The sequence below is a fragment of the Agrobacterium sp. InxBP2 genome, from assembly GCF_026191755.1.
GTDB classification, from domain to species: Bacteria; Pseudomonadota; Alphaproteobacteria; order Rhizobiales; family Rhizobiaceae; genus Agrobacterium; species Agrobacterium pusense.
Genome location: NZ_JAINDY010000033.1, coordinates 1 through 55969, shown reverse-complemented (window position 1 = coordinate 55969; position 55969 = coordinate 1). Strand labels below are relative to the sequence as shown.

At 61.8% G+C, this 55969-nt stretch carries 58 protein-coding genes and 1 pseudogene (1 of these 59 cut by a window edge); 15 read left to right on the top strand and 44 right to left on the bottom strand.

The genetic code is table 11. The features are described 5' to 3' along the window. From K7A42_RS18170 to K7A42_RS18080, 19 genes and pseudogenes are all read right to left on the bottom strand, one after another. Positions 1-712: the 5' portion of a response regulator transcription factor gene (locus tag K7A42_RS18170; protein ID WP_004440811.1), read on the bottom strand. It extends 47 nt beyond the left edge of the window; the window shows 712 of its 759 coding nt (coding positions 1-712); its start codon is at positions 710-712; its stop codon lies off the left edge, out of view. A 258-nt stretch (positions 713-970) separates the two neighbouring features. Beyond that, positions 971-2524, bottom strand: a complete 1554-nt coding sequence (locus tag K7A42_RS18165) for a Do family serine endopeptidase (RefSeq protein WP_022555870.1) — start codon at positions 2522-2524, stop codon at positions 971-973. A gap of 153 nt (positions 2525-2677) precedes the next feature. Then, a complete protein-coding gene (locus K7A42_RS18160; protein WP_034495871.1) occupies positions 2678-3133 on the bottom strand; it encodes a cytochrome c-type biogenesis protein CcmH in 456 nt (151 codons plus the stop codon). A gap of 185 nt (positions 3134-3318) precedes the next feature. Then, a complete protein-coding gene (locus K7A42_RS18155) occupies positions 3319-5310 on the bottom strand; it encodes a heme lyase CcmF/NrfE family subunit (protein ID WP_282455670.1) in 1992 nt (663 codons plus the stop codon). Further along, positions 5307-5819, bottom strand: a complete 513-nt coding sequence (ccmE, locus tag K7A42_RS18150) for a cytochrome c maturation protein CcmE (protein ID WP_004440798.1) — start codon at positions 5817-5819, stop codon at positions 5307-5309. The genes K7A42_RS18155 and ccmE overlap by 4 nt, the downstream gene beginning before the upstream one ends. Then, positions 5816-6979, bottom strand: coding sequence for a c-type cytochrome biogenesis protein CcmI (gene ccmI, locus K7A42_RS18145; protein WP_282455855.1), 1164 nt, complete (start codon positions 6977-6979; stop codon positions 5816-5818). Before ccmI ends, ccmE begins: the two co-directional genes overlap by 4 nt. 160 nt (positions 6980-7139) lie before the next feature. Next, the gene (locus K7A42_RS18140; RefSeq protein WP_035210211.1) at positions 7140-7568 is read right to left on the bottom strand and encodes a membrane protein; all 429 of its coding nucleotides are present in this window, start codon (positions 7566-7568) and stop codon (positions 7140-7142) included. 104 nt (positions 7569-7672) lie between these two features. Further along, positions 7673-9073: a sensor histidine kinase gene (locus tag K7A42_RS18135; RefSeq protein ID WP_004440792.1), complete on the bottom strand. Its 1401-nt coding sequence runs from the start codon at positions 9071-9073 to the stop codon at positions 7673-7675. After that, complete coding sequence (locus tag K7A42_RS18130; protein ID WP_072494202.1) at positions 9063-9734, bottom strand: response regulator transcription factor; 672 nt, start codon at positions 9732-9734, stop codon at positions 9063-9065. Before K7A42_RS18130 ends, K7A42_RS18135 begins: the two co-directional genes overlap by 11 nt. A gap of 92 nt (positions 9735-9826) precedes the next feature. Continuing rightward, positions 9827-10081, bottom strand: coding sequence for a hypothetical protein (locus K7A42_RS18125; protein WP_003497070.1), 255 nt, complete (start codon positions 10079-10081; stop codon positions 9827-9829). A 140-nt stretch (positions 10082-10221) separates the two neighbouring features. Beyond that, positions 10222-10428 carry a hypothetical protein gene (locus tag K7A42_RS18120; RefSeq protein ID WP_004440775.1) on the bottom strand — a complete coding sequence of 69 codons (207 nt, stop codon included), beginning with the start codon at positions 10426-10428 and terminating at the stop codon, positions 10222-10224. 30 nt (positions 10429-10458) lie between these two features. Continuing rightward, complete coding sequence (locus K7A42_RS18115) at positions 10459-14262, bottom strand: baseplate multidomain protein megatron (protein ID WP_282455669.1); 3804 nt, start codon at positions 14260-14262, stop codon at positions 10459-10461. 17 nt (positions 14263-14279) lie between these two features. Then, positions 14280-14714 carry an NlpC/P60 family protein gene (locus K7A42_RS18110; RefSeq protein WP_282455668.1) on the bottom strand — a complete coding sequence of 145 codons (435 nt, stop codon included), beginning with the start codon at positions 14712-14714 and terminating at the stop codon, positions 14280-14282. Beyond that, the gene (locus K7A42_RS18105) at positions 14711-15595 is read right to left on the bottom strand and encodes a DUF2163 domain-containing protein (protein WP_282455667.1); all 885 of its coding nucleotides are present in this window, start codon (positions 15593-15595) and stop codon (positions 14711-14713) included. The genes K7A42_RS18110 and K7A42_RS18105 overlap by 4 nt, the downstream gene beginning before the upstream one ends. Further along, positions 15592-16229, bottom strand: a pseudogene (locus K7A42_RS18100) (TIGR02217 family protein). Before K7A42_RS18100 ends, K7A42_RS18105 begins: the two are co-directional and overlap by 4 nt. A gap of 113 nt (positions 16230-16342) precedes the next feature. Then, the gene (locus tag K7A42_RS18095; RefSeq protein ID WP_045532414.1) at positions 16343-16924 is read right to left on the bottom strand and encodes a phage tail tape measure protein; all 582 of its coding nucleotides are present in this window, start codon (positions 16922-16924) and stop codon (positions 16343-16345) included. 44 nt (positions 16925-16968) lie between these two features. Then, entirely contained in the window at positions 16969-17214 is a 246-nt protein-coding gene (locus K7A42_RS18090; RefSeq protein ID WP_082074340.1) for a rcc01693 family protein, read from the bottom strand. Beyond that, a complete protein-coding gene (locus K7A42_RS18085) occupies positions 17211-17570 on the bottom strand; it encodes a gene transfer agent family protein (protein ID WP_004440758.1) in 360 nt (119 codons plus the stop codon). Before K7A42_RS18085 ends, K7A42_RS18090 begins: the two co-directional genes overlap by 4 nt. After that, positions 17570-17977 carry a phage major tail protein, TP901-1 family gene (locus K7A42_RS18080; RefSeq protein ID WP_045532416.1) on the bottom strand — a complete coding sequence of 136 codons (408 nt, stop codon included), beginning with the start codon at positions 17975-17977 and terminating at the stop codon, positions 17570-17572. The genes K7A42_RS18085 and K7A42_RS18080 overlap by 1 nt, the downstream gene beginning before the upstream one ends. Before the next feature lie 89 nt (positions 17978-18066). Here K7A42_RS18080 and K7A42_RS18075 point away from each other — a divergent pair, with 89 nt between their 5' ends. Then, positions 18067-19266, top strand: a complete 1200-nt coding sequence (locus K7A42_RS18075) for an MFS transporter (RefSeq protein WP_037091718.1) — start codon at positions 18067-18069, stop codon at positions 19264-19266. A gap of 6 nt (positions 19267-19272) precedes the next feature. On the opposite strand, the gene K7A42_RS18070 is transcribed toward K7A42_RS18075, so the two are convergent. The 11 genes from K7A42_RS18070 to K7A42_RS18020 form a co-directional block, all read right to left on the bottom strand. After that, positions 19273-19668, bottom strand: a complete 396-nt coding sequence (locus K7A42_RS18070) for a DUF3168 domain-containing protein (protein WP_004440751.1) — start codon at positions 19666-19668, stop codon at positions 19273-19275. Next, positions 19665-20006 (bottom strand): phage head closure protein, encoded by a 342-nt coding sequence (locus K7A42_RS18065; RefSeq protein ID WP_006700095.1) that lies wholly within the window; start codon positions 20004-20006, stop codon positions 19665-19667. Before K7A42_RS18065 ends, K7A42_RS18070 begins: the two co-directional genes overlap by 4 nt. Positions 20007-20009: 3 nt before the next feature. Next, entirely contained in the window at positions 20010-20579 is a 570-nt protein-coding gene (locus K7A42_RS18060) for a head-tail connector protein (RefSeq protein WP_112553516.1), read from the bottom strand. 170 nt (positions 20580-20749) lie between these two features. Further along, a complete protein-coding gene (locus K7A42_RS18055) occupies positions 20750-22018 on the bottom strand; it encodes a phage major capsid protein (RefSeq protein ID WP_282455666.1) in 1269 nt (422 codons plus the stop codon). 31 nt (positions 22019-22049) lie between these two features. After that, complete coding sequence (locus K7A42_RS18050; RefSeq protein WP_282455665.1) at positions 22050-22640, bottom strand: HK97 family phage prohead protease; 591 nt, start codon at positions 22638-22640, stop codon at positions 22050-22052. Positions 22641-22668: 28 nt separating this feature from the next. After that, positions 22669-22989, bottom strand: coding sequence for a DUF6107 family protein (locus K7A42_RS18045; protein ID WP_003509186.1), 321 nt, complete (start codon positions 22987-22989; stop codon positions 22669-22671). A gap of 188 nt (positions 22990-23177) precedes the next feature. Further along, a complete protein-coding gene (locus tag K7A42_RS18040; RefSeq protein ID WP_004440739.1) occupies positions 23178-24344 on the bottom strand; it encodes a phage portal protein in 1167 nt (388 codons plus the stop codon). A gap of 239 nt (positions 24345-24583) precedes the next feature. Further along, the gene (locus K7A42_RS18035) at positions 24584-24892 is read right to left on the bottom strand and encodes a Dabb family protein (protein ID WP_034496266.1); all 309 of its coding nucleotides are present in this window, start codon (positions 24890-24892) and stop codon (positions 24584-24586) included. 58 nt (positions 24893-24950) lie between these two features. Further along, positions 24951-25589, bottom strand: coding sequence for a hypothetical protein (locus tag K7A42_RS18030; RefSeq protein ID WP_282455664.1), 639 nt, complete (start codon positions 25587-25589; stop codon positions 24951-24953). A 557-nt stretch (positions 25590-26146) separates the two neighbouring features. Then, positions 26147-27406, bottom strand: a complete 1260-nt coding sequence (locus K7A42_RS18025; protein WP_282455663.1) for a DNA-packaging protein — start codon at positions 27404-27406, stop codon at positions 26147-26149. Continuing rightward, positions 27403-27930 (bottom strand): hypothetical protein, encoded by a 528-nt coding sequence (locus K7A42_RS18020; RefSeq protein WP_282455662.1) that lies wholly within the window; start codon positions 27928-27930, stop codon positions 27403-27405. Before K7A42_RS18020 ends, K7A42_RS18025 begins: the two co-directional genes overlap by 4 nt. A 340-nt stretch (positions 27931-28270) precedes the next feature. Between K7A42_RS18020 and K7A42_RS18015 the strand changes: the two genes are divergently transcribed. Next, positions 28271-29911, top strand: coding sequence for an alpha/beta hydrolase (locus K7A42_RS18015; RefSeq protein WP_172873953.1), 1641 nt, complete (start codon positions 28271-28273; stop codon positions 29909-29911). Positions 29912-29934: 23 nt separating this feature from the next. On the opposite strand, the gene K7A42_RS18010 is transcribed toward K7A42_RS18015, so the two are convergent. Continuing rightward, the gene (locus tag K7A42_RS18010) at positions 29935-30774 is read right to left on the bottom strand and encodes an SDR family oxidoreductase (protein WP_282455661.1); all 840 of its coding nucleotides are present in this window, start codon (positions 30772-30774) and stop codon (positions 29935-29937) included. Positions 30775-30917: 143 nt separating this feature from the next. Here K7A42_RS18010 and K7A42_RS18005 point away from each other — a divergent pair, with 143 nt between their 5' ends. Then, positions 30918-31286 (top strand): winged helix-turn-helix transcriptional regulator, encoded by a 369-nt coding sequence (locus tag K7A42_RS18005; RefSeq protein ID WP_037091555.1) that lies wholly within the window; start codon positions 30918-30920, stop codon positions 31284-31286. Between the two features lie 232 nt (positions 31287-31518). On the opposite strand, the gene K7A42_RS18000 is transcribed toward K7A42_RS18005, so the two are convergent. Continuing rightward, positions 31519-31950: an Lrp/AsnC family transcriptional regulator gene (locus K7A42_RS18000; protein ID WP_004440719.1), complete on the bottom strand. Its 432-nt coding sequence runs from the start codon at positions 31948-31950 to the stop codon at positions 31519-31521. Positions 31951-32073: 123 nt separating this feature from the next. On the opposite strand from K7A42_RS18000, the gene K7A42_RS17995 reads away from it, so the two are divergent. Further along, a complete protein-coding gene (locus tag K7A42_RS17995) occupies positions 32074-33174 on the top strand; it encodes a saccharopine dehydrogenase family protein (RefSeq protein ID WP_004440717.1) in 1101 nt (366 codons plus the stop codon). 143 nt (positions 33175-33317) lie between these two features. Here the strand turns inward: K7A42_RS17995 and K7A42_RS17990 are convergent, their stop codons facing one another. Continuing rightward, on the bottom strand, positions 33318-34778 hold the full coding sequence (locus K7A42_RS17990; protein ID WP_282455854.1) for a protein adenylyltransferase SelO: 1461 nt from the start codon (positions 34776-34778) through the stop codon (positions 33318-33320). Between the two features lie 171 nt (positions 34779-34949). Here K7A42_RS17990 and K7A42_RS17985 point away from each other — a divergent pair, with 171 nt between their 5' ends. Together K7A42_RS17985 and K7A42_RS17980 are read left to right on the top strand one after the other, a co-directional pair. Further along, on the top strand, positions 34950-36668 hold the full coding sequence (locus K7A42_RS17985; protein WP_004440712.1) for a glycoside hydrolase family 32 protein: 1719 nt from the start codon (positions 34950-34952) through the stop codon (positions 36666-36668). 72 nt (positions 36669-36740) lie between these two features. Next, entirely contained in the window at positions 36741-36914 is a 174-nt protein-coding gene (locus K7A42_RS17980) for a hypothetical protein (RefSeq protein WP_282455660.1), read from the top strand. A 19-nt stretch (positions 36915-36933) separates the two neighbouring features. Here K7A42_RS17980 and K7A42_RS17975 read toward each other — a convergent pair whose 3' ends face one another. Beyond that, the gene (locus K7A42_RS17975; protein ID WP_282455853.1) at positions 36934-38319 is read right to left on the bottom strand and encodes an MFS transporter; all 1386 of its coding nucleotides are present in this window, start codon (positions 38317-38319) and stop codon (positions 36934-36936) included. A gap of 176 nt (positions 38320-38495) precedes the next feature. Here K7A42_RS17975 and K7A42_RS17970 point away from each other — a divergent pair, with 176 nt between their 5' ends. Both K7A42_RS17970 and K7A42_RS17965 read left to right on the top strand, forming a co-directional pair. Beyond that, entirely contained in the window at positions 38496-38744 is a 249-nt protein-coding gene (locus K7A42_RS17970) for a hypothetical protein (RefSeq protein ID WP_004440706.1), read from the top strand. A gap of 35 nt (positions 38745-38779) precedes the next feature. Continuing rightward, a complete protein-coding gene (locus tag K7A42_RS17965) occupies positions 38780-39082 on the top strand; it encodes a hypothetical protein (protein ID WP_156779252.1) in 303 nt (100 codons plus the stop codon). A gap of 48 nt (positions 39083-39130) precedes the next feature. Here K7A42_RS17965 and K7A42_RS17960 read toward each other — a convergent pair whose 3' ends face one another. From K7A42_RS17960 to K7A42_RS17930, 7 genes are all read right to left on the bottom strand, one after another. After that, on the bottom strand, positions 39131-39331 hold the full coding sequence (locus tag K7A42_RS17960) for a heavy-metal-associated domain-containing protein (RefSeq protein WP_006700082.1): 201 nt from the start codon (positions 39329-39331) through the stop codon (positions 39131-39133). A gap of 46 nt (positions 39332-39377) precedes the next feature. Beyond that, entirely contained in the window at positions 39378-39800 is a 423-nt protein-coding gene (gene cueR, locus K7A42_RS17955) for a Cu(I)-responsive transcriptional regulator (protein WP_004440702.1), read from the bottom strand. Continuing rightward, positions 39797-42382 carry a heavy metal translocating P-type ATPase gene (locus tag K7A42_RS17950; protein ID WP_282455659.1) on the bottom strand — a complete coding sequence of 862 codons (2586 nt, stop codon included), beginning with the start codon at positions 42380-42382 and terminating at the stop codon, positions 39797-39799. The genes cueR and K7A42_RS17950 overlap by 4 nt, the downstream gene beginning before the upstream one ends. Before the next feature lie 49 nt (positions 42383-42431). Continuing rightward, the gene (locus tag K7A42_RS17945) at positions 42432-42812 is read right to left on the bottom strand and encodes a YkvA family protein (RefSeq protein ID WP_004440697.1); all 381 of its coding nucleotides are present in this window, start codon (positions 42810-42812) and stop codon (positions 42432-42434) included. Positions 42813-42879: 67 nt separating this feature from the next. Further along, on the bottom strand, positions 42880-43488 hold the full coding sequence (locus tag K7A42_RS17940) for a class I SAM-dependent methyltransferase (protein ID WP_282455658.1): 609 nt from the start codon (positions 43486-43488) through the stop codon (positions 42880-42882). Positions 43489-43522: 34 nt separating this feature from the next. Then, positions 43523-44347 carry a class D beta-lactamase gene (gene blaOXA / locus K7A42_RS17935; protein ID WP_037091572.1) on the bottom strand — a complete coding sequence of 275 codons (825 nt, stop codon included), beginning with the start codon at positions 44345-44347 and terminating at the stop codon, positions 43523-43525. Between the two features lie 170 nt (positions 44348-44517). Beyond that, positions 44518-44997, bottom strand: coding sequence for a YcgN family cysteine cluster protein (locus K7A42_RS17930; RefSeq protein ID WP_003497144.1), 480 nt, complete (start codon positions 44995-44997; stop codon positions 44518-44520). Between the two features lie 253 nt (positions 44998-45250). Here K7A42_RS17930 and K7A42_RS17925 point away from each other — a divergent pair, with 253 nt between their 5' ends. The 3 genes from K7A42_RS17925 to K7A42_RS17915 all read left to right on the top strand — a co-directional run bounded on the left by K7A42_RS17925 (position 45251) and on the right by K7A42_RS17915 (position 50537). After that, positions 45251-47443, top strand: a complete 2193-nt coding sequence (locus K7A42_RS17925; protein ID WP_282455657.1) for a transglycosylase domain-containing protein — start codon at positions 45251-45253, stop codon at positions 47441-47443. 330 nt (positions 47444-47773) lie between these two features. Beyond that, positions 47774-49216, top strand: coding sequence for an alginate export family protein (locus K7A42_RS17920; RefSeq protein ID WP_282455656.1), 1443 nt, complete (start codon positions 47774-47776; stop codon positions 49214-49216). A gap of 25 nt (positions 49217-49241) precedes the next feature. Continuing rightward, entirely contained in the window at positions 49242-50537 is a 1296-nt protein-coding gene (locus K7A42_RS17915) for a serine hydrolase domain-containing protein (protein WP_282455852.1), read from the top strand. Positions 50538-50691: 154 nt separating this feature from the next. Here K7A42_RS17915 and K7A42_RS17910 read toward each other — a convergent pair whose 3' ends face one another. Then, positions 50692-51591 (bottom strand): LysR family transcriptional regulator ArgP, encoded by a 900-nt coding sequence (locus tag K7A42_RS17910; protein ID WP_282455655.1) that lies wholly within the window; start codon positions 51589-51591, stop codon positions 50692-50694. A gap of 102 nt (positions 51592-51693) precedes the next feature. On the opposite strand from K7A42_RS17910, the gene K7A42_RS17905 reads away from it, so the two are divergent. The 3 genes from K7A42_RS17905 (at position 51694) to K7A42_RS17895 (ending at position 53541) form a co-directional block, all read left to right on the top strand. Further along, a complete protein-coding gene (locus tag K7A42_RS17905) occupies positions 51694-52302 on the top strand; it encodes a LysE/ArgO family amino acid transporter (RefSeq protein WP_072494167.1) in 609 nt (202 codons plus the stop codon). 110 nt (positions 52303-52412) lie between these two features. Beyond that, positions 52413-53000, top strand: a complete 588-nt coding sequence (locus tag K7A42_RS17900; protein WP_282455654.1) for a DUF1214 domain-containing protein — start codon at positions 52413-52415, stop codon at positions 52998-53000. Then, positions 52993-53541, top strand: a complete 549-nt coding sequence (locus K7A42_RS17895) for a membrane protein (RefSeq protein WP_004440682.1) — start codon at positions 52993-52995, stop codon at positions 53539-53541. The genes K7A42_RS17900 and K7A42_RS17895 overlap by 8 nt, the downstream gene beginning before the upstream one ends. A gap of 19 nt (positions 53542-53560) precedes the next feature. Here K7A42_RS17895 and K7A42_RS17890 read toward each other — a convergent pair whose 3' ends face one another. Continuing rightward, the gene (locus tag K7A42_RS17890) at positions 53561-53749 is read right to left on the bottom strand and encodes a hypothetical protein (RefSeq protein WP_004440680.1); all 189 of its coding nucleotides are present in this window, start codon (positions 53747-53749) and stop codon (positions 53561-53563) included. 553 nt (positions 53750-54302) lie between these two features. Here K7A42_RS17890 and K7A42_RS17885 point away from each other — a divergent pair. Next, the gene (locus K7A42_RS17885) at positions 54303-55238 is read left to right on the top strand and encodes a DUF2336 domain-containing protein (protein ID WP_282455851.1); all 936 of its coding nucleotides are present in this window, start codon (positions 54303-54305) and stop codon (positions 55236-55238) included. A 73-nt stretch (positions 55239-55311) separates the two neighbouring features. Here the strand turns inward: K7A42_RS17885 and K7A42_RS17880 are convergent, their stop codons facing one another. Beyond that, positions 55312-55668: a DUF1491 family protein gene (locus K7A42_RS17880; RefSeq protein WP_045532458.1), complete on the bottom strand. Its 357-nt coding sequence runs from the start codon at positions 55666-55668 to the stop codon at positions 55312-55314. Between the last annotated feature and the right edge of the window lie 301 nt (positions 55669-55969).

Genomic DNA, 55969 nt, shown 5'->3' with positions numbered 1-55969 from the left:
GCAGCGGCTTCTCGAAGTCCTTCTCGATCTTCGAGCGCAGGCGGGAAACATGCACGTCGATGACATTGGTCTGCGGATCGAAATGGTAATCCCAGACATTTTCGAGAAGCATCGTGCGGGTCACCACCTGACCGGCATTCTTCATCAGATATTCCAGCAGGCGAAATTCGCGCGGCTGAAGGAGGATTTCCTTGCCACCCCGGCGCACATCGTGGGACAGGCGGTCCAATTCGAGATCGCCGACGCGATAGATCATGTCCTGCTCGGGCTTGCCCTTGCGGCGGCCAAGCACTTCGATACGGGCGAGCAGTTCGGAGAAGGCATAGGGTTTCGGCAGATAATCGTCACCGCCGGCACGCAGACCGGTCACGCGGTCATCCACCTGCCCCAGCGCCGAAAGGATAAGAACCGGCGTCTCGATGCCGCGGCGGCGCAGTTCGCTGATGACGGAAAGCCCGTCGCGGCGCGGCAACATGCGGTCGATCACCATGACGTCGTAGACATTCTCGCAGCCCATGAACAGGCCGCTTTCACCATCGCTGGCGTGGTCGGCGACAATCCCGGCTTCGCGGAACGCCTTGGTCATATAGGCCGCAGCCTCGAGGTCGTCTTCAATGACAAGAATCTTCATGTGCGGGACAATAGCGCCCTCGCCCTTTTCCGCACAACCGGAAACAGATGCGACAGACATTTCCTGAACCTTGTTTTCCATGAGGTTTCCTCCGCGATACTGCCTGGACCGGCGTTGCGGGTCCTTTCTTCTCCCCGCCGGGGAAGGGTCGGATGAGGGGGCAAGCGCGCAGTCTATCGCTACCCTTGCCCCCTCATCCCGCCGCCGCGACCTTCTCCCCCTCGGGGAGAAGAAACAAGTGGCACGCGCTCACTCCATAAGTTCTGCCTCGTCCTATAGGCGAGACACATTCCTTAGCGACGCCGGCTCCCGAAAGAACCGGCATCGCCTTTCAGCCTATCAACCCTGGTCGATATCCAGAGCGATGAAGCGGCTGCCGTCATCCGTCTGGATCTGGAACAGCGCCTTGGAGCGTCCGTCCTTTTTCGCCTGCTCGAGGATCTTCTCGATATCGGCGGCGGATGCGACCTGCTGGTTGTTGACCGAGGTGATCTTCTCACCCGTCTTCAGGCCACGGGCAGCGGCATCGCTGTCAGGGTCGACATCGGTGATGGCAAGCCCGTTGCCGTCATCGGCGGGGGCCACCGTCAGGCCGAGGCTGGACAGCACCTTCTCGCTGGAAGACTGACCGCCCTTATCGTCGTTCTGGCTCGGGGTCGCCTTGGAGGCATCGTCGCTGGCGAGATCACCGAGCGTCACCGTGACCGACTGAGACTTGCCACCGCGCCACAGCGAGATTTCCACCTTGCTGTTCGGCGCCATGCCGCCGATGCGGCGTGACAGGTCGCGGGCATCCTTGACGGGTTCGCCGTTGACGGCAGTGATGATGTCACCCTGCTTGATGCCTGCCTTGTCGCCCGGCGAGCCGGACTGCGGCGAAACGACCAGGGCGCCCTTGGCTTCGGAAAGGCCGAGCGATTCGGCGATATCCTTGCTGACGGGCTGGATCTGCACGCCGAGCCAGCCGCGCTCTACCTTGCCGTCCTTCTGCAGGTCGGCGATCACGTCCTTGGCGACCGATGCCGGAATGGCGAAGGCGATGCCGACATTGCCGCCCGAGGGCGAGAAGATGGCGGTGTTGATGCCAACCACTTCACCGTTGAGGTTGAAGGCGGGACCGCCCGAGTTGCCGCGGTTCACGGCGGCGTCGATCTGCAGGTAGTCGTCATAGGGGCCGGAGCCGATATCACGGCCACGGGCCGAGATAATGCCGGAAGTCACCGTGCCGCCAAGGCCGAAGGGGTTGCCAACGGCGACGACCCAGTCACCGACGCGGATCTTGCTGTCATCGGCAAACTGAACGTAGGTGAACTTGCGGTTCACATCGACCTTGAGGAGTGCCAGATCGGTGCGCGGATCGCGGCCGACGAGCTTGGCGTCGAGTTCGGTGCCATCATTCATCACGATCGTATAGGCGGAGCCGTCATCGACGACGTGGTTGTTGGTGACGATGTAACCATCTTCGGAAATGAAGAAGCCGGAGCCCTGAGCGACGGGGCGCAGCGGACCCTTGCCGTCACGGTGGCGATTGGGGCCGCGGTCGGAGCGATCCTGGTTCGGGCCGCCGAATTCCTTGAAGAAGCGCTTGAGCGGATGGTCATCCGGAAGCTGGTCAAGGCCACGGCCACCGAAATTAAAGGAGAAATTGCTGGAATCATCGGAAGCGGGCTGCACGTTCGACTGAACGCGAACGGAGACGACGGCGGGCGATACCGCATCGACCACATTGGCGAAGCTCGGAACCTGCGGCGCAGTTACCTCGACTGGGGCGGCAAAAGAGTGGAGGATAGGTGCGGCGATGCCGGTGGAAAGCATCAGCGCCGCAAGGCCGCCAACCGTCGTGGCCTTCAGGGCTGTCTTCAGCGAGGAATGGCCGTTTTGCGAATGAGACATGGTGTACCTTCTTTCTTCATTCAGACTGGAACCCGTGTGACCGGGGAAGCGGTGGATGATGAAGATATAGGAGGCGACACCTTACGGCGAAGTGTCTGAGGAATGAAAAATCCGTAATGTTGAGAAAGAACCGTGGGAAAAAATGAAAAACAGTTATTTTTCAATGAGGTTGCGAATTCTTTCTTCTTCATCCGCGCTCAGTTTTTGTGGCTGTTCAAGGGTGGCGCGGCGACGCGAAAAGACGAAGACGGCGAAAATTCCCACAAGGGTGAGGCCGATGGGTGCGCCCCACAAAAGCACGGTGCGCAGGCTGAGGCGCGGTTTGAGAAGCACGAATTCGCCATAGCGCGACACGACATAGTCGATGACCGCCTTATCGCTGTCACCCTCGACCAGCCGTTCGCGCACCAGAACGCGCAGGTCACGCGCCAGTTCGGCGTTGCTGTCATCGATCGACTGGTTCTGGCATACCATGCAGCGAAGCTGGGAGGTGAGGTTGCGGGCTCGCTGTTCGAGCACGGGGTCCTTGAGGACTTCATCCGGGTTGAAGGCGGAAGCGGGAGATGCTGAGACAAGCACAGCGAAGAGAAGCAGAAAACCCGCCAGCATCCGAGGCAATCCCGAAAGAGTGCGGCGCATTTCTTCTCCCCGCCGGGGAGAAGGTGGCCCGAAGGGTCGGATGAGGGGGCCCACGCCAGCCATAAGTCTCAGTGTATGCGGCTTCCCCCTCATCGCCTGGCTTTGCTCGGCACTTCTCCCCGTGGGGGAGAAGACACCTGCCGCACGCTCCACACTCATTCCGCCGCCTCCGGCATTGCAGCCCGCACCGGCTTCGCCTTGCGATTCGGCGCCCCCACTCTCAATCGCCGGTCCGAGAGAGAAATGAACCCGCCCGCCATCATGAACAGCGTGCCGCCCCAGATGCACAGGATGAAGGGTTTCCACCAGATGCGCACCACCATGCCGCCATCGGCCATGGGGTCACCAAGCGAGACATAGAGCTGGCTGAGACCGAAGGTCAGGATGCCGGCTTCCGTCGTCGGCATGCGCCGGGCCGTGTAAAGCCGCTTGGACGACCAGACATCCGCAACTTCCACGCCTGCCTTGCGTACGGTGAAATGGCCGCGATCCTCGGTGAAGTTCGGTCCGACGGCGTGGCGGATGCCGTCGAAGGTCAGGCTGTAGCCGCCCGCTTCCGCCGCCATGCCCTCTTTCATTTCCAGCACCGTCTCGGTCTCGAAAGTGGTGACGATGACGATGCCGAGAACGGTGATTCCAAGACCCATATGCGCCAGCGCCGTGCCGAAGGCCGAGCGCGGCAGGCCCTTGAGGCGGCGAAACGCAATACCGAAAGCGAGCTTGCCGAAATTGGCGCGATACCAGAGATCGGCAAATGCGCCGAGGATCAGCCAGAAACCGGCAGCGATGCCGAGTGCGGCCAGTACCGGACCGCCGTTTTCAATGTACCAGAGCGTCAGTCCCGCCAGAGCGGCGAGCGCTGCCGCCACATAGAGCCGCTGGAATGCGCCCAGGAGATCGCCGCGTTTCCAGGCGAGCATCGGCCCAAACGGGGTGACGATCAGGATCGGGATCATCAGGAGGCCGAAGGTGAGATTGAAGAAAGGCGCGCCGACCGAGATTTTTTCGCCTGTCAGCGTTTCCAGAATGAGCGGATAGAGCGTGCCGATCAGCACGGTCGCGGTGGAGACCGTCAGGATCAGGTTGTTGAGAACCAGCGATCCCTCACGCGAAATCGGCGCAAACAGCCCGCCGGCTTTGAGCGACGGCGCACGCCATGCAAAGAGCGCGAAGGCGCCGCCGATGAAGACGGTCAGAATGCCGAGAATGAAGATGCCGCGGCTCGGATCGGTGGCGAAGGCATGCACGGAGGTGAGAACACCGGAGCGAACGAGGAAGGTGCCGAGCAGCGAGAGCGAAAAGGTCATGATCGCCAGAAGCACGGTCCAGATTTTCAGCGCCTCGCGCTTTTCCATGACCAGCGCCGAATGCAGCAGCGCGGTGCCGGCAAGCCACGGCATGAAGGAGGCGTTTTCCACCGGGTCCCAGAACCACCAGCCGCCCCAGCCGAGTTCGTAATAGGCCCAGTAGGAACCCATGGAGATGCCAGCGGTCAGGAAGGTCCAGGCGGCGAGCGTCCATGGCCGCACCCATCGCGCCCAGGCGGCATCGATACGGCCTTCCAGCAATGCGGCAACGGCGAAGGAGAAGCAGACGGAAAAGCCGACATAACCGAGGTAAAGCAGCGGTGGATGAATGGCGAGGCCGAAATCCTGAAGGATGGGGTTCAGATCCTGCCCTTCGGCCGGCACCGGCTCCAGCCGCAGAAACGGATTGGAGGTGAGCAGGATGAACAGCAGGAAGGCGACGGAAATCCATGCCTGCACGGCAAGAACATTGGCTTTGAGCGTTTCCGGCAGGTTGCGGCCGAAGGTGGCGACGAGCGCGCTGAAAAACACGAGGATGAGCAGCCAAAGCAGCATGGAGCCTTCGTGATTGCCCCATACACCGGTCAGCTTGTAGATCATCGGCATCAGCGAATGGGAGTTTTCCCAGACGTTGCGCACGGAAAAATCCGAGACGGCATAGGCCCGCGTCAGCGCCGCAAAGGACAAACCAACGAGCAGGAACATCAGCACCGAGCCGAGCGAAGCGATGTCCATCAGTGCCCGGTCGTTGCGGCACGCGCCAATGACCGGCAGCGTGGACACGATCAGCCCCACGCCAAGCGCCAGGACCAGAACGTAATGGCCGATCTCGTTGATCATTTGGTTGCTCCGGTCTTGTCAGTCGAAGCCGTGCCGGCGGCCGGCGTTGCGGCCGCGGGTTTCTCTCCCTCTGCGCCTTGCTGCCACAGACCCTTGTCCTTCAGCCGGTCGGCAACTTCCTTCGGCATGTAGTTCTCGTCGTGTTTGGCAAGCACGCTGTCGGCCACGAAACCGTGGGTCGCGGCATCGAACATGCCTTCGGTCACCACGCCCTGCCCTTCGCGGAAGAGATCGGGCAGGATGCCGGTATAGCTGACCGGCACGGTCGCTTCGCCATCCGTCACCGTGAAGCTCACCGTGCGGCCCTCGCCGCGCTTGATCGACCCTTCCGCCACCAGCCCGCCAAGGCGGATGCGCGTGCCGGGGTTGACGGGCGTTTTTTCCAGATCGGCCGGCATGTAGAAATAGGCGATGGACTGGCCGAAGGCGAACATGACCAGCAGCACGGCCGCCACGATGAAGCTCATGCCGCCGCCGATGATCGCGAGTCGTTTCTGTTTGCGGGTCATTGTGTCACTCCCTGCGGCGCGGCATCCTGTTTCCCGTTCATGCGGATCGGTCCGGCGGAAACGCCGAGTTCCTTCGCCAGCGCCAGAAGCTGCCTGCCCTGCTCACCCTCCGGCGGAAAAGCTTTCAGCCCCGCCCGCAGCGCCTCTCCGGCCTTGGCTTCGTTCTTCAGCACGGAATAGGCACGCACGAGCCGCATCCACCCTTCGAAATCGGCCGGGTTATCCTTCAGCTTGGCGTCAAGGCTCGCCACCATACCTTCAATCATCGCCTGCCGGTCGGTCGCCGTCATGTCTTTTGCCGCCGCCATGTCCTCGGCCGTCGGGCCGGGTGCGGCAGGCTTCGTTTCGCCGCCAGTCCGGGCAATATGCTCGCGCACCAGGGGCAGCCATGGCGCGCCAGCCGGGGCGTCTGCCGCCAGCTGAGTGAAGGCCGCGCGTGCTTCCTCCGCCTTGCCGGCCTGTTCCAGCGACAGCGCGAGATAGAAGCGGGCACGCGGGTTGCCGGGTTTAAGCTTTTCCGCCTCGGCAAATGCATCCCGCGCCGCCTCAATGACGATACCGTCATTGCCGGCCACGAGCGTTTCGCCAAGGCCCGTCAATCGTTCGGCGCTCGGGCCCAGAATGCGAAGCGCATTGCGATAGGCGAGCTCGGCGTCGCCAAGCCGCTGCATCTTGAAATAGATCGGCGCCAGAATGTCCCAGCCCGCGCCATCATCCGGGTTCTGCGCCAGATGCCTTTCGGCCCTTGCGACCAGCATATTCATGTCGTTGCCGGGCTTTTCAAGGCGTGCCTCGAGCGGCATGTCCGGCACCTCCGGACTGCCGTTCCAGATGTAAAGACAGAGACCCAGCGCCGGCAACAGAATGGTGATCAGGCTGGCGGCGAGATTGTGCCGGCGCGGCCGGGTTTCTTTGCCGGGTTGCTCTTCCGCTTCGGCGGCGGCAAGCAGACGGCGGCCGATTTCGGCGCGGGCATAATCCGCCTCGGTCTGCCCGATCAGGCCGGCGGCGCGCTCGCGGTCCAGTTCGGCCAGCTGGTCACGATAAACGGCAACCTCACCGTCACGGCGCGTCTGCGGCGCCTCGGTCTTCCGCATCAGCGGGTACATCAGGACGATGGCAACAGCCGCCGTCAATATCGCAACGACAATCCAGAACATAAGGCTCAATTACTCGAATGCGCGGCACATGGAAACATGAAGCGCAGGGATGACGCGAATTTGAGACATCACGCCGCACCGCAGGCCGTTCCCCCGGCTGCACCGCCATGCCTCTCTTGTCATCGCAAAGGGCCAGTGACCTTGATTTGCGTCAAACCGGTTATGTCAGCGGCGACCAGCTTCCATCGGCATTGCGGCAGGCTGCGCCACGCGCCCGGGTCTCGCGTCCGTCTACCGTCAGGGTGTGCGAATATTGCCGGCAGTTCTGGTTGCCAACCTGATAGGGCGCATTGGCGACCACCTGGCCCTTGGCGTCATCGCCCGTCCAGGTGACAGGCGTGCCGACCGGGGCCGTTTCCAGCGCCTTATATTCGGCCTCCAGCGCCTTTGTCTGGTCACCCCTGTCAAGCTGCACGCCGCTTCGCCCGACAATGCCGCCTTCCAGATTGGCAAGGAAGGGCGTGGAGGGCTGTGACGAACGGCCGAAAAGACCGCCGCCTGCCGGGCGGGTGCCCGTGGTGGTGCAGGCGCTCAGCATGGAAACGCACAGGATCGAGAGAAGTGCCGGGCGTGACACCAGCGAACGCATCGTCACGGAGCGGCAGCCATCATACACGTCAACCAAACCCTGTCCTCTTTCCTACCGCATTGCATCAATATACCAGCGTTGAATTTCTTGCCTTTTTTCTCGGCTCACGCAAGCTCTTTCGAAAGGCCGGGCAAAATCAGATCTGCCTTCAACCCGCCGATGGCGCTGCGCGACAGCGAAAAGCGGCCATGGTACTCTGACACCACCTCTGAAACGATCGACAATCCGAGGCCCGTGCCGGGGCGGCTCTCATCCAATCGCCGCCCACGTTTCATCGCTTCGCTGATCTGTTCCGGCTCAAGTCCCGGCCCATCATCCTCCACCGTCAGCTCCACCCAGGCGCGACGGGCGATTTCGGCGTCGGAGGATGGGTGCGTGCCCGTCGCCAGCGTAATGACCACACGCGTCTGTGCAAAACGCGCGGCATTTTCGAGAAGGTTGCCGACGACCTCTTCCAGATCCTGCTGCTCCATGCCGAGTACCGCGCCGGGTTGCTCGAAATTCAGCACGAACTGCTTGTCGGGGTTCAGGCGGCGCATGACGCGCACCAGCCGTTCCAGCGCCGGTTCGGCCTCCACGCGGGCAAGGATGGAGCCGCGCTGGGCGGCGATGCGGGCGCGGGAGAGATAGGATTGCACCTGCGCCTGCATGGCGTCCGCCTGCGCCCGCACAAGGTCGCCGTGCTGCGGATCGAGCGTGCGGGCTTCGTTCAGGAGAACTGCAATCGGCGTCTTCAGTGAATGGGCGAGATTGCCGACCTGCATGCGCGCGCGCTCCACAAGCCTTCGATTGCTGTCGATCAGCGCATTGACCTCATTGGCAAGCGGCTGGATTTCGCGCGGGAATTCGCCTTCGAGGCTTTCCGCCTCTCCGCCCCTGATCTTGCCAAGTGCGACGCGAGCCTGATCGAGCGGCCGCAGACTGTAGAGAATGGCAAGACCGTTCACGACGAGGCTGCCGACACCAAAGACGGCCAGAGCCAGATAAAGGCTGTTGGAGAAGTCCCGCACATCGTCTTCCACGACGTTCAGATTGCCGGACACACGGAAACGCGCTGCACGCCCCTCGCCATCCAGCACGACTTCGGTTTCCGCCACCCGCACCTGATTGCCGGCCTCGTCGGTGACGGCATAAAAGCGCTCGTAGCGGTTGTCGAAGGGGGCGTCGAGAATGCTGGGCACCGGAAGGGTGGAAACGCCGAGCGAGGAAGAAACCAGCGGCGCGGTCTGGAAATTTCCGAGCGGCTCGACAACCCAGTACCAGCCGGTATCGGGCTGCGAAAACCGGAGATCGCCAAGCTGCGGGCTGCCGGCCAACGTATTCTCGTTCGAAATCGTCACGGAATTGATGACGTTATAGAGCTGTGCCCTGAGAAGATCGGTGAAGCTGCGCTCCACACCCTGTCGGTAAAGCGTCGAGATCACGACGGCGATCACCACCAGCGCCAGCACCGACCAGAGCGAGGCGAGCAGCAGGACGCGGGCGGTGAGAGAATTACTTCGCATCTGCCGGCGCTTGCATCCGGTAACCGAGACCACGGATCGTCTCGATCAGATCAACCCCGAGCTTCTTGCGCAGACGTCCGACAAATACCTCGATCGTGTTGGAATCGCGGTCGAAATCCTGATCGTACATATGCTCGACCAGCTCCGTGCGCGATACGACCTCACCCATATGATGCATGAGATAGGACAGGAGCCGGAACTCGTGCGAGGTGAGTTTCAGCGTCGTGCCGTTGACGGTCGCCTTGGAGGACTTTGTGTCGAGCCGGACCGGGCCGCAGATGAGTTCGGAAGAAGCGTGGCCGGCCGCGCGGCGGATGAGCGCGCGCACGCGGGCAAGAACTTCCTCGACATGAAAGGGCTTCGTCACATAGTCATCGGCGCCGGCGTCGATGCCCGCCACCTTGTCGCTCCAGCGGTCGCGGGCGGTCAGGATGAGAACAGGCATGGCCTTTCCGGCCGCGCGCCATTTTTCGACGACGGTGATGCCATCGAGTTGCGGCAGGCCGATATCAAGAACGATGGCGTCATAGGGCTCGGTGTCACCGAGATAATGGCCTTCCTCGCCGTCGAATGCCTGATCGACGACATAACCGGCCTCCTTGAGAGCATCGGTCAGCTGACGATTGAGATTGGCATCGTCCTCAACAACGAGAATACGCATTGTCCGCCCTTTCCTGTGTCCCGGCCCGCGTGCGTGGCCGGTCATGCTAGATGTCTCGGATCGTTTTCCGATATTTCGACGATGCGGGCAAGCTACATCGGCACGCGCATCGTCACCTTGCGCGGGCGCTCGCCATTTCCCTGGACGAGAACGGTGACGACACAGGACTGACCGTCGCCGGAAGGATAGACAGAAAGAAGCTGGCCGCCGGTTTCGCGTACAACGCGGGCTACGGCCGCGCCGCAGTCGCTGGCAGCGAGAATGTAGTGGCCCTGCAAATCAGCCTCGGGCGCCGTGAAACCGGAAAGCCCGGCTGCAAGCGTCGCGATGATGAGAGGTGATGCCATTCTACAAACTTCCACAAAAAAAACGGGTGCGTCTTGAACCGTATTGTGACCGAATATGTAGCGCAAAGCGTCTGAATGGCAAATGAATGCCGCCCCCGCAGCGGGAAGACGGAACGGGAGCGGCGCTTGCGCGGGCTGCGTCAGCGGATCGCACGGGTCGCCGAAAGGCGGCCGTAAAGCGCGATGAGACCGCCAATTCCCCCGGCCACGGTCATCAGGCCGTCGGCCAGCTCACCGTGAAGTCCGGCGGGCAGATCAAAGCCGGCAATGGTGAAAAGCGGGGCGAAGACCGCAATCAGCGCGCCCCATATCGTGCGGGATTGATACCACGGTTTGGTGCTGTCCATCTTGTCGTCCTTTGCTTTGTTTTCAGGCATTTATGAAAGCGGGAGAACGGCCTGTGCCGCCACTCCCAGGGGCACCGCGCGGCCGAGCTGGCGGACTCGCACGGAAATGTGATCCCGCAGCGCCGGAAAATCTGTGAGTTCGGCTGTTGCTGGATAAAACCAGAAGGGTTCCGAGACGTCGGCGCTACGCCGCACCTCGTCGCCGTCCAGCACCTCCACCCGATAACGTTCGAAAGCTTCATCCAGCGGAATCTCGCTTGCGTCCCAGCCATCGGCGTCCATCCGCCCCCGGCGTTTCCAGCTGATGAGAACGCCATCCGTTTTTCGCAGGCCGGCAAGATGCACCGGCGCAAGCGGCGTCAGCGCCCGAAATCCGGTCTCGACGGAGAAAGGCCCGACCGGCGCGCCGGCCTGTTCCGCTGCCTCGACAATCCAATTCATTCGCCGGCCACGCTCTCCGGCGAGCAGACCGAGCGGCTGTACCGCGGCATCCAGAACAACCACCGGCGCCCCTGCCGGCGCACCGATGGCCAACGCGTCTTCCGTGCCGGCAAGGCCGCGCAGGAGAACAGAAAGCCGCCAGCGCGACCGCGCGGTTTCCTCTGCCTTCGCGAAAGCGACGATTTCCCAGACACCATTCGCCGCCCTCACGGCGATGCGGTTCTCGCCGTTCAGCACCGAAAGCGGTTCGGCCGATGCAACTTCGCCGAAAGGCAGATCGAGCACGATGGTATTTGCACGGTCGAAGCGACCGGAGGGTCCAGGCTTCAGCGGCATTGCCAGCGTTGCGATCCTGGCCGGACGGTCTAGCACGACGCGCTGGCCGTATCCTTCCGTGCCTGATGAGGCCGAGACGACGATGTGCCGCCAGGGTTTCGCGAAGGCGGCAACTCGCGCCGACTGCTCGGCCGCCGCACCGTCCTGATACGGCAGATCGAGAAACAGCACTTCCGGCGCGAAACCCTCGCTGCCGCTTGCGCCACGGGCACGTCGCTCGTCCGCCACACCGGCAAAAGTTGACAAGGCCGGGGAAAAGGCCCGCGCTTCCACCTGCCGCACCGCGCCATCCTCGATACGGCTGACCATGAACCGACCTGCGGGCGCCTGCGGAAAGGCGTCCGTGGAGAGACGGATGCAGTCACCCGGTTCCAGCGCAATCTGCCCCGGCGGCAGGGCAAAACGCAGGCTGCGCCGTGCCTGGCGGCTGTCGCGCAAGGCCGCCTCGATCGCCGCTTGCGCCGTTTCCGAAGATAGAGCGGCGTTGAGATCGAGCCGCATGACACGGCTGCCGGCATTCTCCACGCGCCGCGAACGCACGCTCGCCTGCTCGTAGTCCAGCGCCGGGTTGAACGAGGTCAGAACGGCTTCCGCGGGGAAATCGCTTTCGTGGCCGCGATTTTCCGACCACAGCGGTTCACCCTCCAGATCGGCGAGAATGGAAATATCCCGAACGGGCGTGACAGCCCCGTTGCGGGAGCGGAAACGCAGGGTGCCGGCATCCTCCGCCACATCCAGCTGAAATGCCGCGATCAGCGGCTCCAGCAGGCTGCGGGCCGAAGTTACCTCGCCTTGCACATAACCGATGAGATCGCCGCTGATGGCGGAGACGTCGAAAGCGGAAAAGCCGTGATCCGTCAAAATGGCGGCGATGGTGTCGGCAAGCGTCGCCGTTCCCAGCCGGCCGTTCAGCCAGTGGCCCGTGCGCCAGTTACCGCCATCGCTCCACGTTACACCGTTTTGCGGAAAGGCCGGGAAAGGCCGCGCATCCCAGGTCCACAGATAGATCCGGCTCGTATCCACCATCGCGGCATCGCCATTCTCCCAGTGCCCCAGATGCGCCTCCAGAAAACGCCGCTGCTGGCTGTCCGCCCTGCTTTTGCGGGAAAAATGGGGAAAGGCGTTTTCCGCCGATTTCGGATCGGGAAAGACATTGGGGCGTGTCGCGCTCTTGTCCACCGCCGGGCAGCCGAGTTCCGTGAACCAGATGGGCTTCGAGCCCGGCCTCCATGCGGTCGGCGTGGTGCTCTCCTTCCCGCCGGGCCGATCGTAATGGAGATTTTCCCACCAGTTTCGAAGGTCCTTGTAGCGGAATACCCATGGCTTTGCCGTTGTGCCATCGGCAATGGGGGTTCGCCGCCGGGCCGTGCGGTCGGCTTCGCTTGCATAAAACCAGTCGAAACCCTCGCCAGCCGTAACGGCGCGGCGGAAGGCCACAGCGTCATCCGGGCCGGTCATGCCATCAGGATTGCCGTTTGCGGCATCTTCGTCGCGCCAGTCGGAGAGCGGCATGTAATTGTCGATGCCAATGGCGTCGATGTCGGGGCTCGCCCAGAGCGGATCGAGATGGAAGAACACGTCCCCAGAGCCGTCGGCCGGCTGGTGACCGAAATATTCGCTCCAGTCCGCAGCATAGGTTAGTTTCGTCGCCCTTCCGACGACAGCCCGTACATCGCGCGCGAGCCGCACCAGCGCCTCCACGAAGGGAAAGGCGCCGTTGTCGTCGCGCAACCCCGTCAGCCCCCGCAGTTCGGAACCGATCAGGAAGGCGTCGACGCCTCCCGCTTTTACCGAAAGGTCGGCGTAATGCAGCACCATGCGTCGATAGCCCTCGGCGCGGGAACAGAAACGATCGATCTCCAGCCGCGCACCGGCGGTACGATCGGCCGATCCGGGCCTCCCGGGTGCGGGAAAGCAGGTGATGCGCCCCCGCCAGGCATAGGCGTCCTGTTCGGCCTTGCCATAGGGATCCGGCAGGCCGTTGCCCGCCGGCACGTCCATCATCACAAAGGGATAAAGGCAGACCTTCAGGCCCCGCGCCTTGAGGTCGGCTATCGCCTGCAGCACACCTTCATCATTCGGCGTGCCGCCATAGGCGGGACCGCCATGATGATGGCTGACCGGATGCGCCCCGGCGCGTGTCAGGCCGGCAACGGACCACGGCGTCGTCTCGCCCTCCCGGTCCCCCACTTCAACACCCGGCAGGATGCGGCATTCGCCCGCCCGCATATCCGTGCCGAACCAGCTCACCACCAGCGCCACGCTTTGAAGAGCGGGGCAAAGCGCCTGCAATTCATCGATGGCAGCGCGCCAGTCCGTCTCGGCCGTCAGGCCGTTACGGTTCATCACGCGGCTTTCACCCATGGCCGTATGCTCGGAAACCGGCACCGTTGCGTAACCATGTTCGGTTGCGCCCGGAATGACGGTCACGGCGCGGATCGACTTCTCCAGCCCTCCGACCGGCCGCACCACCTCGAACTGCATGAGCGGAATGCGGTTGCCATAGGCTTCAAGCGGCAGGCGCTCGATGACGACATAAGCGAGGCCGCGAAAGGCGGGAGCATTGCCGCTCCCCTGTTTCGCCTCGATCAGCGGATCGGGCAATTGCGTTGCGCTGCCGGGATAAAAGCGCATCTCGATGCCGGTCAGGTCAATTTCGCGCCCATCGGCCCAGACGCGCCGCACGAGGGCCGCCTCCCCCTCGCAGAGACCGATGGCGAGATTGGCGAAATATCGATAGGTCTCCGCCCTTGGGCCGCGGTTGCCTTTGCCACCACGTCTCTGCACGACACGGCTTTCTTCGAAACGTGTCGCCCAGATCAGGGTGCCGCCGATCCTCGCCGTACCGTAAAGCCGGTTTATCGCGGCGCCTTCATCCGCACCGGGAATACGCGCGGCCGAGAGCCGTGCCCCAGACACTGTACGACCGTCTGAAAGCAAGGCGCGATCCACGGCGTTGCCAGCCAGCGCGCCGGCCGCACGCCCGATGATCGCTCCCACGGGCCCGAAAATACCGCCGAGCGCCGCACCTGCTGCCTGAAATAGTATGGTTGCCATGCCTGCCTCAAAAAATCTCAGGGATCGGGAAAGCGGAAAATGCCGGCGATGCGCCGTTTCCAGCATGGCACCAAGGCGGAACGCACCACCGCCGCCTGCTCATAAGCGTGGATGAAATGCCGGGATTCCGCGAGGATGCCGAGATGTTTGGCCGCCGCATCGGCCCGCCAGCGGAACAGCAGCAGGTCTCCGGGCTTTGCCCCGTCCAGGCCCGAAACGCCGGGAAAATGCCGTTGCACGGCCGCCGTCAGCCGGTCCTCACCACAGCGCTCTGCCCAGTCAGGCGCATAGGGCGGCGGAAGTTCCGGTTCGCTGCCGTAGAGTTCGCGCCAGACGCCTCGGATCAGGCCGAGACAATCGCAGCCAACGCCCCTTAGCGACGCCTGATGCCGATAGGGTGTGCCGATCCACGGCTCGGCCAGCGCCAGCACCTTGTCTCCCGTCTCGCTCATTGGAACAAGGCCCCGCCGTCGTGGATGTGACCGCCGCTGGCATAAGAATAGGCGAAATCCGCCCCTGGAAGATGGGGAAAGCCCCTGAAATTCAGCTGATTGGCGAATGTATGCCTGCATGTGGCGAAGCTCTTGTCGCAACCGGCCGTGACGGAAAAGCTGTCTCCCGGCAACGGCGCCTCATCCGGTGGAAGCCAGAAAGAAAGAAGCACGCCGCCATTGCGCTGCTCATGGCCATCGAGATCGAACCCGCGCCCGGCAAGCGGACCGGTGAGAAAACGCACCTTTCCCCCGTTGAAAAAACCATCCGGGAAAGCATCGAGCCCGGTTGCGACGAGATTGCCGGCCGCGTCCACCGCCACCACCCGGCCATTGCCGGTGAACCGCGCCAGAGCCACGCCGCAGCGTGCGTCTCCCAGCGCGGCATCGCAGCGCCGTCCATAAACCCGCCCCTGCGGCTGGCTGAGGCGATGGGCGAAACTGCGCAGCTCGGCGCGAAAGGACCCGCCCGCCCGGGTTACGTCGCCGATCTCGCGCAGGGAGAGAAGCACATGCTCTTCCGAAGCCTGCCAGTTGACGAGGTAAAGCTCCACTCTCGCTCCGTCGAAACGGCCGGCGGCAAGATCCTCTTCCGAAATCGCCTCGCTGGAAAAACCGCCTGCCACTTCACCTGCGCCGGCGCCGAGCCCGGTTTCGCTGTCATTATCGCTGGCCGAAAAACCGCTGGCGGCCAGAAAGGCCGTGCCGGCGAAGAAAAGCGCCTCGTCATGATCGGTGAAGCCGATTTCGGCGCCATCCTTCAACGTCACTTTCCAGCAATGGCAAGTGGTCGTGGCATCGCTTTCAAGATGCCCGGCAAGGGCGGGAGCGATCGTTTTCATGGCAGGACTTCCATCAGCGGAATGGCGGGAATTCGCCCGGCTTCGAAGGCGGTGAGGTTGATGTCGATGCGGTCGGTCGCGAACCGTACCGGTACATCGAATTCATAGCCCGCACTGACCACCGCACCGGCGGGCGGAACCTTTCCGGAACCAAATGTCACCATACCGGTCGCGTAATCGCAGGACACATCCGAAGCGGATACGGGCACACCCTCGACCGATACGAGGACGGAGCCCTCGGCAGGCTTTCCACCCGGCGGGTGAAGAAGCCACCCGCATCGGCATAGGTCTTGACCAGTTGAAACCGCACCGTGACGCCATCACCCACGCCGATCCTCTGATCGGTCGATGCCGGCGTGTCTCCCGGCGGGCAGGATTTAAAGTCCACGGGATCGCGAAAACGAAAGCCGTAAAGCTCGCCGCGCCGCGCTTCGAAAAAGGCCAGCACCTCATAGAGATCGGTGAGCGAGCGGATGCCCGAGCCGGCGTCATAGGCACGCCTGGCATTTCGCCAGCGCTGATTGCGGCTTTCCCGCCCATTGGAAAGATTGACGATGTCGGTCCGTCTCACCGGGCCGCCGCTCACACCGAGCGCCAGCCGCAGCGGAAACCGCACTTCATGAAATGCTACCATGTCGTTGTTCCTGGATTCATTTCGCTGTTCGGGGGGTGCCAGCCGCAGGCCCTCATTCTTCGCGGTTTGTCCACGCTCGGCAGGCCGGTCGGGACAGGGACAAGGTCTGCATATTACAATCCACGCTGGCCGCGCCCGACGCTGCGCGCCAGCATTGCGGCAATCTGGCCTTCGCTTTTGCGGAAGCTTGCCGCATCCGTCGCCGTGACGTTGAAAATGATCTGGGACCCGCCGCCGGCGGAAGGCGCCGCAACACCGAGTGCACCATCCGGGCCGCGCTTCAGAGGCAATATGGCTTCCGCCCCTGCTTCTCCCATCAGGCCAAGCCCGCCGCCCATGGGAAAAAACGCCGGGCTGGAGACGACACCACCCTCGGCGAAAGGCGTGACGCTGCGCCCCGGAATCCCGCCATCGGCGAAAGCGAAGAGCGAGCCGCCGCCGTTCAACAACCCGCCGACGGCATTGCCAATCATGGCCTCAAAGGGTTTGAGCCCGGCGGAAAGCGCGATGCCCGACAGCCGCTGCCCAAGGCCGCGCAGCACATCGTCCAGCCCTTTGCCGCCTGTCACTGCCGCCTGCAGTGCAGACGTCAGCGCCACTCCGAACCGTTCGGAGCGGCGTTCGAGATCGCCCATCACTTCGGACAGGGCTTCCGCCTCCTCCCGATTTTCCGCGATCGATCCTTCACCCGCCATCGTACCTGCCTTTCCGATTCAAACTGGAGCTTCAAGTGTTTGAATTAAAACATCTTCGCGAAACGATGATCGGATGCGTCCCTGTCGGGAAAACGCCGCATCATCGCCTCCATCTCCTGTCGATCGGGGCAGTGTGAACCGGAGCGCACGCCGCCCGTCATGGCGAAAAACTCTCTGGGCGTCAGCCGCCAGAAGACTTCGGAAGAAAGCCGCAGCAGGCAGAAACCCGCATGGAGAACCGCATCCCAGGGAAAGGGGCGCGGCGTCGCATCGCCTGCTGCGGCATTCAGGGGTCCCGCGGCGTCTCCCCTTTCAAACCGCCGAAGGTGGCGGTCAGAAGTTCGGCGACGATGGCGGCATGGCCGGCAATGCCGCCCTCCACCGTGGCGCTGGCAACATCCTCATCCGAAAAAACATTGCCGGCGCCCCGCAACCCCGCGCCGATCACCCGGATCATGTCGGTGGCCTTCATGCGTCCGCTCGCAAAACGTTCGGCGAGCGCTGTCAGGTCATCGACTTCGAAGGCGGTTTCGAGCTCGGCAAGCGCGCCGAGCGTCAGGCACAATATGCGCCTTTCGCCGTCGAACAGCGCTTCGATCTCGCCGCGATGGCGGTTCGCCCGCCCGTAACGCAACCCTTGCGGCATCACAGCGCTCCAAAGGTCAAAAGACCGGCCGATTCCAGCGCGATCTCAAATTGCACTTCGCCATCGTGACGGCCGGAATACTCCAGCGCCACGATCTGGAACGGCCCGATAATCGTGCCGAAATCGGGTATGACGATCTGCCAGCCGGGAATGGTGCCCGCGAAAAACGCGCCCCGCACGAGCGCATCGCTCGCCGCATCCTTGAATATGCCTGACGCCGTCAGCGCGGCCCTTTGCACGCCGGCACCCGCCAGCAACTCGCGCCAGCGCCCGACGCTTTCCCCATCGGTAACGTCCACCGCCTGGGCGTTAAAGGCCAGCCGCCGCGTTCTGAGCCCGGCAACAGTGACATATGTTCCGGCACTGTTGAATTTCAGCAGAAAATCCTTGCCCTTCTGCGCCACCATCCTGTTTCCTTCCGTTTCGATTGCGGTTGCAGGGTGTTGCGGGCCTGCGACCAAAAATGTTCCTTGCCCTCGCATTGTGCGATCTTGCCATGTCCGATGCTGCTTCCCCGACGTTCCGTACACGCCTTATCGGCGTGCTGGCGCTTGGGCAGGTCGTCAGCTGGGGTTCCGGTTTCGACATGCTGGCCATTCTCGGTCCACGAATGGGCAGCGAACTCGCCATCGCCAACGAAGTCGTTTTTGCGGGCCTGACCGTGATGATGACCATCAGTGCGCTTTGCGGGCCGCTGCTCGGGCGGATGCTTGTGCGCCACGGCGCAGCGCCGGTGCTGGTCAGCGGCACCCTGCTTTTTGCCTGCGGCTTTGCGCTGCTTGCTTTTGCAGGCGGCGTGACAAGCTATCTGCTGGGCTGGGCGGTGATGGGCTTTGCCGGCGCGTGCGGGCTGACAACGGCGGCACACACCGCCGTGGTGGAGCGCGTCGGGGCGGAAAGCGGTCGATCCCTGACGCTGCTGATGGTCTTTACCGGCCTTTCGGCGGCCGTGTTCCTGCCCGTTACAGCCTTTGCGGAGCAGCATCTCGGCTGGCGCGGCACCCTCATCCTCTACGGCTGTCTGCAGCTGTTCCTGCTTCTGCCGCTTTACCTCTTCGTTCTTCCGAAGAGAAAGGGCGGCAATCCAGGCCAGCGCCCGCATCCTGGTGAAATCCCGGCCTCGCCGTTGGATACGCGGCGCGCCTTCCTGCTTCTGGCGGCAATGACCACGCTCAGTGCCTTCACCGCCTTTGGCTTCTCGCCGCTTCTGCCTTTGCTTCTCGTGCATTCAGGCGCATCGCAAGCGCTCGCAATCCAGCTGGCATCGGTGCGCAGCGTGCTGGCGATTACCGCGCGCGGGCTAGATTTCCTGCTGGGAAAACGCGGCAATCCCTTCATCACCTGCCTGATCGGCCTCTGTCTTCTGCTGACATCCTTTCTGGTCCTGCTCGTCTTTTCTCCGGCCATACCAGCCTTTGCCGGCTTCATCGCCCTGTTCGGGTTTGGCGCGGGTGTGCTGACGGTCAGCCGCGCCGTTCTGCCGCTTGCAGTGTTTTCTCCGCAGCAATACGGCCTTCAGGCCGCACGGATTTCGCTTCCGCAAAATCTAGCCATCGCCTTTGCACCTGTCATTTTCAGCATGGCGCTCGATCGCGGCGGTGTGGCGGCGATGCTTGGCATCGCTTCCATCCTGATCACCCTTTCGCTGCTGCTGCTGATCCTGCTGTGGAAAACCGTGGCCGGCCAGAAAGCGTAGGGCCCTTCATTCCGTTACCGCCCTGAACCGCATTTCAAGGACGAAGTTCCGTGACTTCGCCTCACGGCGGGAGCGGCTGGACAGCATGTGCATGTTGACGAGCGAAAAGCCGACGAGCGGCAGCGCGGCATCATCAAGCAGAGCTTTTACCCTTGCGGCGATCTCACCCGTGGATCTGCGGCGATTGGCATCACCCCAGATTTGCAGCGTCAGAAAATGCTCCTCCGCGCTTTCCGTCGCCGTCGAATAATCGCGGGTCTCGACCTCGTCGAAGACAATACATGGCAAAAGGCCACGCGTCAGAAGCCGGTCGACGATGCCGCCGGGGTTGAGGTCTGCCAATTCGGCATCGCCAGCGAGCTTTGCGACGATCGCCTGAAGAAGCGGGTTCGCGGCGCTCATCGGTCTTCCTCTTCGCAACGGCAGACGATGAAGCGGCGGGTTTCGTCAGGATCCATCGCCGTTCGGATGTTGAGGATGCGGGAACCCTTGCGAAAGCGCATCCCGGTGCCGATGTCGATGTCGTTGCGCCAGGCGAGCCAGACACGATGGGTAATCGTCGCCCCCTCGGCCGAAGCCCGCTCGTGCGAGGCTTCGGAAACCGGTTCGATGGCGCCCCACAACGCGCGCACGGCCTTCCAGCTTTCGGCGGCGCCGCCCTGTCCATCAGGCGTTTCCGACCGCACTTCCAGTTCCAGTCGCGCCGTCAGCCTGCCAGGATCAAGAAAGACGAGGTTCATGGCCTAAAGCCCCAGACGGCAGAAAGGAGACACCAGCCGCTCATAACCAGCCGGAACGGCGGCCGGCTGGTTTTCCGGCGCGACGGCGCCGCGAAAGGCGAACATCTGCGCCACATGCATCAGCATGGCGCGTTTCAGCGTATCGGGCACATCCGTCGCGGCCTCGCCATGACCGGCGGTGAAATCGATCTCGATGCCATTCAGCTCCCGTTCCGGGGCCGGCGGTTCGCGCAGCCACAGCCGTGCCGGCCACGCCGCGCCGTCGAGCAGCTTTTCGGTGGCGGTGATGTCTGCCGCGTGCCCCTGCCCGTCGAAAACCAGAATCGTTTCGATGGCTTGCACCGGCGTCTTGCCAATCAGAATCACGCCCGTTTCGGGCCACCGATCAAGATAAAGCCGCCAGGTCTGGCGCAGGAGGCACAGCCCGGTGGTGCGTTCCAGATGCTCGCGGGCCGCGCGTATCAACGCGGCAAGCAAGGTGTCCTCGTCACCGCTGTCGAGACGCAGATGCGCCTTGACGTCGGCAAGGGTCAACGGCTCCGCCTGCGGCGGATGGATGAGGGCATAGGTCATGGGGTCTCCGGAGATTAGGGCGAGCGGCTGCGTCTTTCGCCTTCTTCCCGCCGGGAGAAGGTCGTGGCAGCGGGTTGAGGGGGCAAGGGTGGGGGTAAACCGTGAGCTTGCCCCCTCATCTGCCCTGTCGGGCATCGGCGGGGAGAAGAAACGCGCGGCACCGTCGAGGTTCAATTCACCCCGAACTTCACCAGCTTGATCGCCTCGAAATTCTGCACGCCGCCGCCCACGCGTTTGGTGGTGTAGAAAAGCACATAGGGTTTGGCCGAATAGGGATCGCGCAGGATGCGGACGCCGGTTCGGTCAACAACGAGGTAACCGGCGCGGAAATCCCCGAAGGCGATGGCGAAGCTGTTGGCCGCCACATTGGGCATGTCCTCGGCTTCCGTCACCGGAAAGCCCATCAGCGAGGCGGGCTGACCGACGGCAGCCGGCGGATGCCAAAGATAGGCGCCGGTCGTGTCCTTGAAGCGTCGAAGCGCACCCTGCGTCTTGCGGTTCATCAGGAAGGTGCCGTTCTGGCGATGGCCGGCTTTCAACGCATAGATGGCGTCGAGCAGCACGTCCATGGGACCGGCGGAGGAAAAGCCCGCCGATACGCCGGTCGCGACATAACCGATATTGCCCCAGCTCCAGTCGTTATTGGCAACGGTCGTATAGGCGAGGACCCCCCTGGGCTTGTTGATGCCGTCGCCGCCAACGAAAGCCGCCGCCTCCTGTTCGGCGAATGCGATGTCAACCTCGGATGCGATCCACGCCTCGATATCGACCGCCGCGTCGTCCAGCAGGCCCTGGGTGGCGGCAGGCATGGCATAAAGCTCCATGGTCGGGAAAGAAAGCTCCGACAGTTTCGGCGTCGCCGTTTCCGGGCGCGCCGCCGTTTCCGAAACCCAGCCGGTGGCGAGCCCGCCGGCGGCGAAGGGTTTTTTCAGCACGGCAGCGGAAACCTGTCGCACCGTGGCGAGCGCCCGGACAGGCGAAATCGCCGTCATGCGCCGGCCGATCTCGCCATCCGTCTCGGTCGGAAGAAGAAAGCCGCCGTCCGCCCCGGCCGAGCCGGCAAAGGCCTTTGCCTCGAGATCGCGCAGCGCGGCTTCCTCGCCCCGGCGGATATAGGCCTCGAAAGCGGTCTTGTGCTCTTCGGCATCCTGCGACAGCGCGTCCTTCCGGCCCAGCGCGGGCCGCGCCTTCTTCAAAGCCAGATCGTCCATGAGCCTGCGGTTGTCGTCGAGCGCCCTGTCGATGCGGTCGAGCTTGTCGCGGGTCACGACATCAGCCACCATCTTGCGCTCGATATCGGCAAGCCGCTGATCGTTGGTTTCACGGAAGGCTTCGAAGGCCTCCATGAACTCGTCGAAGGCGGCCGTCATCGTATCGGGGACGGCCTTCAACTGCGGCGCAACCGTCATCGGGGCCGGTGTCGTTGTCTGCTCTGTCATGTGGTTTTCCTTGTTGCGGTTTGTCCGGAAATCAGCGTTTGAAGGCGGTATCGAAAAGCGAACGGGCGGCGCGGCGCATGCTGCGCACCAGTTCGGTGTCGCGGTCGCGGAAGAAGCGGGCATGCTTGACATCGGAGACGCGAGCCGAGGGAAGCATCGGAAAAGTCACGACGGAGATCTCCCAGAGATCGGCCTCCAGAATGCGCCGGACGCTGGCGCGGGCCGCCTTGCCGGAACGCCCCTCCCTACTCGAACGAACCGTGCGGAAACCGATGGACAGCCCGTCCAGAGCGCCGGTCTTCATCAGCGAATGGACTTCCCTCGACCGGGCGACGCCGGGCGTGAGGATACCCTCGACATAAAGGCCACGCTCATCCTCGCGGATGGTGCGCCAGACGCCGATAGGCTGGGCCGGATCGTGCTGGTAGAGCATGCGGATACCGGACGCACCGCGCTCCTCGATGGAGCGGCGGAAGGCGCCGCGCTCGATCACATCGCGGCCGAGATCGATCTCGCCAAAGACGCTGGCGTAACCGGAAAAAGTGCCGTCGCCGGCAATGCCGCGCAATTCCAGATTGGCGAATTTACGCGTGGCGGGACGCGGCCCGCGATAGGCGTGCATGGGTAACTCCTGCGATGTGAGGGGAATATCAGGCGCGCGGGCGGGCGCTGTAACGGTCGGCGATGCGCACCAGCACGCCCAACCCCCACCAGGCCCCCATGCTGGCGGCGGCGGAACCCGCCACCATGATTTCGCGACCCGAAAGCGCACCGGCAATATCAAGCTGCTGCACGATCCACAGGCCGATAGGCCCGCCGAAGATCATGCCGCAGGAGACGCCGGTGATAAAACGGCTCGCGGCCTCGCGCTTGCTTTTCGGCAGGAGATAAACGAGCGATACACCCGCGCCCGCCACGGCGCCGGTGATGCGGGCGGCCCAGATGCCGGCCTCATTGGCGAATTCAGACATGGGTAATCATTCCGTTCTAGGATGTTGTCATCGGGCGGACGCGCCGCGTCGCACGCAGCCGCTTCCTGCGCGCCTGCACCGGGTGATTTTACGAATCTTCGGAATCGCTTGGACGGATGAGCTCACAAAGAGAATCCGCTTCTTCAGACAATGCTTGAACCGTCAAAGCGAAAGCAAACGCCGTCCCTTCAATAACCGACGGCCTCGCGTTTTTCTTCGTCGCTCAGGAACGAGGCTGCGCCGATGCGTGTCCAGAGCGCGTCCCGCTCGCCCGCGAGCCCGGCAATCCGATCGAGATCGGCTTCCAGTCGCAGGCCCACGCCGAAGATCGGCGCAAGCCAGCCGCAAAGCCTCGCCGCCGTGCGGTTGACGAGCGGCAGCACGGTGAGGCGATAGAAGGCGCGGTTTGCTTCCTGGTAATTCGCATAGGTATTGTCGCCGGGAATGCCGATCAGCATTGGCGGTACTCCGAGTGAGAGCGCGATATCGCGGGCCGCGCCGTTGCGGGCTTCCAGAAAGTCCATGTCGCGCGGCGATAGTCCCATCGCCTTCCAGTCCAGCCCGCCCTCCAGAAGCAGCGGCCGGCCGGCATTCATGGCGCCCTGATAGCCCTCCTCCAGCTCGCGCTTCAGCCGTTCATATTGTTCGGCGGAAAGATTGCCGCCTTCCCGCGGCTGATAGACCAGCGCGCCGGAAGGCCGGGCGGAATTATCGAGCAGGCGCTTGTTCCACTGGCTGGCCGCGTTGTGAAGATCAAGCGCCGCGCCGGCGGAGGCGAGCGGCGCGAACCCCACCCGGTCATCCAGCGGATGGAACAGTTTGAGATGCAGCAGCCCCAGCCCGTCCCGCTCGGCGGCGATGCGCCGCGTGGCCCGGCCTTCGGCGCGGTAATCATAAGCCGCCGGCCAGCCATCCGGCCCTTCGACAATGCTGAGCCGGTCAGGCCGGAGAAGATGCAGTTCACGCAGCCGCCCGCCGATCACAAGCGGCTCGACATAGGCGTTTCCGGCCAGCATGAGGTGGCCATAAAGCGCCTCGAAGAAATCCGGCCCGCCCATGTGCGCGCCCGGCCTCGCCAGAAGCGCCAGCAGCGGATGATCGCCTATCTCGTCATCGCCGTCGTAAAGCAGCCAGTTCACCGACGCGGCCGCTTCCGCCACCATGCGGGCAGCCCGGTGGGCTACGGGATTCTTCATGAAACCCTCACGGGCAAGCGCGGCATAGGACCGGCCGGACCAGAAGGCCTGCCCGCCCTGCATGGCCACGGCCATGAAGCCGCCAGCCATTTTCCGGTTTTCGGGCATGGCGTTGCCATCCGCCGGGCGCTTGCGCGGCAGGGAAAAGGGAAATCGCATGACGGTGTCCTTGTTTGTGATGTTCCTCATCCCTGGCTTGTCACAGGGAACCAGCCAGCCCAGCTCTTTGGGCCGAAAAGAGTCTTGTCGTCGCGCAGACACGCGTCGGCTGGTTTCCTGCGACAGGCACAGAAATAAGGGATACCGGGACTCAAAGCCCAAACGGAAAAAGATTTTTTTCGCCGGCTCTCGGCAGACGACGGGCAGATGCCCGTCACTTGCTAAGCTGAACCGAACCGTTACCGGATCGGTGCTTTTACTGCCGTATCGCTGTCGAAATCGGCGGCGACGCGGGTTTCCCGCAGCGGCTTCACCGTGCGGGTGGAAAGATCATAGGCGGGATCGGCCTTGTAGGCCGCCAGCGCCGCCTCGTTTTCGAACTCGCCATAAACGATGAAATCGACGGAATTGCCCCATTGGTCCTTCTTCACATTCTCGCCGATTTCCAGCGTCAGCGCATGCGGAATCGCGGTAAGGCCGGAAAGGCCCTTGCGGACGGCGTCGCGGTTTTCCTCGGGAACGGTGAAAAAGACGATATGGCGGATCACGGTGTCACCTGTCATGCGAAATTCGAAGGCGGCCTTCTCGGCGCTGCGTAACGGGTTATCACCTGGGCCGCGCCGGTTCAATCCGCGCCGCAAGAAGCGCCCGATGAAATGCGCGCCCATAATTGCCCACCAGGCTGGCCCGGTCGCTGCCATTGATGATGGCGCGCGCCGCATCCCAGTCTTCGCGCTCTGCACCGAAGAAATCCGCAAGACGTCTGCCGGTGAAGCCGCCGGCCACCATGCCCTGGATCAGGATAGCCGTCGCCACGTCCGCTTCCATGGCGCGCTCGGGGCGGCCGGTTAGATCCACCCCGGTCAGCACCGACATGGTCTCATAATTGCGGCGATGGGTCAGCTGAACGAAGCCACGTCCCAGCCAGCTTTTCCCTTCCGCATCACGCCGCCAGTAGGGTCTGCGGACCATCGGCAGACGGCCGGCGGCAAAGGCGCGGTCGAGCCGTGCGATCGCTTCGGCATCGGTTGTCACCAAAGTCTCGCGCACCGGCTGCATGGTTGCCGCGGTCTCGTGGAAAGCAGTCGCCAGCATATAAGCCAGCCACCGGGGATCGCCGCCGGGCAGCGCCGTCGCAAAGCCCGACAGGATCGTCTTCATCCCGGCAAGCTGCGCCATGCGCAGCCGCCCGCCGAACAGGGATTTCCGCACCGACGCGACGAATCGCGCCTCGTCAAAGACCATGGCCTGCTCCTGATATGACACTTGATATGACTTGGGGTTCATGACCCCTGACGTCCGTCAGGACTAAATCGATTTGAAAAAACCTTAATCGATTTTAATCCTCGGACCGGGGTTTTGGAGTAAAAAATTCCTTGAATTCCGGAACCTTAGCGCGCTAACTCCATTTACCGCGCAATCCTGCAGCGTTAACCATTCAAGGAGGAATGCCACCATGACAGCGACAATCCCCCAGACCGTTTATGACCGTCTCGAAAACGAGTGGCGCCAGATGCGTGAAACCGGCTCCCAGCCGAAGCCGGCGCAATCTCCGAAGAAATAATATTTGCCCGACGTCCGAAATCGGGCGGGTCCTTCACTTTTTCTTCTCCCCGCCGGGGAGAAGATGGCCCCAAGGGTCAGATGACGGGGCAAGGTCCTGACATCCATGCTCTCGCGGCACATCTTGACCGTTGCCTCTTCATCCCGCGTTGCGGTCCTTCTGCCCAACGGGAGGAGAAACAGGCGGCACGCTTGAGGCGTTATTGGATCTAGGTCCCTGGAGCCAATAAATCACCGTCTCACATCCCCCGAACCTTCGGTTCGCTGGTCACCATCGTCGTCAGCGCAGTGATCGCCCAGACGAGTGCGTCCAGCCTGTCCGGCGAGCGCCCGGTCGACAGGCCTTCCGGTCCGAAATCCGTCATCTGGTCCTCAAGCTTTTCAAATCGCGCGGCGTGGCGCACCCTCCCCTGCTCATAGAGCGCGGCGACCGGTTCGGCGCGGGCGAACTTTCCGCGGCTTGCCCGCACCAGCGTCAGCGGCAGGTTGGCGTCTACGCTCTGCAGCATGGCGCGCACCATCTCGCCGCCCTGATTGACCTCTGCCACGACGCGGTCAGCCTCGTGGCAGCGGAAGGCGGCGACGACGGCGCGAGCCCAGCCGGCCGGCGTCTCGCCTTCCACCGAACAATCCGCAAGCACCGTGAGACGCCCGGCCATGCCCAGTCCCGCCACGACGATGCCGCAGCAGGAATTTTCACCACTGCCGGCCGGCGGATCAACCGACACCACGATCCGCGAAAGCGGCGCAGCCGCAACCTCAACGATCGCTTCCAGATCGGCGCGTTTCCATAACGCGCCCTCGCGCTCATCGATCAGCTCGCCGCCAATTTCCTGACGGCCGAGCCGCGTGCCGCCGTAGCGGTCCTGCATGGCTTTCAGAAAACCGGGCGAAAGGTTCCGCGCGTTCATGGCCGTCGGCATCCGGGCCACCCGGCTCGAAGGATCGGCCAGAAGCGCCTTCAGCAATGGAATGGGCCGTGGCGTGGTCGTCACCAGCTGTCGTGGCAATTCACCCAGACGCAGGCCGAACTGCAGCATGTCCCAGGTTTCCTGTGGATATTTCCATTTGCCCAGCTCATCCGCCCAGGCCATGTGGAACTGCGGCCCGCGCAGGCTTTCCGGGTCTTCCGATGAGAACACCTGCGCCATCGCCCCGTTGGGCCAAAGCAGCCGCCGACGCGACACCTCGAAGGCGGGACGATGGCGGCGGGCAATACGGCAAATGCCGGAAATGCCGTCGATCATAACCTCCCGGGCGTCACCCAGCGTTTCGGCAACCAGCGCGATGCGCAAATCCGATTGCCTGCCGGCGGAAGCGACGGCGTGAACCCACTCCGCCCCGGCGCGGGTCTTGCCGGATCCGCGTCCACCGATCAGAAGCCATGTCCGCCAGTCGCCCTCCGGCGGTTGCTGCGGCAGGTTGCCGATGAAGCGCCAGTCGCGCAGAAGATTGAAGACCTGCGCCGGCAGATGGGGTCCGGTCGACATATCCGTCATGTATCGGTTTCTGCGAAGGGGCTGCAAGCGGGATCGGTTGCCATCTTTGCGCGGCATTTCTGTTCAGCCAGTTCATCGATGCGATTGAGGAAATGCGCCACCGCCGCTTCGTAGTCCCCGACATCGGTTTCGTCTTCGCTGAAAAGAGCTTCCCTTTCTTCCGCCAGCACCCGTTGCAAAGCGTCGATCCGCTCCAGCGTGCGAACGATCAGCGACAGCTGGTCCGTCGCAGCCTTCACATCGGCGCGCGCGAGCTTGCCCGAAGCATCCTCCGCCGTCGCCAGAAATGCCGCTTCGCTCACTTGGCGAAGATTGCGGTACAGGCAGAACTGCTCGCGCATCTCCTCCGTCAGGTCATTCAGCAATTGCCGCAGGCTGCCGTTGCGCGCCGCATCTTCGGCGGCCAGCCTGTCGGCCCGCGACTTCGTCTCGGGCGCGGCTTCCGGCATGTCGTCAGCCGCATAGGCGGGCGTTTCCGGCCAGACGCTGTAGAGCGCCGGATCGCAATTGCTGGACGTTGTCATGGGATTGGCCTGCGAGAGAAAGAACAAATAAAGAGGGGCCGCGAACAAGGCAAGTTTGCTTGCACCTCACTCACCCTCATTCCTGTGACAAGCACAGGAACGTGGTGGTGAAGAAAGCGCTACGGGCAGTCCCAAGGACAACCATTGCCGTTCAGCCGCAAATCTCCGACTATAGCCAAACACTATCAAACCACCGTCACGGTGTAAAGGATTATTTTCCTATTTCTGTGATTTTTATCCTGATCACGGGATTTGCACCCTCGTCCGTCACATATTACACTTAGCACCAGGCGGTGAGCAGAAGGGACAAGTCAAGTTGGTAAAACAATGGGTTGAGCGGTTGTTTGCGGGTCTTTCGGCAACCGGCATCGTCTTTGGCACGGTTCTCTTCTGCGCTTCTCTCACACCATCGCTCCTGCCGCGAACATGGCTGATGCAAGGTGTGCTGTGCGGGTTTTCTTTCGCGATCGGTTACATGATCGGCGTCGCCCTTCATGCGATCTGGGCTTATCTGGAGCTGCCTGAACCCTCGCGTCATAATGTCCGCGGCGTTCGGTTTCTCATTGCGCTTGCCGCCGCGATTACGGCGATTGCGTTTCTGTGGCAGGCGAAAGACTGGCAGAACTCCATTCGCGTGCTGATGGAGCTCGATCCGCTCCCCAGCGCGCACCCCACCAAGACAGGCGCCATCGCCATACTGGTGGCTGCCATTCTCATCGGCGCCGGCCGGCTGTTCCAGCTGATCCGCCGTTTCTTTGCGACGCGCAGCCGGCATTTCCTGCCGCGCCGGCTGGCCAATGTGCTCGGCATCGCCGCGGCCATCATTCTGTCCTGGATGCTGCTCAACGGGCTGATCTTCGACATCGGCTTAAGATTTGCCGATTCCTCGCTGAAACAGGTGGATGCGCTGATCGAACCCGATGTGCCGCGCCCGTCCGATTCGCTCAAGACCGGCAGCAGCGCCTCGCTGATGACATGGGAATCGCTCGGCCGTCGCGGCCGCGAATTTGTCGCTGAAGGCCCTCGTAGCGCAGACATCTCCGCCTTCACCCACCGCCCGTCCAAGGAGCCGCTCCGGGTCTATGCAGGCCTGAACTCCGCCTCGACCCCGGATGAAAGGGCATCCCTGGCGCTTGAGGAACTGAAACGTGTCGGCGGCTTCGAACGCAAGGTGCTCCTGGTGGTCATCCCCACCGGCACCGGCTGGATCGATCCGGAAGCGCTCGATACCGTCGAGTATCTGCATGACGGCGATATCGCCAGCGTTGCCGTGCAATATTCCTATCTCTCAAGCTGGATAGCCTTGCTGACGGAGCCGGATTACGGCGTCGAGACGGCGCGCGCTCTGTTTGAAGCCGTTTATGGCTACTGGACCACCTTGCCGAAGGAAAAGCGGCCGAGGCTTTATCTGCACGGCTTGAGCCTCGGTTCGCTCAACTCGCAGAAGTCCTCCGATCTTTACGATGTGCTCTCCGACCCCTTTCAGGGCGCGCTGTGGAGCGGCCCTCCTTTTTCCAGCCCGACATGGCGCATGGCCACCAATGGCCGGGTGAAGGGTACGCCGGAATGGCTGCCGCGTTTCCGCGATTCCTCCGTCATCCGCTTCGCCAACCAATATACCACCGCGCATATGCCTGATGCGACCTGGGGGCCGATGCGGATCGTTTATCTGCAATATGCCAGCGACCCCATCACCTTCTTCGAAGCCGCCTCGCTTTACCGGCGGCCGCAATGGATGGTGCATCACGGGCCAGACGTTTCCACATCCTTCCGCTGGTTCCCGGTCGTCACCCTGCTGCAGCTCGGCCTCGATGTTGCCGCCGCCACCACGGCGCCGATCGGATATGGCCATGTCTATGCGCCGGAACATTACATCGATGCCTGGACGGAGGTAACGGCGCCGCAGGGCTGGAATGCCGAGGATATCCAGCGGCTGAAGATGTTCTTCAAGGCCCGCCGCGGCTCCACGGATCCGGCTTAAGCGCGGCGGGCTCTCGTTGAGTCTCAGCCTTTAAGCCGGTCCAGATTGTCGGCGATATAGGTCTCCAGCGAACGCGGCGCATGGCCGGTCAGCGTTTCCACGTCGCCGGTCACCACCGCCGTCCAGCCCTCACGAACGGGATGGAAGATCGAGGCGAGGAAGGACGCGTAGTCCTGCGGCACGCCTGCACCCGTGAGGATGCCGATAAAGACCTCGTCCGAAACGGCGGCATAAGACACTGGCTTGCCGATAGCCTGCGAAATCAGTGCTGCCGCTTCGCCGTAGCCAACTGCCCTTGGTCCGGTCAGATTGAAGGCCTTGCCGTCAAAGGCCGTGGATGTCAGCGCGGCGGCGGCGCTATCGGCGATATCGCGCACATCGATGAAGCTCGACTTGCCCTCGCCCGCCGGAACGGCGATCTGGCCGTGGTCGATGCCGGCTTTCCAGTAGCTGTGGAAATTATCGGCAAACCAGTTGGGACGCAGGATGACGTAAGGCGTGTCTGACGCGATGATTTTCAGCTCGATCTGGCGATAGGGAATGGAATCGTCGGCATCGACACCGAGAACGCTGAGGAACACGATCTTCACCTTCCAGCGCGCGGCCTCCTCGACAACGGGCGTCAGCGCGTCGATGGCATCCAGACGCCCGCCGGAAAGAAGCAGGAACAGGCGGTCAACACCGTCGAAGGCATCCGCATAAGTCGATGCGTCGGTATAATCAAAACGCACCCCTTCCGCGCCGTCCGACGCCCTGCCGCTGCGCGACGCCGCCTTCACGCTTTCGCCCTTGGCCACCAGTGCCCTGACCAGCGGCGTGCCGATGGTGCCGGTTGAACCGATTACGAGTATCTTGCCTGCCATCTCAAATCTCCTTAGTATCTAATGGAAACCATGTTTCGAAAACACAGATACTGCGTTAGAGAAATCATGAAAAGAGAGCACTTTTCGGTTAGCTGGTTTCCTCGCGGAAACCGGTATGGCCTTGAAACAACAGGGTGAAATCGATGGCAAATATCTATGACGTTTATGAGGACCGCTGCCCGACACGCATGGTGCTCGACAGGATCGCCGACAAATGGGCGCTGCTGATCCTCGACAAGCTGCGGCGTGATGCCGTTCGCTTCAACCTGTTACGGCGCGAGATCAAGGGCATATCGCAGAAGGTGCTGTCGCAGACGCTGAAGAAGCTGGAGCGTGACGGGCTGATTTCGCGGCAGGCCTTTCCAACGGTTCCTGTCACAGTCGAATATTCACTGACGCCGCTGGGGCGCACGCTGACGGACACCGTGGCGGCGCTTGCCCATTGGGCGGAGGGCAATATGGACGCGGTGATGGCGGCACAGAGGGCTTATGATGAGCGTACGGTGGTTTAGACGGCTTCGCTTTCGGGTAGCGAGAGAAACATAGGAGTGGCAAGCTCCTTTGTTGTTTCGTTTTGCAGACCATCGCTTCCGTCATACCGGACTTGATCCGGTATCCAGCCAGCCCAAGTCCATGGGCTGAAAAGACTCTGTTCCCCGCGCAGACGCGCAGCGACTGGATGCCGGATCAAGTCCGGCATGACGGAAGTGGGTTTCGCTTATCTTCCACTCTTTCAAACGCTTCCTACCGCGAGATCCGCGTCGACAGAATGATCGATGACAGCGTGCGCTCTACTCCGTCGAGCGCGCCGATACGGTCGATCAGCCGGTCGAGATCGAGGATCGAAGGGGCGGCCAGAATGGCGATCAGGTCAAATGTGCCGCTCACCGAATGCAGCGTCGTCACTTCCTTGATGGCGGCAAGCGCCGCAGTCACCGCCGGCAGAGCCTTCGGCCCGATGGTGATGAGCACATGCGCGCGCACCAACCCGGAAAGATAACTTTCCGAAAGCCTGAGGCCATAACCCGCGATCACGCCGTCTGCCTCCAGGCGCTCGATGCGGGCCTGCACCGTGGTGCGCGAGAGGCCGAGCCTGCGCGCCAGTTCCGCCACCGGCATGCGGGCATTTTCGGAAAGCAGCGCCAGCAGCGCCCGGTCCTTGTCAGTGATCGTCATAGTGATCAATCCTGTCGTCTTATCGTTCAATAATAACGAGCGATCTGCACATAGTGAAGCTCCGAATCGCAGTGAAACCGCAATATGATTGTGCCCTAAGAATTTTTCTGCGGGGAACAAAACATGAAAAACATCGTCGTCATAGGTGCGGGCAACATCGGCTCGGCCATCGCCTGGATGCTGGCTGCCACAGGCGATTATCGCATCACGGTTGCCGATCGCTCGGCCGACCAGCTGGCCAATGTGCCTGCTCACGAACGCGTCGACACCGAGATCGTCGACATCACGGACAGGCCTGCGCTGGAAGCACTGCTAAAAGGCAAGTTCGCCGTGCTTTCGGCCGCCCCCTTCCACCTGACGGCGGGCATTGCCGAAGCGGCCGTTGCCGTCGGCACGCATTATCTCGATCTGACCGAAGACGTGGAATCCACCCGCAAGGTCAAGGCATTGGCGGAAACGGCGGAGACGGCGCTCATCCCGCAATGCGGCCTCGCGCCCGGCTTCATTTCCATCGTCGCCGCCGATCTTGCCGGCAAGTTCGACAAGCTGGACAGCGTGCGTATGCGCGTCGGCGCCCTGCCGCAATATCCGTCCAATGCGCTCAACTACAACCTCACCTGGAGCACGGACGGGCTGATCAACGAGTATATCGAGCCCTGCGAAGCGATCGTCGAAGGCCGCCTCACCGCCGTTCCGGCGCTTGAGGAGCGTGAAGAATTCTCGCTCGATGGCGTCACCTATGAGGCTTTCAATACGTCAGGCGGTCTCGGCACGCTTTGCGCCACGCTGGAAGGCAAGGTGCGGACGATGAATTACCGCACCATCCGTTATCCCGGCCATGTGGCGATCATGAAGGCGCTGTTGAACGATCTCAACCTGCGCAATCGCCGCGATGTGCTGAAGGACCTGTTCGAGAACGCCCTTCCCGGCACCATGCAGGATGTGGTCATCGTCTTCGTTACCGTCTGCGGCACCCGCAACGGCCGCTTCCTGCAGGAAACCTACGCCAACAAGGTCTATGCCGGCCCCGTTTCCGGCCGGATGATGAGCGCCATCCAGATCACAACCGCCTCAGGCATCTGCACGGTTCTCGATCTGCTTGCCGAAGGCACGCTGCCGCAGAAGGGCTTCGTGCGGCAGGAGGAAGTGGATCTGCCCAAGTTCCTCGATAACCGGTTCGGCCGGTATTATGGTGCACATGAGCCGCTGGCTCGGGTGGGGTGAGTTACCGGCCTCAGATTATTCCGTCATACCGGCCTTGAGCCGGTATCCAGCCAGCCCAAGTCCTTGGGCTGGAAATACTCTATTCGCCGCGCAGACGCGCGTCGGCTGGATGCCGGATCAAGTCCGGCATGACGGTGAGGTCGTCACGTCCCGCAAAACGTCCTGAACACCCGCTCATGGCTCATCGGCGGCTGCATATAGACGAAATTGTCCGGCTGCTCCTCGAAGGGCGCCGCAATCGCCTTCAGCATGGCGTGAAAGGGCTCGAAATCATCCTCCTCCACTGCCGCCTCGATCAGTTCCTCGATGCGGTGGTTGCGTGGGATGATGGCGGGATTAACTGACAGCATCGCCGCCGATCTTTCGGAATCGGGAATTCCCTCCCGACCGGCTCTTTCCCGCCAACGGGCGAGAAATTCGTCCGCGCCCGCAATATCGATGAACATGCCGCGGAATGGCTCGGCGTCGCCATTGACGGCATGCGAAAGACGACGGAAGGTCAGCGTATAGTCCGCCTCCGATGCCTGCATCAGCGCCAGCAGCCCCTGCACCAGATCCATATCGCCCTCTTCCTCCGCCGTCAGGCCAAGTTTTGCGCGCATGCCGGTAAGCCAGCGTTTGGGAAAGGCGGCAGCGAAATCGGCGAGAACCCCATTGGCGAGTTCAGCGGCCTTTTCCACCTGCGGATCGAGCAGCGGCAGCAGGCATTCCGCCAGCCTTGCGATGTTCCACTGGGCGATGCCGGGCTGGTTGTTATAGGCGTAACGGCCCTGCGCATCGATGGAGGAAAAGACCTTGTTGGGATTATATTCATCAAGGAAGGCGCAGGGGCCGAAATCGATGGTCTCCCCGGAGACCGCCATATTGTCGGTATTCATCACGCCATGGATGAAGCCCACCATCATCCAGCGGGCGATGAGGTCGCACTGCCGTTGCGCAATCCCCTGCAGCAGGGCGAGATAGGGATTATCCGCCTCTTTCGCCTCGGGATAATGACGGTCGATCACATAGTCCGCGAGGTTCCTGATTGCCTCGTCATCCTCGCGCGCGGCGAAAAACTGGAACGTGCCGACACGGATGTGGCTTGCCGCGACACGGGTGAAGACGCCGCCCGGCAGGCCGACTTCACGCTGCACCCTTTCGCCGGAGAGGACAGCCGCCAGCGCCCGGGTTGCGGGAATGCCCAGCGCAAACATCGCTTCCGATACGATATATTCGCGCAGCACAGGGCCAAGCGCGGCGCGCCCGTCACCCCTGCGCGAGAACGGCGTCGGGCCGGAGCCCTTGAGCTGGATATCACGCCGTTTGCCGTTCCTGTCGATCACCTCGCCCAGAAGAATCGCGCGGCCATCGCCCAGCTGCGGCACGAAACCGCCGAACTGGTGGCCGGCATAGGCCATGGCCAGCGGTTCGGCTCCCTGAGGCACAACATTGCCCGAAAAGATCGCCGCCAGCCTTTCATCGTCAAGGCCGGTGACGTCGAGACGAAGCTCGTCGGCAAGCCCACGGTTGAAGGCGATGAGGCGCGGTGCCTTTACCGGCGTCGGCAGCACCGCGGCGCTGAAACGCTCCGGCAGGCGGGCATAGGAATTGTCAAATTTCATCACGGATAAACTCCCTGCTTTGCCTCTATATGGGGCCGGAGGGCGGCGGATGCGAGCGATAAATGCCGAAGCTCCGCTCCTTCGCCTCATTCAATTTTGCGCAATGAACTTTCCATCGCCATCATCGTTCCTATGCTTGACCCGCAGAATGCCGAAAGGAAAGGAAAAGCAATGACCGTCGTTGAAGCCGTAACCGCCGAACCGGAAAGCGCCATCCGTACCATTCACACCGATCTGCCCGTCAACGCCACCTTTCATGTCTGGCTGAAGGCAAAAAAAGCCGGCGAGCCGGGTGCGGTTTCCTTCTCCAATCAAAACGGAAAATTCGCTGAAGTTTCAAGCGTCAACACCGAAGAGTACGGGTTTCGGATCTATCAGGTTTTTGGCGGCGGCCATGTGGAGCTGAGTTACGACACGGTCACCACCGCCGTTTCGGTGATTTATTGGTTCACGGCATCGGATGTGCTCGAAACCGGCATCACGGTTGTCCATACCAAGCCTGACAATGCCGCGCCGGAACTTCCCGGCAGCTACCACTTCCGCCCGCCCTTCGGCTGGATGAATGATCCGAACGGCTTTGGCCGCTTCGAGGGCCGTCCGCATCTGTTTTATCAGCATTATTCGCACGGGCTGCGGTGGAACACCATGCATTGGGGACATGCTGTCTCCTCCGATTATCTTCGCTGGCGGCATCTGCCGATCTTCCTTTTTCCGTCAGAAGACCTGACCACCCGGCCGGACAAGCGCGGCGGCGCCTATTCCGGCTCCACCATTCCGCTGGTGGAAGGCACCGGCATCCGCGTGTTCTTCACCGAGCAGGTGCAGGACCGCATTCCCGAACAGCAGATACAGCTCACCGCCACCTCGTCCGATCTCATCATGGCAGGGCAGGCAGACGTCATTCTGGGCCATCGTCCGGACGGACAGGGGCTGACGCCGGATTTCCGCGATCCTTACGTCTTTCGCGGTCCCGATGGCTTATGGAAAATGGTGCTCGGCAGCCAGAGCGAGGGCGGCGGTGTCATCCTGCTTTACGAAACGCTCGACCCCACGGCTGCTTCCGGCTGGACCTATGTGGGCAAGCTTTGGGTGGAAACGCGTTATAAAACCACAGCCATCGAATGCCCCTGCCTGCTGCCGCTCGATGGCCCCGCCAATGCCCGTTCCACGCGCTGGGTGCTGATCTACGGACTGATGCACTCGGAAGACCCCGAGACAGGCCGCAAGAACCTGACAATGGCCGATGTGGGCTGGTTCGACGGCAAGGTCTTCACCAAGGAATCCGGTCAGGAGCTCGATTTCGGCACCGATAATTATGCGTTTCAGGCCTTTCTGGACGGGGATAGCATCATCGGCATCGGCTGGCTGGCCAATTGGGCCGACGCCAATCCCGAGATCGATTTCCCCACCTCCATGACGTTACCACGCCGGATCACTTATGTGAATGGCGAGCTTCTGACCCCACCCATCGGCGCGGCCGAAAGCCTGCGCAGCCACATTCTCGACCGCACCCGGCTTGCGGCCGGCGAGCGCGTCACCTTCATCAACGGCGCAGTGGAGATATTGATCGAGCTTGCGTCGCCGGGGGTGCCCTTCGAACTCGCGCTTGATCACCCGACGGTCACGCTCGGCCTCGTCAGCGACGAAACGGGCCTCTGGATCCGCCACGAGGATGGGCGGGAGGGCCCCTCCCCACATTACATTGCCAAAGGCGCAAGGGCCTCGCGCGTCCGTATCTTTCTGGATTACGGCTCCATGGAGGTTTTTGCCAATCGCGGACGGTATGTCGGCACGAAACGCATCGAGGGCTTCGAGCCCGTGCGCGCCGCTCTTTTGAAGGCCGAGCCCGGGGCGGTGGTCCACGCCACGACCTGGGCGCTGCGTCCCTAAGGAACCTTTTGGCGGATTGGGTGGTTGATAGACGAGAGACACCCGAAAAATTCCGCCGAAAGGAGAAACGGCATGACCAAAATCCGCGACACCAGCGATCCCATCCTGTTTCCGACGGAACCCAACGAGAACAAGACCGAGAAGAAGCGCGCCGGAAAGGGTATCGTCATCGTCATCGGCGCGATCGCCGTCATGGCCTTTGTGGTCTATCTGACGGCGATCACCATCGCCACTACCCAGTCCTGACCAGGCCGCGGCGGGGGCGCTAGCGCTCGCCGCGCAGCCCCCTTGCCGTGAAGATCGCCAGCAGCGACACCACGACACCAAGTCCGTAAAGATACATCATCGGCATCGTCACGTCTGCCCGATCGATTTGCGTCACCAGATCGGTCGCAGCGGCCACGGTGCCGCTTGCACCCGCACCGGCGGCGGCTCCCAGTGTCGCGACCGTGGGGAGCAGAGCGCCCGTCATCTTGCGTTCCTCCTCCGGTGCGGCTTCCATGGCCGCCTGGCTGATACCGGCCCATGACATGCCGAAAGCCGATCCTATCAGGATTTGCCCAAGCAGCATTTCGACCGAACTGCCGGTCGAAAGCCCGAGCCCGAGCAAAATGCAGCCCGGCACCATCTGATACGGGCCGTAATGCAGGCAAACCTCGCGCAGGCGATCGGAGCGCAGGCTACCAATCAGCATCGCCACCAGGCTCCAGGCGAGCGGCATCGTTACCACGATAAAACCGGCGAAGGTGGGTTCATGACGCCAGAGATTGATGGCGACATAGGCCAGATAGACGCTGCCGAGAGCGTGGGCGTAGGACATCAGGAACAACACCCAGAAGCCGCTGCCGAGCACCGTCTTCAACTGAAAGGAATCCTTCGGAAACAATCCAACGGAAGGCCGTGTGCCCGCGCGGAGCGAGGCCCACAGGAGTGCTGCACCCGCCAGCAGGGACAGGGCGCGCAGGCTCGCATCCTCGAAGGCAGAGGGAGCGGAAAACGCCAATGCGCCGACGAGGCAGAGCGCCAGCGGCACCAGCGGCCTGCGCATCGTCACCACCGGTCGCTCGGCGGAGACGGCGATGGCGGTATAGGCCACGAGCAACAGAATCAGGGGGGCCGACAACAGGAAGGTGGCGCGCCAGGAGATATGTTCGGTTGCGAAACCGCCTGTGAGCGGGCCGATGAACGAGGCGACCGCCCAGATCGCCGCCTCGATGGCAAAGACCTTCGGCAACAGGCCAGAGCGGAAACCGGCGGGAATGAGGCTGTAGCACACGGCAACGATCAACCCGTCCGCCAGACCCTGCAAGGCGCGACCGACGACGACCCACAAGAAGTCGTCGGCGATTGCCGAAAGGATGGAACCCAGAGAAAAGATCAGGCAGCACAGCAGCAGGACCGTGCGCGCGCCGAAACGTTCGCGAAACAGCACGGCGGTGACGCCGCCAGCGACGGAACCGACGAAATAGAGGCTGTAGGCCCAGCTATAAAAGGCCGCTCCGCCGATTTCATTCACGGCCACCGGCAAAGCCGTGACGACCGCGAACTGGTTGAAAGCGTGCAGGCCGATACCGGAGGAGATGACGGTTAAAAGCGAGAGATTGGTCCCGCTCAACAATTCACCCCAGCCGTTTTTCTCCGTCATTTCCATACTCGTCAAAGCCGCATCCTTTCGATTTTCGCGATACGGCGGGCAAACTAGAACCTCAAGCGCCATTGAGGTCAAGACAGCTTTTTCGCGCCATTCAATCCGAGGGAATTCGCAGGCGACAGGAACCCTGCGCGTTTCCGCTCGTTTGCCGAATAACCGATAGAAAGGATACCGTCATGGACCGCAAAAAAATCCTGCCCTCGAACGAAGACGCCATGGATGAAGACCTGCTCGACCTCGACATCGACGCCCTCCCCGCCAAGGGAGAAATTCCTCAATTCATCGAGCAGGAAATCGAGGAAGAAGAGGCCGAGAGCGAGGACGACCCCTATCAGGAAAGCGACGAGGCCCTGCCCGACGATGCGGAGGAACGGGTGATCAACCGCAATCCCTCGCGCGAGGGCGGGGCGTTCGACGAGGTTTAACCGCTTGTCAGGCCGGATACGAGGCGTTTCAACATGTGGCGCTGATGATCCTGCCCACCGAAGAAGATGGCGAGAACACGCAATGTCTTCTCGCCGTCATCAACATCGAAATGAAAGATCGCCTGATTTTTTGCGACCCGACGAAGGCCGGGCAAAAGTTCAGGCATCAATGTCCCGCGAAACGGTGCCTTGCCGAGGGTTTGCATATCCGCCTCAATAGCGCCGATGCGCAGGACCGCCCGCTCGAATGCCTCCGGCAGCGTGTCGCCAAGGCCGCGATAGGATTGAATGAGATGGTCGAGACGGACATTGGAGTTCTGCCTTCAAAGGAAAAATGATGCTACTCAGCAGCATATCTTTCCTTTTCATTCCAGGAACGACGTGCGTCAGCCCGCCCGTTCAGGCGAGTAACCGGCCTCGCGGATTGCTTCCTCCGCGGTTGCGGCGTCACCCGTTACCGTGAGCCTATGCGTGGAAAGATCGATATTGACGGCGGCGTCGGGGAGGACGTCCGAAAGTGCGCCGCGCAGGGTCTTTTCGCAATGGCCGCAGGTCATGTCCGGGATGAGGAAGGTGGTTGGGGTCATGATTTCTCCTATTGGTCGGCGCCGATATTTTCGCACCGGCATTCTTTCAGTGGGTTCTGGCGGGCTTGCTGTCTGTCTTGTCGGCACCCGCGAGATCGTCGAGGATGGGGCAATCGGGCCGGTGGTCGCCGCCGCAGCAATGGGCGAGATGGGAGAGGGTTTTCACCATGCTCTTCATCTCGGCGATCTTCTGTTCGAGATCGGCGATGTGGACGAGCGCGATTTCCTTTACCGCCGAACTCTCACGGCTCTTGTCCTGCCAGAGTTTCAGCAGCGTCTCGGTTTCCTCCAGCGAAAAACCGAGCGTGCGCGCCCGTTTGATGAAGCGCAGGTTATGGACATCCTGCTCTCCATAGACGCGGTAATTATTACCGGTGCGCGCGGCGGGGGTGATGAGGCCGATCTGCTCATAATAACGGATCATCTTGGCGGAAACGCCCGATGCCTCCGATGCCTGGCCGATATTCACGATTTCACCTCCCGATGAGCGACCTTCGCCCGTTTCAACCGCAGTGCATTGGCGAGAACAAAGACGCTGGACAGCGCCATCGCCCCCGCACCGATCATCGGCGACAGCGTGATGCCGAAAGACGGATAAAGCACGCCCGCCGCAACCGGTATCAGCGCCACGTTGTAACCAAAGGCCCAGAACAGGTTTTCCTTGATGTTGCGCATGGTCGCGCGGCTCATCTCGATGGCGTTGACCGCGCCAAGAAGATCGCCGCCAACCAGCACCACGTCAGCGCTTTCGATGGCGACATCCGTGCCGGTGCCGACGGCAATGCCGATATCGGCCTCCGCCAGTGCCGGCGCATCATTGATGCCATCGCCGACGAAAGCCAGCACCTTGCCGCCTGCCCGCATCTCATGGATCGCCTTTACCTTGCCATCAGGCAGCACTTCCGCCACCACGCGGGAAATACCGACCTGCCGGGCTATGGCGTTTGCCGTACGCTCATTGTCGCCCGTCACCATAGCCACTTCGATGCCCATCGCCTGCAACGCCTTGATGGCGGTGACACTTGACGGTTTCAGCGGATCGGCGACGGCGATCGCAGCCGCCAGCCTGCCGTCGATCGCGGCATAAAGCGGCGTCTTGCCTTCGTCGCCCAGCCTTGCGGCAGCTTCGGCGAAAATATCGACGGAATGGCCGAGTTTGGCCATGTACCGATCCGCACCGACCTCGACCTTGCGGCCATTGACGGTGGCGGCGATACCGTAACCCGTCACGCTTTCGAAGTTCTCGACGGTTGGGGGTTCAAGTCCTGCATGGGTCGCCACCTTCTTTTCCTCCGCAGCCCGGACGATGGCTTCGGCAATCGGATGTTCCGAGCGGCCCTCGACGGCGGCGACCAGCGCCAGCACGTCGTTATCGACAAATCCTTCCGCAACCACGAGATCGGTCAGTTCCGGGCGGCCCTTGGTGACGGTGCCGGTCTTGTCGACCACGACGATCTCAGCCGAGCGCAGTTCCTGCAGGGCCTGTCCCTTGCGGAACAGTACGCCCAGCTCCGCTGCCCGACCGGTGCCGACCATGATGGAAGTCGGCGTGGCAAGACCCATGGCACATGGGCAGGCGATGATGAGTACGGCCACCGCATTGACCAGCGCGAATGTATAGGCAGGTTCGGGACCGAAAATCGCCCAGACGATAAAGGTCAGCACCGCAATCGCAATGACGACGGGCACGAACAGCGCGGTAACCCGGTCGACCAGCAGCTGGATCGGCAGCTTGGAGCCCTGCGCCTCCTCCACCATGCGGATGATCTGCGACAGCATGGTATCGGCGCCCACCTTGGTCGCCTTGAACTTGAAGGCCCCGGTCTTGTTGATGGTGCCGCCAACGACCGCAGCGCCGACCGTCTTTTCAACCGGCACCGGTTCGCCTGAAATCATGGATTCATCGACATAGGACGAGCCTTCGACAACTTCGCCATCCACCGCCAGCCTCTCGCCGGGACGGATGACGACGATATCGCCCATCACCAGATCGTCAGGAGAAATATCGATGGTGGCACCATCGCGCTCTACACGGGCGGTCTTCGCCTGCAGGCTCATCAGCTTGCGGATGGCGTCTCCGGTGCGGCCGCTGGCGCGCGCTTCGAGAAGCCGTCCGGTCAGGATCAGCGTCACGATGACCGTTGCCGCTTCATAATAGACGAACTGCGCCTCTGCCGGCAGCAGGCCGGGCGCGAAGGTCGCCACGACGGAATAGAGATAGGCGGCAGTAACGCCCAGCGCCACCAGCGAGTTCATTTCCGGCGCGCCGCGCAGCAGGGCCGGAAAACCGGTCTTGAGGAAGCGCAGACCCGGTCCGAAAATCACCGCCGTCGCCAGCACGAAATAGATATAATAGAGGTTCTGCGTGTCGATGATGCCCATCAGCCAGTGGTGCATCGGCTCATAGAGATGGCCGCCCATTTCCAGCACGAAAAGCGGTGCCGTCAGGATGGCGGCGATCGTCAGGTCGCGTTTCAGCGCGCCCTCTTCGCCCGCATGGTGCATATGGTCATGGCCGCCACTTTCACCGGCCGTCGCCATCTGGCTGTGGCCGTGGTGATGCCCCTCGTGCCTGTTGTGGGATTGATGGGAGGAATGGTCGTGCAGCTTTGGCGTCGCCAATGCAAAGCCGGCAAGTTTCGCCGTTTCCACCAGCGCGTCCCGTTCACGCCGGCCGCCGATCGTCTCCACGGCGGCCTTGCCGGCTGCGGTATCGACAGTGGCGTTAATGGTGGTTGCGACAGCTTCCAGAACAGCCTTCAATCGCGCCGCATCCGCGTCGCTGTGCAGACCTTCGACGGTAAATTCATGCCGATCCGGTGCAATATCGTAACCCACCTTCTTGATGGCAGCGCCAAGCGTTTTGGCTGAGAAACCTTCAGCCGGCTCGACCGTAAGCTTCTTCGTGGCGAAGTTCACGGAACTCGACATGACGCCGGGCACCTTGGCCGCGGCCGTTTCCACCCGCCGCACGCAGGAAGCGCAGGTCATGCCTTCCACGGGAATGGAAACCGGTTGATTTGGATGGGCGTGTCTGACTGTCTCGTTCATGGGAAATCCCCTTTCGAGACCCTATGTAGGGCTTCCCATGATGGGAAGGTCAAGGGAAGAAGAAATTTTTTGCCGCAAACAAAATCGTGAACGACGCCGCCAGCCACAGGGCTATGAATATGGCAGCAGCCACGCGGCTGACGGGACGGGATTGCGCGGCCGCGGCCGTCAATCGATGCTCCGCCAGCAGTGGCGGCGGCACAAGACGCACCGCAAGGAGGATGCCGAGCGGGACGATGACCAGATCGTCGAGATAACCGATGACGGGAATGAAATCCGGGATGAGATCGATTGGTGAAAGCGCATAGGCGGCGACCAGCATCGCCACCACTTTGGCCAGAAGCGGCGTGCGTGGATCGCGTGCGGCAAGATAAAGGGCGTGAACGTCACGCTTGATGGATTTCGCCCATCGCTTGAGCTTTTCGAGCATGGGAAAGTCCCTGAAATATCCGGCCTGTCGATCCTATGCGTGATCCCCGGGGACTATGCAATGGTCTCTATGATACGATCCGCCTGGCGAGATAAATCGTTGCCCCGCCGCATTGCGGATCGTTGACGACCTGATCCAGAAGCCGGAATCCATGCGTGGCCAAAAGGCCTTCGTAATCTTCACCTGCGAGGCTGGCGTGATAAAGTGGCTTGCCCTGAAGGGTACCGATTGCTTCGCCTTGCACTGGCCCGGCAGTGAACATCAGGGCCGCACCTTCATTGGCATGCTGGCGGAAGATACCGAACATCCGGCGCTGATCCTCGGGACACAGGTGAAAAAAGCTGTGCCAGGCAATCAGCCCATCGAAACGGCGGCCGAGGGCCAGTTCGCGCATATCGGCAACCACCCAGAGTTTTTCCGGAAAGCGGCTGCGGCAAAGTTCGATCAGCGGCAGCGAGGCATCCATGCCGGTGACGTCATAACCGTTGGCAATCAAATAGCCAGCGATCGGCTCCCCCGAACCGCAGCCGATATCGAGAATGGAGCCGCCATCGGGCAATAGCGAGGTGAACCTGTCCAGCCAGGGTTTTTCGACAAGGGAACGACCGCGCTGATTGTCAAAATCAGCACCGTGCTTGGTATAGAGCTTGATGACATCGCGAGAGGCATCCGACATATGTTGATGTCCTTTCCCGTGTGAGGGCCGTCGCCTACCGATGCACCGCCAGCCGCGGGATATCGCGCAGGAAGGCATCGCGCACGGCGGGGCCGAGCGGCTCGTTTGACGGCTTGTCGGAAACACGCAGCCTTGCGAAGACGATGTGCTGGCCTTCACGCTCTGCCCAGCCGACGAACCAGCCGAAGGGGCGGTTGCGGTCGGGATTGCCCTTTTCGTCACGCATGTAGCCGGTTCCGGTCTTGCCGTGCACGGCCCAGCTTTCCGGCGCATCGAAGACCGGTACGATGGCGCGCGTCTTGGCCTGCGCATCGCGGGAGAAAGGCAGATTGCCGGCAAGCAACCGGCGAAGGAAACCGACCTGCTCCACCGGCGAGATGGTGAGCGACGCCCCCAGCCAGGAATGGGTGAGTCCATTGTTTTTGCCAGGCTCGCCCGATACATCGGCATTACCGTAACCGAGACGCTTCACATAGGCGGCGAATTTTTCCGGGCCGAGGCGGCGGGTGATCTCGCGCGAATACCACAGCACCGAATCCTGCTCCCAGATGGTCGGGTCGACCGTCTTGCGGTCGGCGGCGCGCGCCTCCGTGCCAGGTTTCCAGTCCCAGGCGGGCGATTTTTCATCCTGGAGAATACCGGCATCGTAACCGATCAGCGCCAGCGGCACCTTGAAGGTGGAGGCTGGCGCCACCCGCTGGTCGCAGGCGCCCTGCTGGTTGATGATGGCGCCGGTCTCGATTGATGTGACCAGCGTGCATTCGAAGGCCTGGGGCTGTTGCTGGGCGTCAGCGGAAAACGGCAGGAGCCCCGGAAGGGCAAGGCATGAAAGAAAGATGGCGGGCAGCCGGTAGCGCATGCGTTTTGATGTCCCTCGTCCGCTTTTGCGGATCAATTGCCGGAATGGCCGGAAGCTGTCTTTGATTTCAGACAAGTCATAGCCCGAAACCGTGACACGTTTTCGGATGACATGCCTTTAGGAGGCTGATGGGGCAGGAATAGGACCAAAACGAAAATTGCCGTTTTTCATCACGTCCGCTCCTTTTCTCCCGCCCTTTCGCCGACCGTCAGCGGCCAGTCGACCACATAATCCTCGAAGTCGTCAACATCCACATCGGCCTCGCTGACGGTGCGGCCGCGCGCGGAAATGCCGGCCTGATGCACTGTTTCGGTATCGCCGGAGACGAGATAATGCCACCAGTAGAGATCCTTGCCATCGCGCACCAGCGCATAGGCGCAGGTGGGCGGCAGCCAGCCGATCTCGTGAACCTTCTTCAGGTCAAGCTGGATACAATCAGGCACGGTGGCACGGCGGTTCTCGTAATCCGAGCATCGACAGCTCTCGCCGTCGAGCAGCACGCAGCGGACGGAGGTGAACACCACTTCGCCGGTGTCCCAGTCCTCCAGCTTGTTGAGACAGCACAATCCGCAGCCGTCGCACAGGCTTTCCCATTCCTCGCCGGTCATCTCGGTCAGCGATTTGGTTTTCCAGAACGGCGCGTCATTCATCGTTAACATTTCCGTTTCATTTTGATCTCTTGGACGGGAGTGTTTAACCGGTCCCTAATCCTTTATATCGTATCGCCAAGGGCTGGTTTGTACGATATTTTAGCATATTGGCAGGCGGCGAAGGGGTCATTGGCCCGCGAAAGGCCGCCACGTCAAGCACTTCCGACATAACCATGCCACGGTTTTGCGTCGGGAATGGGTTGAAGCGCAGAATATCGACGGTCGCATTGCCTTAAACAGGAAATATCGCCAGGTGCAGGAAGAAAAAGACGATAAAAAAGGCCGCAAAAAACGGCATATCCTGCTCCGGATCGATAGCTTCATCGACTCCGGCCTGTGGACGGCTGCGGCAAGGCTGGTGGATTTCTGGGAAGATGTCACCATCGCCTCCCGCAAGCTGCATGTCCGCGGCTGGAAGAAGCTCCTCGTCAATCTCACCTGCGACGCGCTGACCTTTGGAACGGCGGGATCGGTCGTGCTTCTGGCGCTTGCCATGCCCGCTTTCGAGGAAACCAAGAAGGACTGGCGTTATCGCGGTGACTTCGCAGTCACCTTCCTCGACCGATACGGCAACACCATCGGTCATCGCGGCATCATCCATGAAGACAGCGTGCCGATCGACCAGATGCCTGATCATTTCATCAAGGCGGTGCTGGCGACCGAAGACCGGCGCTTTTTCGACCATTTCGGTATCGATTTCATCGGCCTTGCCCGCGCCATGAGCGAAAACGCCCGCGCCGGCGGCGTGGTGCAGGGCGGCTCGACGCTGACGCAGCAGCTCGCCAAGAACCTCTTCCTCACCAATGAACGCTCGCTGGAGCGCAAGATCAAGGAAGCCTTCCTCGCGCTGTGGCTCGAGACCAACATGTCGAAGAAGGAAATTTTGAGCCTTTATCTCGACCGCGCCTATATGGGCGGCGGCACCTTTGGTGCTGCTGCGGCCGCGCAGTTTTATTTCGGCAAGAACCTCACCGACGTGACGCTTTCGGAATCCGCCATTCTGGCCGGGCTTTTCAAGGCGCCAGCGAAATATGCACCGCATGTCAACCTTCCGGCGGCGCGTGCCCGCGCGAACACCGTGCTTTCCAACCTCGTGCAGAGCGGGCTGATGACCGAGGGGCAGGTGGTCGGCGCGCGCCGCAACCCCGCCACCGTCATCGACCGCGAAGACGTGAAGGCGCCGGATTATTTCCTCGACTGGGCTTTTGACGAAGTGCAGCGGCTGGCCGCCGCGGGCAAGTTCAAGGATCACACCGTCGTCGTCCGCACCACCATCGACACCGGCCTGCAGCAGGCGGCCGAACAGGCGATGGAAATGGGCCTGCGCGAACTCGGCGAAGGGTATCGCGTCAAGCAGGGCGCGATGGTGATGATCGAAAATGGCGGTGGCGTGCGCGCCATGGTGGGCGGCCGCGACTATGGCGAAAGCCAGTTCAACCGCGCCACGGCGGCGCTGCGCCAGCCGGGTTCCTCCTTCAAGGTCTATACCTATTCGGCCGCCATGGAAAAAGGCATGAAGCCGGAAACGCTGATTTCCGACGCGCCGGTAACATGGCGCGGCTGGTCGCCGCAGAATTACGGCCGCTCCTATGCGGGTAAGGTGACGCTGCAGATGGCGCTCGCCAAGTCCTACAATACCGTGCCGGTCCGGCTCGCCAAGGACGTGCTCGGCACGCAGGTCATCGTCGATACCGCCAAGGCGATGGGTGTCGCCACGCCGCTGCGCAGCGACAAGACCATCCCGCTCGGCACATCGGAAGTGACGGTACTGGATCAGGCCACCGCCTATGCCGTTTTCCCGGCTGACGGCATGCAGTCGCGCCGCCACGGCATCGAGCAGGTGCTGGATTACGAGGGCAATGTTCTCTACGATTTCAGCCATGACGAGCCGCCCGCCAAACGCGTGCTGTCCGTAGACGCCAATTCGAAGATGAACCAGATGCTGGTGACCATTCCCGTGATGGGTACGGCGCGGCGCGGTGCGCTTGACAATGGCATCGTTTCCGGCGGCAAGACCGGCACTTCACAGGCCTATCGCGATGCCTGGTATGTGGGCTTTACCGGCAACTACACCACCGCCGTCTGGTTCGGTAACGACGATTTCACGCCGATGAACAACATGACCGGCGGTGCGCTGCCCGCCATGACCTTCAAGCGGCTGATGGACTATGCCCATCAGGGCATGGAGCTGCGCCCCATCCCCGGCATCCAGAACCCGCTGCCGACCGGCGCCCGACCGCAGCCTTCTGCGGAAGTGGCAGCCGCAGCCAGCAGCACACCCGCCCTGCCGGCCCTCACCCGTCCCCGTTCGCTCTCGGCCGAGGCGACACTTGTAATCCGCTCCATCGGGCGGAAGATGAAGGAAGCCACGGCGCTGAATGTGACGACGCAGAAGGTGGCGGATGCCGCCATCCGAGATAGCAAAGACGAAGCCGCGCGGCGTTAGGGCGTTTCGGGATACTTATAAGGTATCGTGAAACTTTAGAAGGAATAACAGGCGGAATCCTGCACGTTTAAACAATCTCTGGTTGCCTCCATGACCGGGATGGTCGATCTGCCATCGACGAAAATGAGGTGCGAAACCAATCCAGGCTTCTCCTGCCTGCGAATAATATAATAGTATTTTACGCAAGCTGCCTTTATCCGAGCCTTTAAAGACGTAATATTCCTCAATATTGTTTCTACACTCCAAGATTGAATGGACCTAGCCAGTCAATTCATGTCTAAGTGGGTGCGGTTATCTCTTGTGCGATAACAGCGCGCCCCGGAGGACGGCATGAATGATGCGGCGGAAACGCGCGCGGCGGCGGTTGCTCTCCTCGCCGGACTGTGGTTTGCAGCGGATGCGGCACATGCGCAGGACCCCATGCTGCTGATCGACGAGCCGGGTTTTGAATTGCGCCTGTATTTTCAAGCCGGCATCAATGCCGTTGCCGAACAGAACCTGTTCTGGAACTTTGCCGATCGATTTGCGCCGGACGCCGGCTTCGACAGCGACACGCGCTGGCTTGAGGGCTATTTGATGCCCGGCATCGGTTTTACCGCCGACGCCGGCGACCGGCTTCAGGTCTATGGAAAAATCTCGGCCGTTGCCTCCGGCACGCTCGGCACCGACGCCTTCGATGCCGGTGGCACGGGCGCCGTGACACTCGAAGACGGCTATCTCGGCCTGCGCTCGAAGGCGGAGAGCGGCCCGTTCTTCGATATCTCCCTGGGGCCGCGTCCGTTCAAGACGGGAACGGGCATGCTGATTGCCAATGGCGGATCAAGCGGTTTTGAGCGTGGCGCGTTGAAACTAGGGCCGAGAAAGGCTTGGGAGCAGGCGGCGATCCTCCGGCTCGGCAAGGATGACCTGACGGCCACGGCCTTTTTCATCGACGCGAATGAATTATCCGACAAGGACAGCGGAACGAAGATCGTGGGAACGGATCTGCGTTATGAACCGCAAGAGGGTCGATATTTCGGCGTTACATTCGGCCATGTGCCGGAATCCGGCTCGCCTTACCCCCGGGCCGCGCCTGGCGGCCGCGGCGCACCGGTGATCGTGCCGGGTGCGCGCGAGGGCTTGAGCTTCATCAACGCCTATACCCGTACCAATCCGTTCGATGTGCCATTGCCGGGATTTTTCATCGGCGGCGATATCGCCTATCAATGGAATCCCGACATCGACCTTGCAGCCTGGGGCGGCCGCGCCCAGATCGGCTATGCTTTCGAAGATATTTCATGGATGCCGACGATCGCCTACAGCTTTCAGACCTTCTCCGGCGACGATCCTTCAACCTCGCGTCTCGAACGCTTCGATCCGCTGTATTACGAGGGCAATCCGAGTGCATGGTCGACGGGCACGAAATCTTCCATGATGTTCCTGAATTCGAACGTCAATGCGCATCAGATCAGCCTGCAGGTGAAGCCAACGCAGGCCGATACGTGGACGCTGCGTTACGCGCATATCCGCGCCAACGAGTTGGATAGCCCTATCCAGTTCGGCCAGGGCACGCGGCTCGACGACATTGACGGCACGCCCACCCCCGTTGCGGGCGTCGGCAACCGCCATCTCGCCGATGATCTCTATCTGGAATATTCGCGCATCATCAATGCCAATACCTATCTTACCGCCGGCGTCAGCATTTCATTCCCTGGCAAGGGCATGGATTCCCTGACGGCAGAGCATTCGCCGAACTGGCTTGGAGGTTTCGTCAATGTCATCGTCAATTTCTAGAACCCTGCCCGTCCTTCTTGCAGCCATGGTGCCTGTTCTGGCTTACCCCTATGCCGCTGCCAGTCAGCAAGCCGTGCCGCTTTCAGCCGAGCAGTCGGACCCGCTGAAGCTCGGCTGGATGCAGGGCTTTCCGCCGCCGGAAGACAAGATCATCCGCTTTTCGGACAGCGACTATTTCAATTTTCCGAAATTGCGCTGGACAGTGTGCCACTTCCGCGAGCTGATGCCGACGGTCAATGTCAGCCGTGGGCTCGGCGCGCCAGCGGCCCTTGAGCGCAAGCCCGACCCCGCCATCGACGCCGTGACCTTCCGCCCGACCGGCGGTGAGCAGGACATGACCTGGCTGCAATCGCTATCGGCCAACTATACCGATGGCATCGTCGTGCTGCACAAGGGAGTGCTTGTCTATGAGCGCTACTCCGGCTGCCTCAACGATACGGGGCAGCACGGGGCGATGTCGGTAACGAAATCGCTGACCGGGCTTCTGGGCGAGATGCTGGTGGCCGAAGGGACGCTGGACGAGAATGCCAAAGTCGCGACCGTCGTTCCCGAACTTGAAAAAAGCGCGTTCGGCGATGCGACGATCCGGCAGGTGCTGGATATGACGACCGGCCTGCGTTACAGCGAGGACTACGCCGATCCTAATGCCGACGTATGGACATATTCCGCCGCCGGCAATCCGCTTCCCAAGCCCGAGGGTTACGAAGGCCCTCGCAGCTATTTCGATTATCTGAAGACGGTGGTGAAGCAGGAAGAACACGGTTCCGCCTTCGGGTACAAGACCATCAACAGCGATGCGCTTGGCTGGATCATTGCCCGCGCCTCGGGAAAATCGGTGGCAAAGCTGCTTTCCGAGCGCATCTGGAGCCGGATGGGCGCCGAACAGGACGCCTATTACACCGTCGATTCCACCGGCACGCCTTTTGCCGGCGGCGGGCTGAATGCCGGCCTGCGCGACATGGCGCGCATCGGCCAGCTGCTACTCGACGGCGGTATGATGGGCGGCGAGCGGCTCATTCCCCAAAAGGCGATCGACGCCATCCGTCAAGGCGGCGACAAGGCGGTTTTCGCAAAAGGCGGATATCCGGCGTTGCGGGGTTGGAGCTATCGCGCCATGTGGTGGATCACCCACAATGCCAACGGCGCTTTCATGGCGCGTGGGGTGCACGGCCAGGCGATCTATGTCGATCCCGCCGCCGAAATGGTTATTGCCCGCTTTTCCTCGCACCCCGTCGCGAGCAACGCCGCCAACGACGCGACATCGTTACCGGCTTATGAGGCTGTGGCGCGTTATTTGATGGAACAGACGGGGAAGCAGTGAGGGCGAGGCGGTGAAGCCGGTGCGAATCGACTGAAGTTTTCTGTCGGTGGGTGTGGCTTTACTCCCTCTGCCCTGCTGGGCATCTCCCCCACAGGTGGGGAGATGCCCGGCAGGACAGAGGGGGTAAGCCGCAAGCTCCACGCTCCGCGATGCCTCACACCAACAACGTCGCCCTAGCCGTCCCCACCACCATATCTGTCAACCCCGCCAGCCTTTCCGCCGCAAGCCGGTTGACCTGCCAATAGAGCGGGATATCGAGCGGCGTGCCGGGAACGACCTCCATCAGCCGCCCTGCCTGCAAATGCTCCCCCACCAATTGAACCGGATTGAGCCCCCAGCCCATGCCGGCAAGGCTCGCCTTCACAAATCCATCGGTCGAAGGCAACCAGTGCGTCGGGTAGGTAATGTCTTCACCCAGCACCTCCCTTACCCAGCTCGCCTGCAGCCGGTCCTTCTGGTTGAAGGTCAAGCCCGGCGCGCAGGCGAGCGTCGCTGATGTTACCCCTTCGGCAAAATGGCGGGTCATGAAATCCGGGCTGGCGGTCGCGTGATATCTGAGTACACCGAGCGGCGTTACCCGGCACCCCTGCACCGGCTTGTCATGGGCGGTCACGGCGGCGAGCACCCTGCCCGCGCGCAGCCATTCCACCGTGTGATCCTGATCGTCGACGGCGATATTAACGAGATAATCGCTGCTACCGGTGAATTTCGACACCGCATCCAGAAACCATGTGCCCAGACTGTCGGCATTGGTGGCGATGTTGAGCGTCACCCGCTCCTGCGCCGCTCCCGCTTCCGCCAAGGCCGGTAGCTGGCGGAACAATTCGCTTTCCAGCATGCCGACGTGATCCATGTGACGGCAGAGCCACTCACCCTTTTCCGTTGCAACGCAGGGGTTACCGCGCACGATCAACACCACGCCCAGCCGCTCCTCCAGTTGCTTGACACGCTGGGAAACGGCCGATGGCGTGACATGCAGTGCCTGCGCCGCCTTTTCAAAGCTGCCGGTCTGAACAACCAGCGCCGCAGCGCGCATTGCGGGATAGTCCAGCATTAGTAGTTCTTATCCTGACTGAGATCGTTTAATTTGATTAATCCGTCATGGAGAAATATCCAAGCCCTGCTTCATATCATTTCGACAAAAAGCGGTAGCGGCGTGGACATCCAGATCTTCTTTACCGGCCTCACCATGGGCCTCAGTCTCATCGTCGCCATCGGCGCGCAGAATGCCTTTGTGCTGAAACAGGGGCTGGCGCGCTCGCATGTGTTTGCCGTCTGCGCCACTTGTGCGATATCGGATGCGCTGCTGATCACCGTCGGCGTGTTCGGTTTCCAGCGGATCAGCGCCATCATGCCGGCGCTTGATCCCATCATGCGTTATGCCGGCGCCGCCTTCCTCATCTGGTATGGTGCCAAAAGCCTGCACTCGGCTTTGCGTTCGTCGGAAGCGCTGTCAGTGGCCGAGCGACGGGAAGCGAGCCTGTGGCAGACGCTGGCCATCTGCCTGGCCCTCACCTTCCTCAATCCGCATGTCTATCTCGACACGGTCGTGCTGCTCGGCACGATTTCCACGCAGTTTCCCGGCTTTGAAAAGACCTTTGCCGCAGGGGCGGCCACCGGCTCGCTGCTGTTCTTCTTTTCGCTGGGCTACGGAGCGCGCTGGCTGCGACCGATCTTCGAAAAACCTTCCGCCTGGCGCATCCTCGAAGGCTTCATCGCCATCACCATGTGGGCCATCGCCTTCAAGCTCGTCATGGGCGCATAGGCCAGGAATTTCGCGCTCCAGTCACTTTCACGAGGACTAAACAAGCCGCGCCATTTTCCAAACAGGGAATCAGTGATAGTCCTCGACCTGTTCATAAACGGGAAAACAGCGTGTTCCGAGTTCCATTCCTTGTCGGCATCGCCCTTCTGATCGCCTTTGGCGGCGGTATTGCCGCAACGCTCGCGGCACTTGAAGCGACCTCCGGTTTCGGTTCGATCCGTATCGGTTCCTGGGACGCGTTTCCGGAAGCGCAGACGATCGAGGCCGATCCTTATGCCAAGTCGCACCGCGCTGACGCCGGCAAGCTGCTTTACGGAACGGCGGAGGGGCTGGCCTTCACCGCGTCCGTCGACAGCGAGGGCCAGCGCCTGAGCGGCGAATGCAGCTACCGGCTGGCCGGGGCTGTGCCACCAGCACGTTTCTGGACGCTTTACACCGCCGATCAACAGGGCAATGTGCTGGCTGAGGATGCCGGACGACCATTCGCGCTCAATTCCCGCACGCTTCTGCGCAGCGCCGATGGCGGCATAGACATCACCATTGCTCCGGATGCCCAGACCTATAACTGGCTCGCGGTGCCTCAGGGACAGACCTTCAAGCTCGTCCTGACCCTGCTCGACACGCCTGTGGCCGGCAGTTCCGGCCTGATCGACATTTCCATGCCGCAGATCCGCAAGCTGGGGTGTGGCAATGCTTAGGGTCCTGCTCGCCATCGTCACCGGTCTCGTCGGCGCGGCCGTGCTGCACGTCATCATTCTCCTGGCGATACCGCACTTCAGCAATCGCGACGCCTATACGCGGGCAGTGGCGGAAGGAAAACCGCACCTGTTCCATCTGCTTGAAGAAACGACGGAAAAAAAGACGCTGGGCAGCGGCGATCCCTTCATGCGGGTGGCCGTATGCACCTTCAATATTGAGGAACAGCCGATCCGGCTGACCGCCATCGGGGCCGTGCCCTTCTGGTCCGTCGCGGTTTACGACAAGGCCTCGAACGAGGTGTTCAGCATGAATGACCGCACATCCGCCGCCGGCGTCATGGATATTCTGGTGGCAGATGCGGTGCAGATCGCCGCCATCCGCAAGGCGCAACCGCCCGCGCTTTCACAGGCAATTCTGGCGGAATCGGATCAGACGGAAGGATATGTGGTTTTGAGGACCCTCGTACCGCAGCCGAGTTTCGGCGAAGAGGCGGAACGGTTCCTGAACGAGGCAAAGTGCCAGCCGACGCCGTGGAAATAACGGCGGCTTATTTTATTAATCAGGATTTCAAGGCGGTTTCCGGTGCGGATTTGCCCTTGCGCGCAACCTTGCCTGCCGGCTCGCTGTCGCGTTTCTCATAACGAACGCCGGTGAACAGAACCACTTTCGCGGGGCCGATCATCGTGCTGACCACGCCTGCGGGACGCAGGCTTCGTCGGGCGTCAACAAGTGGAATAATGTCTGCCATGCTCTTCTCCTCTTCGGGAGTCAATGTTGCCCATGGGAACCGCGCAAGCCTCGTCTTGCGTCGGGAATTTCATCACCATCACATTGCGCATAATCCAGCCCACAGGCTGGTTTTCGCATATCCCTGAAAACCATCGCGGGTTTTAACGCTGGGCTATGCGGACATTCAGGCATCAGACGCCGGTTCGGCTCTTATTCCGGATTTCAGAATAACATGGAATCCTAATACTGCCCATGAAATTACAAACAGACAGAGGTTAATGATCCGTTAACCCTAATGACCGCGTGGCGTTTTCTCCTTTGCCGAGCCACACCCGTTGAAAACAAAGGCGAGGCCGCAAAGTTCCGCGGCATTTTCCCCACCACACGATTTTAAAATTTGCCTGTTGATATTGGCGGTTTCTCTCTTGGCGGCACCCATAGTTAACAGGACGTCAACGGATTTGCTCTAAATTGAACCGATATTGTGTTTGCGTTTGTTGGGTAGTGCGTTGACCGACCGGTTTCGAGAACTTGAGAGGCCAAGAGCCGTGAGGAAGAAAGATGTGGTGCTGATGGCCACCGTGACGAATTTCGAGAATGTTCCTCTTCCGTCAAAAACGGATCTCCGGCAATTCGCCGAACTTTTCATGCCGCTTTTTAATGCCTCCACCGATGAAGCCAAGCGGGAGGCAATTGCCGCCCTTTCGCAGCACCCGAACGTGCCTTCCGCGGTTGCCTTCTTCATTGCCTGCCAGCCGATTTCGCTTGCGGCTCCTTTCCTGATTGCCTCGAAGTGCCTCGACGACGACACGCTCATCACCATTGCCCGCACGCAAGGGGCCGCCCACGCACGCGCCATCGTCCGGCGGGAGGACCTCTCCCCCACCGTCATCGACGCGCTCGTGGGCCTGCGGCACATCGAAGACCTCAAGCAACCGCAAGAGGAAACGCCTGCCACTGAACCGCCGGCAGCGGTGAGCATCGAAGCGCCGAAGGCGGAAGTGAAGACGGACAACATCGCCGCGGCTTCCGCGCTCGAAGAGGAAATGCGCCAGCGGATCAAGCAGATGGCGCGCCATCTCAACCGCCCGGAAAGCGATGTCCTCGGCCTTCGCCGCCTCAGCGAGGTGCAGGACGCGCTGCTGGTACGTTTTGCCCGCGAACGCAATGCGCGGCAGTTCGCGGTGGCGCTGGCAGATTCCCTCTCCTCCAGCTACTGGCTGTCGGAGCGCATCATGCTCGATATATCGGGCACGCAGCTTGCCACCACGCTGACCGGCCTCGGCATGGAATTTTCCGAGGCCGCCTTCGTCTTGCAGTGCTTCTATCCGCATCTTTCCGCCGCGGAAGGCGATATGAGCCGGGCGGAAGCCCTGCTTGACCGTCTCAACACCGTGGAATGCGAAGAGCGGCTGGAAAGCTGGCGGCGGGCCGACAGCTATACACATGGCCGCGAACGGCCGAGCCGTAGCGCACCGGCTGCGCAGAGAACCGGGACGCAGGGTTAAGCGGGCTGGCCTTGCATCTTCAGTAGTGCGAGGTCATTCGCGGATGGAGAACCGGATTCCACTTTCCCTGGTTCTAGGCTTTGGGCTGATCCACCAGCGTCAGCAACGTTCCGATGTCATCGGTTTCGATCTCCACGACCCACAGGTCGCTGTCGAACCGCCGCTCCCTTTCCAGCAAGGCAGCACTTTCCTCGCCCTCGACACCGGCCAGACGCGTTTCGAAACGGCGCTCGGCGCGGATGATGTCCTCGTCCTCAGCGAAACTTTGCGGGGCGGGTCCATAGAGGTTCTCGCGGCCGTCACGCAGCCGCTGGCGAACGAAGATAGCGCCCGCCTCCTCCGCACCCTTCTTTTCGACAGCGGCAAATCCACCGGCAGCAAAGACGCGGCGGATGAGGGCTGAGACGAACATTTCGGATTTGAGGCGCATGGGTTTGCTTTCGATTTTTGCGCTGCCTAGGTGGGTGGGGTTTCGATGTTGATTTTTAAGCTGACGAAGGTGTGCGTGGCTTTACCCCCCTCTGCCCTGCCGGGCATCTCCCCCTCAAGGGGGGAGATCGGCAAGCGGATAAGTCTCGCCCATCTCAACACTTGCGAATGAAGTGGTGGTAGCGCCTCCTGCCGATCTCCCCCCTTGAGGGGGAGATGCCCGGCAGGGCAGAGGGGGGTAAAGCCACGCACACCTTCGTCAGCTTAAAAATCAACATCGAAACCCCACCCACCTAGGCAGC

Coding starts and splice junctions, on each gene's coding strand:
- K7A42_RS18165 (WP_022555870.1), bottom strand. CDS start 2,524: ATGTCTCATTCGCAAAACGGCCATTCCTCGCTGAAGACAGCCCTGAAG.
- K7A42_RS18160 (WP_034495871.1), bottom strand. CDS start 3,133: ATGCTGGCGGGTTTTCTGCTTCTCTTCGCTGTGCTTGTCTCAGCATCT.
- K7A42_RS18155 (WP_282455670.1), bottom strand. CDS start 5,310: ATGATCAACGAGATCGGCCATTACGTTCTGGTCCTGGCGCTTGGCGTG.
- ccmE (WP_004440798.1), bottom strand. CDS start 5,819: ATGACCCGCAAACAGAAACGACTCGCGATCATCGGCGGCGGCATGAGC.
- ccmI (WP_282455855.1), bottom strand. CDS start 6,979: ATGTTCTGGATTGTCGTTGCGATATTGACGGCGGCTGTTGCCATCGTC.
- K7A42_RS18140 (WP_035210211.1), bottom strand. CDS start 7,568: ATGCGTTCGCTGGTGTCACGCCCGGCACTTCTCTCGATCCTGTGCGTT.
- K7A42_RS18135 (WP_004440792.1), bottom strand. CDS start 9,073: ATGCGAAGTAATTCTCTCACCGCCCGCGTCCTGCTGCTCGCCTCGCTC.
- K7A42_RS18130 (WP_072494202.1), bottom strand. CDS start 9,734: ATGCGTATTCTCGTTGTTGAGGACGATGCCAATCTCAATCGTCAGCTG.
- K7A42_RS18125 (WP_003497070.1), bottom strand. CDS start 10,081: ATGGCATCACCTCTCATCATCGCGACGCTTGCAGCCGGGCTTTCCGGT.
- K7A42_RS18120 (WP_004440775.1), bottom strand. CDS start 10,428: ATGGACAGCACCAAACCGTGGTATCAATCCCGCACGATATGGGGCGCG.
- K7A42_RS18115 (WP_282455669.1), bottom strand. CDS start 14,262: ATGGCAACCATACTATTTCAGGCAGCAGGTGCGGCGCTCGGCGGTATT.
- K7A42_RS18110 (WP_282455668.1), bottom strand. CDS start 14,714: ATGAGCGAGACGGGAGACAAGGTGCTGGCGCTGGCCGAGCCGTGGATC.
- K7A42_RS18105 (WP_282455667.1), bottom strand. CDS start 15,595: ATGAAAACGATCGCTCCCGCCCTTGCCGGGCATCTTGAAAGCGATGCC.
- K7A42_RS18095 (WP_045532414.1), bottom strand. CDS start 16,924: ATGGCGGGTGAAGGATCGATCGCGGAAAATCGGGAGGAGGCGGAAGCC.
- K7A42_RS18085 (WP_004440758.1), bottom strand. CDS start 17,570: ATGCCGCAAGGGTTGCGTTACGGGCGGGCGAACCGCCATCGCGGCGAG.
- K7A42_RS18080 (WP_045532416.1), bottom strand. CDS start 17,977: ATGGTGGCGCAGAAGGGCAAGGATTTTCTGCTGAAATTCAACAGTGCC.
- K7A42_RS18075 (WP_037091718.1), top strand. CDS start 18,067: ATGTCCGATGCTGCTTCCCCGACGTTCCGTACACGCCTTATCGGCGTG.
- K7A42_RS18070 (WP_004440751.1), bottom strand. CDS start 19,668: ATGAGCGCCGCGAACCCGCTTCTTCAGGCGATCGTCGCAAAGCTCGCT.
- K7A42_RS18065 (WP_006700095.1), bottom strand. CDS start 20,006: ATGAACCTCGTCTTTCTTGATCCTGGCAGGCTGACGGCGCGACTGGAA.
- K7A42_RS18060 (WP_112553516.1), bottom strand. CDS start 20,579: ATGACCTATGCCCTCATCCATCCGCCGCAGGCGGAGCCGTTGACCCTT.
- K7A42_RS18055 (WP_282455666.1), bottom strand. CDS start 22,018: ATGACAGAGCAGACAACGACACCGGCCCCGATGACGGTTGCGCCGCAG.
- K7A42_RS18050 (WP_282455665.1), bottom strand. CDS start 22,640: ATGCACGCCTATCGCGGGCCGCGTCCCGCCACGCGTAAATTCGCCAAT.
- K7A42_RS18045 (WP_003509186.1), bottom strand. CDS start 22,989: ATGTCTGAATTCGCCAATGAGGCCGGCATCTGGGCCGCCCGCATCACC.
- K7A42_RS18040 (WP_004440739.1), bottom strand. CDS start 24,344: ATGCGATTTCCCTTTTCCCTGCCGCGCAAGCGCCCGGCGGATGGCAAC.
- K7A42_RS18030 (WP_282455664.1), bottom strand. CDS start 25,589: ATGGTCTTTGACGAGGCGCGATTCGTCGCGTCGGTGCGGAAATCCCTG.
- K7A42_RS18025 (WP_282455663.1), bottom strand. CDS start 27,406: ATGACGGATATGTCGACCGGACCCCATCTGCCGGCGCAGGTCTTCAAT.
- K7A42_RS18020 (WP_282455662.1), bottom strand. CDS start 27,930: ATGACAACGTCCAGCAATTGCGATCCGGCGCTCTACAGCGTCTGGCCG.
- K7A42_RS18010 (WP_282455661.1), bottom strand. CDS start 30,774: ATGGCAGGCAAGATACTCGTAATCGGTTCAACCGGCACCATCGGCACG.
- K7A42_RS18005 (WP_037091555.1), top strand. CDS start 30,918: ATGGCAAATATCTATGACGTTTATGAGGACCGCTGCCCGACACGCATG.
- K7A42_RS18000 (WP_004440719.1), bottom strand. CDS start 31,950: ATGACGATCACTGACAAGGACCGGGCGCTGCTGGCGCTGCTTTCCGAA.
- K7A42_RS17995 (WP_004440717.1), top strand. CDS start 32,074: ATGAAAAACATCGTCGTCATAGGTGCGGGCAACATCGGCTCGGCCATC.
- K7A42_RS17990 (WP_282455854.1), bottom strand. CDS start 34,778: ATGAAATTTGACAATTCCTATGCCCGCCTGCCGGAGCGTTTCAGCGCC.
- K7A42_RS17985 (WP_004440712.1), top strand. CDS start 34,950: ATGACCGTCGTTGAAGCCGTAACCGCCGAACCGGAAAGCGCCATCCGT.
- K7A42_RS17980 (WP_282455660.1), top strand. CDS start 36,741: ATGACCAAAATCCGCGACACCAGCGATCCCATCCTGTTTCCGACGGAA.
- K7A42_RS17975 (WP_282455853.1), bottom strand. CDS start 38,319: ATGGAAATGACGGAGAAAAACGGCTGGGGTGAATTGTTGAGCGGGACC.
- K7A42_RS17970 (WP_004440706.1), top strand. CDS start 38,496: ATGGACCGCAAAAAAATCCTGCCCTCGAACGAAGACGCCATGGATGAA.
- K7A42_RS17960 (WP_006700082.1), bottom strand. CDS start 39,331: ATGACCCCAACCACCTTCCTCATCCCGGACATGACCTGCGGCCATTGC.
- K7A42_RS17950 (WP_282455659.1), bottom strand. CDS start 42,382: ATGAACGAGACAGTCAGACACGCCCATCCAAATCAACCGGTTTCCATT.
- K7A42_RS17945 (WP_004440697.1), bottom strand. CDS start 42,812: ATGCTCGAAAAGCTCAAGCGATGGGCGAAATCCATCAAGCGTGACGTT.
- K7A42_RS17940 (WP_282455658.1), bottom strand. CDS start 43,488: ATGTCGGATGCCTCTCGCGATGTCATCAAGCTCTATACCAAGCACGGT.
- blaOXA (WP_037091572.1), bottom strand. CDS start 44,347: ATGCGCTACCGGCTGCCCGCCATCTTTCTTTCATGCCTTGCCCTTCCG.
- K7A42_RS17930 (WP_003497144.1), bottom strand. CDS start 44,997: ATGAATGACGCGCCGTTCTGGAAAACCAAATCGCTGACCGAGATGACC.
- K7A42_RS17920 (WP_282455656.1), top strand. CDS start 47,774: ATGAATGATGCGGCGGAAACGCGCGCGGCGGCGGTTGCTCTCCTCGCC.
- K7A42_RS17915 (WP_282455852.1), top strand. CDS start 49,242: ATGGTGCCTGTTCTGGCTTACCCCTATGCCGCTGCCAGTCAGCAAGCC.
- K7A42_RS17910 (WP_282455655.1), bottom strand. CDS start 51,591: ATGCTGGACTATCCCGCAATGCGCGCTGCGGCGCTGGTTGTTCAGACC.
- K7A42_RS17895 (WP_004440682.1), top strand. CDS start 52,993: ATGCTTAGGGTCCTGCTCGCCATCGTCACCGGTCTCGTCGGCGCGGCC.
- K7A42_RS17890 (WP_004440680.1), bottom strand. CDS start 53,749: ATGGCAGACATTATTCCACTTGTTGACGCCCGACGAAGCCTGCGTCCC.
- K7A42_RS17885 (WP_282455851.1), top strand. CDS start 54,303: ATGGCCACCGTGACGAATTTCGAGAATGTTCCTCTTCCGTCAAAAACG.
- K7A42_RS17880 (WP_045532458.1), bottom strand. CDS start 55,668: ATGCGCCTCAAATCCGAAATGTTCGTCTCAGCCCTCATCCGCCGCGTC.